The sequence below is a fragment of the Bradyrhizobium sp. MI1.10 genome, from assembly GCF_055811035.1.
Map to the genome: position 1 here is coordinate 115,344 of NZ_JBVVPN010000019.1, position 53,278 is coordinate 168,621.

General features: G+C 58.0%; 44 protein-coding genes and 9 pseudogenes (1 of these 53 running past the window's edge). 35 read left to right on the forward strand and 18 right to left on the reverse strand.

All coding sequences use genetic code 11. The features are described from left to right. Positions 1-212 carry the 3' portion of a phosphoenolpyruvate mutase gene (gene aepX, locus AC0L3K_RS21020; protein WP_473358004.1) on the forward strand. Its footprint begins 640 nt before the window's first position, so 212 of the gene's 852 nt are visible here — the last part of the coding sequence; its start codon lies beyond the left edge, outside the window; it ends in the stop codon at positions 210-212. 1,525 nt (positions 213-1,737) lie between these two features. After that, positions 1,738-1,914 carry a transposase DNA-binding-containing protein gene (locus tag AC0L3K_RS21025; RefSeq protein WP_473358000.1) on the forward strand — a complete coding sequence of 59 codons (177 nt, stop codon included), beginning with the start codon at positions 1,738-1,740 and terminating at the stop codon, positions 1,912-1,914. A 38-nt stretch (positions 1,915-1,952) separates the two neighbouring features. Here AC0L3K_RS21025 and AC0L3K_RS21030 read toward each other — a convergent pair whose 3' ends face one another. Then, positions 1,953-2,507 (reverse strand): peroxiredoxin, encoded by a 555-nt coding sequence (locus AC0L3K_RS21030; protein ID WP_219682354.1) that lies wholly within the window; start codon positions 2,505-2,507, stop codon positions 1,953-1,955. 21 nt (positions 2,508-2,528) lie between these two features. Continuing rightward, positions 2,529-2,657 (reverse strand): hypothetical protein, encoded by a 129-nt coding sequence (locus AC0L3K_RS21035; protein WP_473366831.1) that lies wholly within the window; start codon positions 2,655-2,657, stop codon positions 2,529-2,531. A 381-nt stretch (positions 2,658-3,038) separates the two neighbouring features. Here AC0L3K_RS21035 and nifH point away from each other — a divergent pair, with 381 nt between their 5' ends. The 4 genes and pseudogenes from nifH to nifW all read left to right on the forward strand — a co-directional run bounded on the left by nifH (position 3,039) and on the right by nifW (position 5,754). Further along, entirely contained in the window at positions 3,039-3,929 is an 891-nt protein-coding gene (gene nifH, locus AC0L3K_RS21040) for a nitrogenase iron protein (RefSeq protein ID WP_007600043.1), read from the forward strand. A gap of 66 nt (positions 3,930-3,995) precedes the next feature. Continuing rightward, positions 3,996-4,724 (forward strand): nitrogen fixation protein NifQ, encoded by a 729-nt coding sequence (locus AC0L3K_RS21045; protein ID WP_473357999.1) that lies wholly within the window; start codon positions 3,996-3,998, stop codon positions 4,722-4,724. 161 nt (positions 4,725-4,885) lie between these two features. Further along, positions 4,886-5,306, forward strand: a pseudogene (locus AC0L3K_RS21050) (homocitrate synthase/isopropylmalate synthase family protein); the annotation flags it as partial. A gap of 115 nt (positions 5,307-5,421) precedes the next feature. Continuing rightward, positions 5,422-5,754, forward strand: a complete 333-nt coding sequence (gene nifW / locus AC0L3K_RS21055; protein ID WP_473366832.1) for a nitrogenase stabilizing/protective protein NifW — start codon at positions 5,422-5,424, stop codon at positions 5,752-5,754. A 339-nt stretch (positions 5,755-6,093) separates the two neighbouring features. On the opposite strand, the gene AC0L3K_RS21060 is transcribed toward nifW, so the two are convergent. Then, positions 6,094-6,582: a hypothetical protein gene (locus AC0L3K_RS21060; protein WP_473357998.1), complete on the reverse strand. Its 489-nt coding sequence runs from the start codon at positions 6,580-6,582 to the stop codon at positions 6,094-6,096. Positions 6,583-6,904: 322 nt separating this feature from the next. Between AC0L3K_RS21060 and AC0L3K_RS21065 the strand changes: the two genes are divergently transcribed. The 4 genes from AC0L3K_RS21065 to AC0L3K_RS21080 all read left to right on the forward strand — a co-directional run bounded on the left by AC0L3K_RS21065 (position 6,905) and on the right by AC0L3K_RS21080 (position 10,635). Next, positions 6,905-8,020, forward strand: a complete 1,116-nt coding sequence (locus tag AC0L3K_RS21065; protein WP_433994762.1) for an electron transfer flavoprotein subunit alpha/FixB family protein — start codon at positions 6,905-6,907, stop codon at positions 8,018-8,020. A gap of 11 nt (positions 8,021-8,031) precedes the next feature. Then, positions 8,032-9,339 (forward strand): FAD-binding protein, encoded by a 1,308-nt coding sequence (locus AC0L3K_RS21070; protein WP_473297104.1) that lies wholly within the window; start codon positions 8,032-8,034, stop codon positions 9,337-9,339. A 40-nt stretch (positions 9,340-9,379) separates the two neighbouring features. Continuing rightward, positions 9,380-9,676, forward strand: a complete 297-nt coding sequence (locus AC0L3K_RS21075; protein WP_007600062.1) for a ferredoxin family protein — start codon at positions 9,380-9,382, stop codon at positions 9,674-9,676. Positions 9,677-10,104: 428 nt separating this feature from the next. Then, positions 10,105-10,635 (forward strand): hypothetical protein, encoded by a 531-nt coding sequence (locus AC0L3K_RS21080; RefSeq protein WP_473357997.1) that lies wholly within the window; start codon positions 10,105-10,107, stop codon positions 10,633-10,635. 803 nt (positions 10,636-11,438) lie between these two features. Here the strand turns inward: AC0L3K_RS21080 and AC0L3K_RS21085 are convergent. Continuing rightward, a pseudogene (locus tag AC0L3K_RS21085) lies at positions 11,439-11,804 on the reverse strand (RMD1 family protein); the annotation flags it as partial. A gap of 373 nt (positions 11,805-12,177) precedes the next feature. Here AC0L3K_RS21085 and AC0L3K_RS21090 point away from each other — a divergent pair. The 3 genes from AC0L3K_RS21090 to AC0L3K_RS21100 are packed head-to-tail and all read left to right on the forward strand — an operon-like array spanning position 12,178 to position 13,885. Beyond that, positions 12,178-12,930 carry an energy-coupling factor ABC transporter permease gene (locus AC0L3K_RS21090; RefSeq protein ID WP_473366833.1) on the forward strand — a complete coding sequence of 251 codons (753 nt, stop codon included), beginning with the start codon at positions 12,178-12,180 and terminating at the stop codon, positions 12,928-12,930. A 20-nt stretch (positions 12,931-12,950) separates the two neighbouring features. Then, a complete protein-coding gene (locus tag AC0L3K_RS21095) occupies positions 12,951-13,376 on the forward strand; it encodes an SAM-dependent methyltransferase (RefSeq protein WP_473366834.1) in 426 nt (141 codons plus the stop codon). After that, on the forward strand, positions 13,364-13,885 hold the full coding sequence (locus tag AC0L3K_RS21100; protein ID WP_473366835.1) for a thermonuclease family protein: 522 nt from the start codon (positions 13,364-13,366) through the stop codon (positions 13,883-13,885). Before AC0L3K_RS21095 ends, AC0L3K_RS21100 begins: the two co-directional genes overlap by 13 nt. A 657-nt stretch (positions 13,886-14,542) precedes the next feature. Here AC0L3K_RS21100 and sugE read toward each other — a convergent pair. Together sugE and AC0L3K_RS21110 are read right to left on the reverse strand one after the other, a co-directional pair. Continuing rightward, a complete protein-coding gene (gene sugE, locus AC0L3K_RS21105; protein WP_204513354.1) occupies positions 14,543-14,857 on the reverse strand; it encodes a quaternary ammonium compound efflux SMR transporter SugE in 315 nt (104 codons plus the stop codon). 92 nt (positions 14,858-14,949) lie between these two features. Continuing rightward, positions 14,950-15,822, reverse strand: coding sequence for a radical SAM/SPASM domain-containing protein (locus tag AC0L3K_RS21110; protein WP_210350941.1), 873 nt, complete (start codon positions 15,820-15,822; stop codon positions 14,950-14,952). Between the two features lie 1,186 nt (positions 15,823-17,008). Here AC0L3K_RS21110 and AC0L3K_RS21115 point away from each other — a divergent pair. Further along, positions 17,009-17,965: a response regulator transcription factor gene (locus AC0L3K_RS21115; protein ID WP_473366836.1), complete on the forward strand. Its 957-nt coding sequence runs from the start codon at positions 17,009-17,011 to the stop codon at positions 17,963-17,965. Positions 17,966-18,249: 284 nt separating this feature from the next. Here the strand turns inward: AC0L3K_RS21115 and AC0L3K_RS21120 are convergent, their stop codons facing one another. The 3 genes from AC0L3K_RS21120 to AC0L3K_RS21130 all read right to left on the reverse strand — a co-directional run bounded on the left by AC0L3K_RS21120 (position 18,250) and on the right by AC0L3K_RS21130 (position 21,229). Further along, complete coding sequence (locus AC0L3K_RS21120) at positions 18,250-18,693, reverse strand: hypothetical protein (protein ID WP_085351816.1); 444 nt, start codon at positions 18,691-18,693, stop codon at positions 18,250-18,252. Then, complete coding sequence (locus AC0L3K_RS21125) at positions 18,683-19,636, reverse strand: hypothetical protein (RefSeq protein WP_473366837.1); 954 nt, start codon at positions 19,634-19,636, stop codon at positions 18,683-18,685. Before AC0L3K_RS21125 ends, AC0L3K_RS21120 begins: the two co-directional genes overlap by 11 nt. A gap of 75 nt (positions 19,637-19,711) precedes the next feature. Further along, positions 19,712-21,229: a carbon-nitrogen hydrolase family protein gene (locus AC0L3K_RS21130; protein WP_259217535.1), complete on the reverse strand. Its 1,518-nt coding sequence runs from the start codon at positions 21,227-21,229 to the stop codon at positions 19,712-19,714. Positions 21,230-21,324: 95 nt separating this feature from the next. Between AC0L3K_RS21130 and AC0L3K_RS21135 the strand changes: the two genes are divergently transcribed. The 6 genes from AC0L3K_RS21135 (at position 21,325) to AC0L3K_RS21160 (ending at position 27,074) form a co-directional block, all read left to right on the forward strand. Then, positions 21,325-22,407: a hypothetical protein gene (locus tag AC0L3K_RS21135; RefSeq protein ID WP_204513360.1), complete on the forward strand. Its 1,083-nt coding sequence runs from the start codon at positions 21,325-21,327 to the stop codon at positions 22,405-22,407. A gap of 103 nt (positions 22,408-22,510) precedes the next feature. After that, on the forward strand, positions 22,511-23,086 hold the full coding sequence (locus AC0L3K_RS21140; protein WP_231189440.1) for a M12 family metallopeptidase: 576 nt from the start codon (positions 22,511-22,513) through the stop codon (positions 23,084-23,086). A gap of 20 nt (positions 23,087-23,106) precedes the next feature. Beyond that, the gene (locus tag AC0L3K_RS21145) at positions 23,107-24,261 is read left to right on the forward strand and encodes a S1 family peptidase (protein ID WP_231189437.1); all 1,155 of its coding nucleotides are present in this window, start codon (positions 23,107-23,109) and stop codon (positions 24,259-24,261) included. A gap of 11 nt (positions 24,262-24,272) precedes the next feature. Beyond that, positions 24,273-25,619: an alpha/beta hydrolase gene (locus AC0L3K_RS21150; RefSeq protein ID WP_259217533.1), complete on the forward strand. Its 1,347-nt coding sequence runs from the start codon at positions 24,273-24,275 to the stop codon at positions 25,617-25,619. Positions 25,620-25,899: 280 nt separating this feature from the next. Beyond that, positions 25,900-26,325, forward strand: a complete 426-nt coding sequence (locus tag AC0L3K_RS21155; RefSeq protein WP_473366838.1) for a LysR family transcriptional regulator — start codon at positions 25,900-25,902, stop codon at positions 26,323-26,325. A gap of 455 nt (positions 26,326-26,780) precedes the next feature. Beyond that, positions 26,781-27,074, forward strand: a complete 294-nt coding sequence (locus AC0L3K_RS21160) for a hypothetical protein (protein WP_473297123.1) — start codon at positions 26,781-26,783, stop codon at positions 27,072-27,074. Between the two features lie 49 nt (positions 27,075-27,123). On the opposite strand, the gene AC0L3K_RS21165 is transcribed toward AC0L3K_RS21160, so the two are convergent. Next, a complete protein-coding gene (locus AC0L3K_RS21165) occupies positions 27,124-27,915 on the reverse strand; it encodes a YkgJ family cysteine cluster protein (protein WP_473366839.1) in 792 nt (263 codons plus the stop codon). Beyond that, on the reverse strand, positions 27,902-28,054 hold the full coding sequence (locus tag AC0L3K_RS21170) for a hypothetical protein (RefSeq protein ID WP_473350279.1): 153 nt from the start codon (positions 28,052-28,054) through the stop codon (positions 27,902-27,904). Before AC0L3K_RS21170 ends, AC0L3K_RS21165 begins: the two co-directional genes overlap by 14 nt. A 490-nt stretch (positions 28,055-28,544) precedes the next feature. Here AC0L3K_RS21170 and AC0L3K_RS21175 point away from each other — a divergent pair. Continuing rightward, positions 28,545-28,691: pseudogene (locus tag AC0L3K_RS21175) on the forward strand (tyrosine-type recombinase/integrase); the annotation flags it as partial. Between the two features lie 3,066 nt (positions 28,692-31,757). Then, positions 31,758-32,008 (forward strand): annotated as a pseudogene (locus AC0L3K_RS21180) (hypothetical protein). 376 nt (positions 32,009-32,384) lie between these two features. Here AC0L3K_RS21180 and AC0L3K_RS21185 read toward each other — a convergent pair. Both AC0L3K_RS21185 and AC0L3K_RS21190 read right to left on the reverse strand, forming a co-directional pair. Then, positions 32,385-32,549, reverse strand: coding sequence for a hypothetical protein (locus tag AC0L3K_RS21185; protein WP_473366840.1), 165 nt, complete (start codon positions 32,547-32,549; stop codon positions 32,385-32,387). A 10-nt stretch (positions 32,550-32,559) separates the two neighbouring features. Continuing rightward, positions 32,560-32,715, reverse strand: a complete 156-nt coding sequence (locus AC0L3K_RS21190; RefSeq protein ID WP_204513371.1) for a hypothetical protein — start codon at positions 32,713-32,715, stop codon at positions 32,560-32,562. Between the two features lie 233 nt (positions 32,716-32,948). On the opposite strand from AC0L3K_RS21190, the gene AC0L3K_RS21195 reads away from it, so the two are divergent. The 7 genes from AC0L3K_RS21195 to AC0L3K_RS21225 all read left to right on the forward strand — a co-directional run bounded on the left by AC0L3K_RS21195 (position 32,949) and on the right by AC0L3K_RS21225 (position 40,000). Beyond that, positions 32,949-33,230: a hypothetical protein gene (locus tag AC0L3K_RS21195; RefSeq protein ID WP_259217528.1), complete on the forward strand. Its 282-nt coding sequence runs from the start codon at positions 32,949-32,951 to the stop codon at positions 33,228-33,230. Positions 33,231-33,452: 222 nt separating this feature from the next. Next, positions 33,453-34,667, forward strand: a complete 1,215-nt coding sequence (locus AC0L3K_RS21200) for a TlpA disulfide reductase family protein (RefSeq protein WP_473366841.1) — start codon at positions 33,453-33,455, stop codon at positions 34,665-34,667. Between the two features lie 538 nt (positions 34,668-35,205). Beyond that, complete coding sequence (gene dctA / locus AC0L3K_RS21205) at positions 35,206-36,519, forward strand: C4-dicarboxylate transporter DctA (RefSeq protein WP_219684672.1); 1,314 nt, start codon at positions 35,206-35,208, stop codon at positions 36,517-36,519. Between the two features lie 286 nt (positions 36,520-36,805). Then, positions 36,806-37,030, forward strand: a complete 225-nt coding sequence (locus AC0L3K_RS21210; protein ID WP_283843483.1) for an FCD domain-containing protein — start codon at positions 36,806-36,808, stop codon at positions 37,028-37,030. 636 nt (positions 37,031-37,666) lie between these two features. Continuing rightward, positions 37,667-38,077: a hypothetical protein gene (locus AC0L3K_RS21215; protein WP_473297091.1), complete on the forward strand. Its 411-nt coding sequence runs from the start codon at positions 37,667-37,669 to the stop codon at positions 38,075-38,077. Positions 38,078-38,970: 893 nt separating this feature from the next. Continuing rightward, positions 38,971-39,297, forward strand: a complete 327-nt coding sequence (locus AC0L3K_RS21220) for a PilZ domain-containing protein (protein WP_473366857.1) — start codon at positions 38,971-38,973, stop codon at positions 39,295-39,297. A gap of 427 nt (positions 39,298-39,724) precedes the next feature. After that, complete coding sequence (locus AC0L3K_RS21225) at positions 39,725-40,000, forward strand: hypothetical protein (protein WP_219684664.1); 276 nt, start codon at positions 39,725-39,727, stop codon at positions 39,998-40,000. 25 nt (positions 40,001-40,025) lie between these two features. Here the strand turns inward: AC0L3K_RS21225 and AC0L3K_RS21230 are convergent. After that, positions 40,026-41,360, reverse strand: a pseudogene (locus AC0L3K_RS21230) (LLM class flavin-dependent oxidoreductase). A 211-nt stretch (positions 41,361-41,571) separates the two neighbouring features. Between AC0L3K_RS21230 and AC0L3K_RS21235 the strand changes: the two are divergent. From AC0L3K_RS21235 to AC0L3K_RS21245, 3 pseudogenes are all read left to right on the forward strand, one after another. Then, a pseudogene (locus AC0L3K_RS21235) lies at positions 41,572-42,482 on the forward strand (TauD/TfdA dioxygenase family protein). Positions 42,483-42,571: 89 nt separating this feature from the next. Further along, positions 42,572-43,327 (forward strand): annotated as a pseudogene (locus AC0L3K_RS21240) (ABC transporter substrate-binding protein); the annotation flags it as partial. A gap of 55 nt (positions 43,328-43,382) precedes the next feature. Continuing rightward, positions 43,383-44,009: pseudogene (locus AC0L3K_RS21245) on the forward strand (ABC transporter ATP-binding protein); the annotation flags it as partial. A gap of 1,286 nt (positions 44,010-45,295) precedes the next feature. Here AC0L3K_RS21245 and AC0L3K_RS21250 read toward each other — a convergent pair. From AC0L3K_RS21250 to AC0L3K_RS21260, 3 genes and pseudogenes are all read right to left on the reverse strand, one after another. Continuing rightward, on the reverse strand, positions 45,296-46,114 hold the full coding sequence (locus AC0L3K_RS21250; RefSeq protein ID WP_473366842.1) for a nodulate formation efficiency C protein: 819 nt from the start codon (positions 46,112-46,114) through the stop codon (positions 45,296-45,298). 38 nt (positions 46,115-46,152) lie between these two features. Further along, a complete protein-coding gene (locus tag AC0L3K_RS21255; RefSeq protein WP_473357602.1) occupies positions 46,153-46,410 on the reverse strand; it encodes a hypothetical protein in 258 nt (85 codons plus the stop codon). Positions 46,411-47,532: 1,122 nt separating this feature from the next. Further along, positions 47,533-47,766: pseudogene (locus AC0L3K_RS21260) on the reverse strand (helix-turn-helix domain-containing protein). An 82-nt stretch (positions 47,767-47,848) separates the two neighbouring features. Here AC0L3K_RS21260 and AC0L3K_RS21265 point away from each other — a divergent pair. Both AC0L3K_RS21265 and AC0L3K_RS21270 read left to right on the forward strand, forming a co-directional pair. Beyond that, complete coding sequence (locus tag AC0L3K_RS21265; protein ID WP_473366843.1) at positions 47,849-48,487, forward strand: hypothetical protein; 639 nt, start codon at positions 47,849-47,851, stop codon at positions 48,485-48,487. A 1,165-nt stretch (positions 48,488-49,652) separates the two neighbouring features. Next, the gene (locus tag AC0L3K_RS21270) at positions 49,653-49,799 is read left to right on the forward strand and encodes a hypothetical protein (protein ID WP_473357599.1); all 147 of its coding nucleotides are present in this window, start codon (positions 49,653-49,655) and stop codon (positions 49,797-49,799) included. Positions 49,800-50,178: 379 nt separating this feature from the next. Here AC0L3K_RS21270 and AC0L3K_RS21275 read toward each other — a convergent pair whose 3' ends face one another. Further along, the gene (locus tag AC0L3K_RS21275; protein ID WP_473366844.1) at positions 50,179-51,693 is read right to left on the reverse strand and encodes a DUF2235 domain-containing protein; all 1,515 of its coding nucleotides are present in this window, start codon (positions 51,691-51,693) and stop codon (positions 50,179-50,181) included. Positions 51,694-51,871: 178 nt separating this feature from the next. On the opposite strand from AC0L3K_RS21275, the gene AC0L3K_RS21280 reads away from it, so the two are divergent. Next, a complete protein-coding gene (locus AC0L3K_RS21280; protein WP_473280658.1) occupies positions 51,872-52,072 on the forward strand; it encodes a hypothetical protein in 201 nt (66 codons plus the stop codon). Positions 52,073-53,278 lie beyond the last annotated feature (1,206 nt).

Sequence of the window (53,278 nt, forward strand, 5' to 3'; positions counted from 1 at the left end):
TCTCTGCGTATCGTAGTGCCCGCATCTCAACAGTGATCTGGGCCAACCACTCAGTGCGAGCTGCAATAGCGGCAATGCGGCAGATCTGCCGTCGCATCATTGCTGAAGAAGGCGTTGCCGGCATTGAGCCTAATATTGCGACGCTCGACGAGGTCTTCGAACTGTTGAGGTATGACGAACTTGCCCGCGCGGAAGCGCGCTATCTGTCGTGAACACAACATTGCGTACGAAAGCGCACCATAACTTGGCGCCGATTGCCTGAATGGCAACTTGCAGAAACGACCTACCGAGCGGCGATTTCGACGCCGGCTCAATTGTCGCCCGGCTCTCGTTACACGTATCAGGACGCGCATCCATCGAAAACTCTGACACAGGTGTTGTGCCGACGGTCTAACTCGGGCGGGCAGTGGACCATTGCCTGTTCGCTGGAGCCAAATCTCTGCGCAGTGGATGCCACGGCATCGCACTCAACTCGGCTAATGCCTCACGTCTCCCTCCGCGCCGTGAGTGGCTTCGTAATATTTCTCATGATCGCAAGGCGGGAGTTGGCGAGCAGCTAGTTGGAGTGCATTCCGCGGAATTAGTGTAGGATGAACGAGAATAACTTAGATTTGTCGGTAACGCGAATTGGCTTGTCGAGAATGAGCCGAGTTCGCCAATGCGTTCGCGGATAAGGTTGACAGCGTTCATTGAGTGAACCGCCTCGTCCGCTATCGCCTCGCGCAATCAAGGAACGTGTTGTTCCCCACGGCGTCGTAAAATGCCTTTCTGCAGCATGGGCGCGGCAAGTGCAAACCTCGTCAAATGCGATCATAACCATCGGGGAGAATTCGTCTTTCAGATGTTCACCCGATGGGACCAAATTATGTGATCGAATGTCCAATCTCTCTCGAAATTCCGTTTCGGATCGTTAGCGACAGCTCAATGGCGTCATCCGTAGCGATTAGTCCTACTGCGTCATAATTGTCACCGACTTCGACGTGACATTGGCCCGATGCAACAAGGTCATTGAAAAAGTGTGGTACGAGAGCTGCGTTCAATCTTCTCCGAACCTTAGCGATCGAATTTGGGACGTGTCGCTCAGTCCGCAATGGCGGATCCCTCGGTCGATAAGCTTCGGGAACTGCAGCTTCCTTGAACAGCTTGGTGGAAGCTGTTTCTGAGAGAGGAATCGTTTCTCGCTCGGACACCAGAAATCCGTACGCGGCAATGCACGGTGTTACCTGACGGTGGGAGCCACGCCAGCTTCGCCACTCTAGGTGGCCAACGCCAACTTCTTGTTTGAGTTCGTGGCAGTCGCGCCCAATGCGCCAGCGCAGCTTAAGATCGACGAACTATCGGAAGCTAATGTTCGCCGGAAGCGCTGACAACCAATATTTGGTGGGCGCCTCCTTTCCTGCCGGCGACTCGATCCGCAGCCATTCCTCCAGCCGGCTTTCGACGCGCGAGTAATCTCGATGTGCTGGACGGACGCCCACACCGGCAAAGCGCGACGACAACCGCTCTGCCGTATCCTCACGACACGTGATCTTGTGCCAAGCATGTGATGGTAGGCCAATCGCACGCTTGTTGGCCGAAATCGGTCGGTGCCTAACCCTTCGGTGAGGCTTTCAATTACCCACTTTTAGTCGAACGGGCTGAGGGAGCGCACAAACCATTGCTCGCAGGAATCGAACGTGATTCTTTGTCTGGCAGCGGTTCGCAGGGGCCGGTGCAAATGGACGAAGAAGCCGACGCATGGTTTGCTCGCGAGCTCTCTGGTTGCAGCCTTGCCGACGAGCGCCTGAACAAGAGGCTCGCAAACTGCTAGCGCAGATCGGCAGCGTCAAGGGCGAAAGTGTTCCGCTGGTGCGCCAGGACTGGGCCAACACCAAGCCTGCGTATCGTTTTTTCTCCAACTCACCGGGTCAGTGAGGCGGACATTCTGGCCACTGCACGATCGACATGTTGCCTCAGGCAGTTTTAAGCGTGTCGCCGCCGATCTCGCGGTTGCAAGGGCAGAGCTCGTCAGTCTGTATCGCATCCAGAACGCGCAACGTGTCAGTCGGGCTGCGGCCTACATTGAGGTTGGTCGCATAGACATGCTGGACCGTGTTCTCAGGATCGATGATGAAGGTATAGCGATGTGCGATGCCATCACGCGAGCGCACTCCAAGGCCATCGACCAGTGCGCCCTTGGTGTCGGCAAACTGCCAGATGGATAGACGGTGCAGGTCCTTGTGGTCACGCCGCCAGGCGAGCTTGCAAAACTCGTTATCGGTCGACCCGCCAAGCACGATTGCGTCGCGATCGGCGAAATCCTTCGACAGGCGGGCAAATTCGGCGATTTCGGTCGGGCAGACGAATGTGAAATCCTTCGGGTAAAAGAAGATGACTTTCCATTTGCCGGGGAAACTTCTCTCAGTCAGCGTCTCGAAAGCGCTTTGCCCGTCCTCCTCCTGCAGGTGAAAGCCGGGCTTCACGCCTATGATGTCGAACGGCGGCAACTTACTTCCAATTCCAAGCATATTGTCCTCACAACATCGGGGTCACACGGAACAGCATTCCGCGACTGAGCAAGCAATATGCCACCCGATCTGGCGGCAAGTGCCCGCCATGCCCGTCGTGGAACGTTCGCCTTTGATGGTGGCGATGTCCTCGAGCCCGATCTGCAACATGTCGTCTCCTCAATCGTCTCGGGCTTAAGGCGCGGGATTTCCCGTTTGTGCTCCTTGGCCGGCGCTCGTAGTGGAATCCGAGCGCCGAGTCTTTGTCGGGTTTCGGTCAGAGCCCTTGCGGCTGTCCGGTCCGCCACAGCCCGCCGGCGTCCGAGGCCACGCGGTTAGTTGAGCGTGATCAAAGGCTTAACGCAGGCGCGAAGGAAATGGCACGCCAGTTGCTAACTGGATGGAGCAACAACGAGCGAGGGCTGAGGGCACGCCGACGCTGATGGCGAGCGATGGCCTCCTTCCCGAAACTCGTGTGTCCATGGTTTCTACGAGAGAAACAGGCTCGCGCATTCGGCGCGAAAAATTGGCAATCGGTTGATGGAGAGCAACATGTCTTCGCTGAGACAAATCGCGTTTTATGGCAAGGGTGGCATCGGCAAATCGACGACGTCGCAAAATACGCTGGCGGCCCTTGCTGAGCTGGGCCAAAGGATTCTGATCGTCGGCTGCGATCCCAAAGCGGACTCGACTCGCCTCATCCTGCACGCCAAAGCGCAAGACACCATTCTGAGCCTGGCGGCGAATGCCGGCAGCGTCGAGGACCTCGAAATCGAGGACGTCATCAAGCTCGGCTACAGGGACATTCGATGCGTCGAGTCCGGTGGTCCGGAGCCGGGGGTCGGCTGCGCCGGACGGGGCGTGATCACGTCCATCAACTTTCTGGAAGAGAATGGCGCTTATGAGGACATCGACTACGTCTCTTACGACGTGCTCGGCGACGTCGTCTGCGGCGGCTTCGCGATGCCTATCCGTGAGAATAAGGCACAGGAAATCTACATCGTGATGTCCGGCGAGATGATGGCGATGTATGCTGCCAACAACATCTCCAAGGGTATTCTGAAGTATGCGAATTCCGGCGGCGTGCGTCTCGGCGGCCTGATCTGCAACGAGCGGCAGACCGACAAGGAGCTGGAGCTTGCCGATGCTCTTGCCAAGAAGCTCGGCAGCCGGCTGATCTACTTCGTGCCGCGCGACAATGTCGTGCAGCACGCGGAGCTGCGCCGAATGACGGTGCTGGAATACGCGCCGGACTCCAAGCAGGCGGATCACTATCGCAATCTCGCGACCAAGATCCACAATAATGCCGGACAAGGCGCTATCCCGACGCCAATCAGCATGGACGAGCTTGAAGATATGCTCATGGAGCACGGCATCATCAAGCCCGTCGACGAGAGCCAGGTCGGCAAGACCGCTGCCGAGCTTGCCGCTATTTCGGCATAGTTCATGTTGTCGGCCTTCTCGATCCGGGAAGGCCGACCTCGTCCACTCAGAAGCTGTGCGAAAGTTATGATCGGCACACAAGGAAAAACGACCGACACGATCTCATCTCGCGTGTCGGTAGCTCACGTCGCCAAGCAGCGAGACGCGAGTGAGCTCTACAAGCTTCTGACCGGGCGCCATCCCGCAGAAGTCGACATCAGCGACAATGACGACTTCGATCGCCATGTGCTGGCTTGCATTCTGGCCACATCAGCCATGGATGGCGGCCAACTTCCCGAACGGGCTGGCTTGACCAACCAGGAGCTCACTGGGCTCTTGGTGCAACACTTCCCATCCACCCCGGTCAGGAGCTGTACCTGGCGCGAACAGTCCGCCTTACCGGCGCCTGACGAGACAGTTATGGTACGCGACCTCCTGCTTGCGCAACGTTCCACTCATGGCGAGGTTGGCGGCTGGCTGGCGACGATGATCGCGCGGCGCGCCATGGAGCCTAATCACTTGTGGGAAGATCTCGGCCTGCGGAAGCGGGATGAATTGTCCCGTGTCCTCATGCGCCATTTCGGGCCGCTGGCGGCTCGCAACACGAAGAACATGCGCTGGAAGCGCTTCTTCTATCGCATGCTATGCGAAGATGACGGCCTGGTGATGTGTACCACGCCGGTCTGCACGGAATGCAATGATTTTGATCTTTGCTTCGGCGAAGAGAGCGGGGAGAGCCGGATGGCCGGACGTCGGCGGGATCATCTGCGCCGCCTTGATGACACCGTCCAAGCCGTCCCAAGCTTGAAAGGCTGAGTTCATTATTGATACCCCTCTTTGGCGCCATTGCGGGTATATCCTACGAGCTTTCGGCCACCTGTCGCATGGGGGTGAAAACAGACCGGGGCAAACGATTGCGCGTACCCGACCCACGGGCCGAGGCGGCGTCTGATGATCGCGGGTTGATATCTGGCGGAGCCGACAACGCGCCGCTGAAGGAAGTTGCCGTCGCACTCAGACAGCTCTGTTGCGTTGATACCGGCGTGCTGCTATCCGAACTGGAAAAAAGTCGCGGTCGTCGTTGCAGCCGCTGCGTCCCGTACCGTCCCGCTCAACAAGGCGATTGTCGACGAGCATGTCTTTACCAATGAATCCGGCATCCACGTCCACGGGCTGTTAAAGGACCTGGCGCAGCTACGAAGGGCTAGACCCGGGGCTGCTCGAGCGCTCCCCCCGGATTGTGATCGGCAAGCATTCAGGGTTCGCCGCGATTACCTTGCTGCTATCGTGCAACTTTCTTTCGGCGCCGAGCAAAGCGAAACCATCCCCGCGCCCGTCCGCAAGCATGCCATCGAGCACCAAGGTCTGGTTGCGCAGGAAACGGGGGTGGCGATTTGACGCGACATTCACGAGAGCTCGCTCGTCAACAGCGAATCAGCCACGCGCGTCGCGCGATCGGTTGAAACATTCCAGCCTGGTCGTTTCTGGGCGCGGATCGAGATGGAGGTTGAGAATGACGACGGATGGGATCCTCGCGCGATTGAACAAGGCCTCGGCGGCAGAGGATTTTTTTGCACTGCTCGGCGTCGAGTACGATGCGAAAATCGTCGATGTGGCGCGGCTTCACATCCTGCGTCGCATGGGCCAATATCTCACAGGCGAGGAGTTGACCGGTGCATCTGATCCTGAGATCACCGCGCGTTGCAAGGCCACGCTTGAGCGCGCCTATGCCGACTTCGTCACGTCCTCCCCGATCGAACAGCGCGTATTCAAGGTGCTGAAGGATGCGACCGCACCACAAGCGAACATGCATCCCGCATTGGTCCAGCTCGATTTGTTGGAGTGAATTGAGCTTATATGTCGTGCTCTGGACCGTGAAGGTCCCGAGAGCCTGACAGCAAGCCATGGCTTCGAATTCAAGCGGAAAGCTGCAGTTGCGGCCTCGCGGATCCGCAGTTCATCACCACGGCTCCTTAGGGGCCAATCACGACTCGCCGCCGATATTTCCATCCTTTCGAGCTGGTACGCAGGTGTACCTATCTCCTGCAATCATGCGCCGGCAGCGGGACCGCACATGTTGCGCGGAAAACTCAGCAAGGTTCAGATGAGTGTCTTCTGTCGCATTCCGGACACGGGTCAGTACGGTCTCGAATGTTTCGACCTCGTGAGAGGCCGCCAATCCGACTTACTTCTTCAGTAAGATTTTGAAATAGCGGCCAATTTTCATCGCCTGCGCAATTGGTACGACAATTGCTGACATATGCTCAGCTAGTTTGGAGCAGCGCATGCACGTCTTGGTTCGCATCGATTTTATTTTTGACGCCGCGCAGGTTCGCGCGCGCTGCCTGCCGGCACCATAATGCGTCGCGGCGCCAAAGCGATGGTCGCATACCTGGCTGAGCTGAAAGGTGCGTTTGATTCGTGCGCCCCCGTTGGCCGATCCCTGCCCGAGGTTTCGCGGGGAGAGCCGTTGCTCAACAGCGCCGGCCGTGCGGCGCTGTTGACCGGGCGCCTTGAGCGCCGCCCCTCCTGTCCTCGCCAGGAGTTGCGGGCCTGTCGCTATGATCGGCAAGAAACAAGCGCACTCGGAGCAATGAGATCGCGCTTCCACCGGCAACGACGCGGCCGACAATCGTACCAGCCGAGCCCCTCGCAGGTCCTTGATCTGTTGCACCTCGGTTGCATCTCTAGGATGAGGAGGACCAATCGATCGGCACGCCTGACCGGCCCGGTCGGTGCCTTAGCAGTGCCGGGAACCAAACCGTCGTCCCAGAATGCCGCATCCGGAACGAACCGGAAGCGCGTGCTTCCGGGCTCGTCGTCAAGATCCAGCAACGGCTGTATCGGCCCCACGCTGCTGCCAGGCCGTGCTGACGCGATGCCGGCCGGCATCCGGCCCGACGCTTAACTGAAGAAATCTTCAAGCGCAAATTCCAAACCTGGAGGCGGAGCATGCGCCGCTGGCGAGCCGCTACTGAAAGCGAATGGGAGTACAGATGATGAGCACCGCACCGAAAAGTGCAGCTCCGGCCGCGGGTGGTGGTCGCGCGGCGACCAAGAGGGAACTGCCCGAGCGATTTAAGCCGTATAAGCACGTCTGGGTTTTCATCGAGCAGGAACGCGGCGTTGTGCACCCCGTCTCATGGGAGCTGATGGGGGCCGGCCGCCGGCTCGCCGACAAGCTCAATGTTGACCTCGCCGCGGTTGTCATCGGCCCGGTCGGGGAGACAACGCAGCAGGCGGTCGCCGAATCCTTCTGCTACGGCGCCGACCTCGCCTATATCGTCGCGGACAATCTCTTGGCCGATTATCGCAACCAGTCCTATACGAAAGCTCTGTCAGAGCTGGTCAACACTTATAAGCCGGAAATCCTACTCCTAGGGGCAACAACACTCGGCCGCGATCTCGCCGGCTCAGTGGCCACCACATTGCTCACCGGCCTAACTGCGGACTGCACCGAGCTCGATGTCGATGCCGACGGCTCGCTTGCGGCGACCCGGCCGACGTTTGGCGGCTCACTGTTGTGCACGATCTACACACTCAACTATCGTCCACAGATGGCAACCGTCCGTCCGCGCGTGATGCCGATGCCCGAGCGCGTGACAGGCGCCGTCTCGCGCGTCATCTCGCATCCGCTCGGGCTTGTAGAAGAAGATATCGTCACAAAGGTCCTGTCCTTCCTGCCAGACCGCGATTCTGCAAAGTCCAACCTTGCCTATGCCGACGTGGTCGTCGCTGGAGGGCTCGGTCTGGGATCGCCTGAAAATTTCCAACTTGTACACCAGCTCGCGGACGTGCTTGGCGCCGAATATGGCTGCTCGCGGCCGCTGGTCCAGAAGGGCTGGGCCACCTCGGACCGACAAATCGGCCAGACCGGGAAAACCATCCGGCCAAAGCTCTATATCGCGGCCGGCATTTCCGGCGCTATCCAGCATCGCGTCGGCGTGGAGGGCGGCGACCTCATCGTTGCCATCAACACTGACAAGAACGCTCCGATCTTCGACTTTGCCCATATCGGCATCGTCACCGACGCCATTCGACTGTTGCCGGCATTGACCTCTGCATTCCGCGCGCAGCTATCGCCGCACTCGCACGACCGCATCGCTGGCTAGGGGAGCTTGTTATGATTCAGGAAAGATTCGACGCCATCGTCGTCGGTGCTGGCATGGGCGGGAACGCGGCGGCGCTTACAATGGCCGAGCGGGGTCTGAAAGTGCTGCAGCTGGAACGCGGCGAGTATTCCGGGTCGAAGAACGTGCAAGGGGCCATCCTTTATGCCGATATGCTGGAGAAGCTGATCCCGAATTTCCGAGAAGATGCGCCGCTTGAGCGGCATCTGGTCGAGCAACGCTTCTGGATCGTGGACGAGCGTTCGCACACCGGGATTCACTATCGATCCGATGATTTCAACGAGGAGAAGCCGAACCGCTACACCATCATCCGTGCCCAGTTCGATAAATGGTTCTCCCAGAAGGTCCGCGAGGCCGGCGCTACGCTGCTGTGCGAGACCACGGTGACCGAGCTCCTCCGGGATTCCCATGGCAGGGTCGTCGGGGTGCGCACAGACCGCGATGGGGGTGAAATCCATGCAGATGTTGTCGTGTTGGCCGAGGGGGTGAACGGAGTGCTCGGGACGGGTGCGGGCTTAAGAGGGCGGCCGAAACCGGACAAGGTCGCACTCGCGGTTAAGGAGATGCATTTTTTGTCGCGCGAGACAATCGACGCTCGCTTCAATCTCAAAGGCGACGAGGGGCTCGTCATCGAAGCGGCCGGAACCATCTCCCGCGGCATGACCGGCATGGGCTTCATCTATTCCAATAAGGAATGCATCTCGCTCGGTATTGGCTGTCTTGTTGCCGACTTCCAGCGTACCGGCGAGACGCCTTACGGCCTGCTTGAGGGTTTCAAGCGTCACCCGTCCGTCGCGCCGCTCATCGAGGGTTCGGAGGTCAAGGAATATTCCGCGCACTTGATCCCCGAAGGTGGGTACAGGGCAATTCCGCAGCTTTGCGGGGAGGGCTGGGTGGTCGTCGGAGACGCCGCCCAGCTTAACAACGCCATCCATCGCGAGGGGTCCAATTTGGCGATGACGTCGGGCCGTATCGCGGCGGAAGCGATCTGCCTTATCAGATCGCGAAAAGATCCGATGACGGCCAAAAATCTTTCGCTTTACAAGAAAATGCTTACTGATTCTTTCGTGATCAAGGACCTGAAGAAGTACAAGGATATGCCGGCACTCATGCATACCCACTCGCAGAACTTCTTTCTCACATATCCGCAGCTCTTCTCCAAGGCGATGCAGGATTACGTGCGCGTCGACGGCACACCAAAGCTCGAGAAAGAGAAGCTGATGCTGAGCTCGTTCATCAAGGCGCGGTCTTGGAGTGGGCTGTTTAGCGATGCCCTGCGCATTGCCCGGGCCTGGCGGTGATCCAAACCTAAGACAACGACGAACGACGGAGCCAGAAACAATGCCGAGCGAGCCATCCCAACGTGTCGAGGATAAACTATTCTACAACCGTTATCTTGTCGATTCCGGCCGTGCCCATATCAAGGTGCGTCCGCACACCACGCCATCCTCGCGGCTCTTATCGATGTTGAAGGCCTGCCCTGCACGGTGCTACGAGCTCAGCGATAAAGGTCATGTTGAGGTGACAGTCGACGGGTGTATCGAGTGCGGCACCTGCAGGGTGATCTGCGAAGAAAGTGGTGATATCGAGTGGAGTTACCCACGCGGCGGTTACGGTGTCCTATTCAAGTTCGGTTAACACTTCGGGTGAGGGCCCTGCCACGGCGGCTGCGTCGTTCTCGCGATCCAACGAGATCACGCGTGAATCGGGGTTAACCCGGGCACGTTCAACCAGTGTCCCAATCTTTCCATCTACCCGGCGGTTCTGGCCAGTTTCGTCCTCCCTGGAAGGTGGCGGTGATCCGCCCGCCGCCACCACCTCGCTGCCTATCACCTACTGACGGAATGTTGGAAGCAGGCCTTCGCTCGGCCGTAGCCTCCGACCCGACAACATGCCATTCCGCGCCTTGTAGACTAGAAAAGCACGAGGGCATCACGAAAATAGCGCGTTCTGAGTCTTCGCGCGACCGCCGGTTCCGCGTTCGTCAGCCGGACTGGGCGCATGCACCACACAACTTTGCACTTTCATTCCGCTGTATCGACGGCATATATCGTCCGCCGGAGAGCATGACGATGGTTCGGGTACAAAAGAGCAGGGCAGCCGCTAACGCGCGGCGAGCAGATGCAGGGCGTGAGAGTTCGGTTGGCGACATCCAGGCTCGCATAGTCGAACTGAGAAGCTTGCCGCGCGAGAAGCTCGCGGATGCGGCGTTCATGCTCTGGATGAATGCACGAAGCCAGCGCGAGTTGATACGACAGGCAATCGAGAAGCGCGCCGCGGTCGAGTTAGACTTTGATCCGCCGGCGAAAGGGGATTTGGCGACCTATCTCGCCAATGATGTGGTCTCGACCTTACGCGACCACGTTGCTGAACTTCCGACCTTGCTGGACCTCTTGGTTCAGCGAGCGCCTGACGTCGGCTTCACCGTCCATCGGGAGGAGGCCGTTTCGCTGCTCGCCGCAATCGTTCGCGAACAGCGGCTCGAAGGCGTCCTTGAAGGCCTCAGGCTCGCCGGCCTTCTGAACGAGCCAGCTAAGCATCGCCATGGCGGGATCGGTTCAGAAGTGGATTTGAGGGAAGCTGCCGACGGCACGTGAGTGGCGAGGGCGCTTTGAGGACAATGTCCCTGCAGATGGAATGTCTACAGGCAACAGGGACGTCGGAAATCTCGGTGCCTGCTTGCGAGGACAAAATTGCTTGAAATTCGCGGCGCAGTTCCTTGTCGTCCGTTTATCGCTGACGCAGAGCTGCCATGCACGCTCCATTGCAGTCCCGAGCGCGTATAGCTCGGCGACCGTCGCGTTAGTGAACCCGAGGACCGCGGTTCAGCCCGCGCAGTGCGCTGCGCTCGTCGATCCTGGAGCCTTTCGCTAATAGCCAAGCAAGGGAAATCACCGAAGGAGACGTCGACCGAGCCGCGGCGATGTGTCAAAGCGGCGAAAGGCGATCGCTCATAGCGAGGCGCTCTGGTGAAATCGACCGTCCTTGTTCCGGTCATCACTGGCCGCGCGCTGGCGAACGACGGGGGAAGGGCAAGTATTCCGCGAGCTACTCGGCAACAGCGGACAAGCTCAGTGGCGGTCCGCCGCAAACTGACAAAGGGTCTTCTCGGGTCACGCTGGATCGTCGGGGTGAACGCTCTGCCGCGCGTCTGCCATACACGCATGATCGTTGATCGATTTCCGGAGAATTGCGCCGGAAGTCGCCTCGCCTATTTGCTGGGCCGCGAGCCGCACCCGGATTTCGTCGCACCTCGCGTGCACGATCAGGGCGACGGCTTGGCCAAAACACGCCGCTGCGTGCGCCGAACAGCGTGTTCCGCGCAACAACCGGGCCTGATACGTTAGTAAGTCCGCTCAGAGGCCAGGAAAGCGCCTCGCGTGCTGTGACCAGCCGCACTTCACTGAGCTGCTGCAATAGTCTGACCGCATCCGATCGCAACTTCCATCGCGATCAGCACGACTATAACCCTCCAAACGCAGCGAGCGCCGTGTCTCGATGATGCCCGTCGGCGCGTTGGCCGTTCCGGAGATGGCCCGCAGTTTGCGCTGGAGCATCTCAAGCCGCTCCTTCAATTCGTCTTCGTCTTTCAGGCGCGAATAGAGCCGCTCCAGCGCCGGCTTGCCCCAGAGTGCGTCGGGCTTCTCCGCAATGGCTGCGCGGCCCGCCACACGCTGCTGGACCAGGAGCGCATCGCCGATCAGCTGGAGAATGCCCTTGGGTCCCCGCGCGGTCGGCCGCGCTCGGCTAGTTCGCGTGCAAAGGGTGTCTTCGCGCCGGCGGCCGGAGGATTTCCGATTCAAGAGGGGAGGTAGAACGATTGTTCGAAACGGCACAGGTTGAGCAAAGGCGGGGCACCCATGTGTGTTCAATTTCATCCAGAGTATGTCAGCTAGCTCACACGGCGAGCCTTGCGGGGGCGGAACGTTTCGACGCGCAATCAGAGGCTTAAGGGCGGTGGCGGGGTGGCATAGCTGTTGCTATCGAAATCTCGCAGACCGAGCGGAGGCTGAGTGCACACCAGGTCCGACATGGCGGAAGCAGGACGTTAGCGGTCGACCCAGGTGCGGAAACTGAAATGCGGTTTCGAGCGGTCTACCACACAAGGCCCGAGTAAAAAGGCAAGAGGGACCTGGACCATGCATATCGAACCGGGAATAGTAACAGGCGCCAAGCTTGTGTTGAGCTACGCCATAGGCCTTGCGACGTGCTGCGTCGCCGCCAAGCTTCTGGTCGAGACTATGCGCGAGCGGGGCGCTCTGTCATTTGCCCTGCAAGCCATCGCCGCGACGCTTGTGTTCATGTTCTTCGAGATCCTGCCGCACGTTGCGGTTGGCGTCTCCGAGGTGCGCTTCGTTCCCGGCTCGATGCTGTTTCTGTTGTTCGGCGCGGCGGCGGCTGCGTTTGGTCTTGCGCTCGGCCAGTTGCTGGAAAATATACTCTTTGTTCCGGCCGACCTGCCGCAATTTGGTATGAACGCCACGACGCTTCTGGTGCCGTTGTTTGCAATGGAGGCGCTCGCCAGTCGGCTCATCCCGTCCAACACCGCGCATCGCGATCTGCAGTACAGCAAGGCGCTTGCCCTCTCGACGGCGTATCAGTCTGGTATCGTTGTCTGCGTCACGTTTTGGGCCCTCTACCGCGCGGGCTTCGGCACCGCCAATCTCTATAACATCGCATGGTTCGGGGTTTCCTACGCACTTGTGGCCCTGGTCCAGCTAGAGGTTGAGATGGCTGTGCTGGCGCTCGCGAAACAAGTTGGGCGGCGTGACTGCGGGCGGAGTTGTCGCCAACCGCCTGTAGAAGGCATGTTTCCGTTGATAACAACGATGGTCGTCGGAGCGCCCGTTTTGCTCAAGCGATGCATACGCTTTCCCTTACAGTTGCCGTGAGCAGCGACCGCGGACGGCGCGTGCTTGCTGCTATCGGTGCCAGAAAGGCGGCCGAGCTTATGCTCATTTCGGACAAGGTCACCGGGAAATCTTATCACGCCGACTTGCGGCCGGCCGTCTGCGCCTGCTTCGTCGCTAATCAGCGGACGCGCACGACGGAGTTCGTCCTGCCGGTGCGCGATGCAGCCGAGGCGGACTGCCGCAATGACGTGGAGCACGGGCCCGATTCGCTCAGCGCAGCAGCCGGGTCGCACAGCATCGCGGGCGAGGTTGGAGGTGAGGGGAGGGGTGCGCTGCTGATTCAGGAGCAATCATCTGTCGAGCGAGCTTACCTACGGAACATTAGCACTGCTGCGATCGAGCGCCTTTGGCCACTTGGCAGCGCTCTGCTGCGCTCGTCGGGAATGGTCGCGGTCCGACAAAGAAAATCGCCATGCCAGGATTGATCATGGTGTTGACCATGCTCGCACTGTTCAGCATCGTCCTGGCCGGCGGGCTGACGGGGCCGGCAAAGGTCATCAGCACCGACACCCTTGAAATCAACAGAACACGCGTTCGACTCTGGGGCATTGACGCGCCGGATGAGACCCAAATGTGCCGAGATATCAACGGCAATCTCTATCAATGTGGCCTCAGGGCCGCGCGCGATCTTGAAAGCTTCGTTGAAGATCGCGAAGTCAGTTGCGTTCCAGTCCTGGAGGATGAGTGTGGACGGACGATAGCGACCTGTTCAGCTGGTGGCACCGATATTGGAGAATGGTTGGTGCGCAACGGTCTCGTGCTCGATTGGAAGCAATACTCCAGGGGACGATACTATGCTGCGCAACGCGCGGCCGATCGTGCCGGGCTGGGCTTATGGGCGGGCAGCTTTGCCGTACCTTGGTTATATCGAGCGTGCATTCGGTTGGGTGGTCGACCAGCCAGCTGTTCTGACGACGCGAACGCACATCCTTGATGGCTACCCCTACACCAGAATACGCGGTTGCTCCGCGTGAGGTGACAGTCACGGGCGAGCTGGCTCGATCGGGAGTGAGTCAAGCTCACCACTGCCGCCCAACCATGCTCAACGAGTAGGATGGTCCCGTACTCTTGGGCGGGATGGTCGGAAGCAGTTCGGAGCAAACGAAGACGCTCTGCCGATCATATCGTTCTGTGATGCATCTTCTCCCTGCAGCTCCGTAGGGCAGACATCGCATGACTCGGGCAAGCGACCTTTCTTGGCCGGCGCCCCGGAGCATCAGCGGCATACCTGGGATCCATTACTGTTCTATTCGTATTCGCGAGTTCGGAGGCGAATTGTTCGTGCCGCTCCGGGTGTTACATCGTGCCAGACGCCATGGCCGTGGGCACGCCGATTGTCGACGGGCGTATCGTCCTCACCATGGGCGTTCGCGTTGCGACACTGAGGCTCGCGGTCAACAGGTCTCGGCCCAGAGGGCCTGCATCGGCATCCGGTTCACGGCGACTTTCTTCGGCCATCATCACTGCTCCCTTCTCGGCGCCGCGCCCCTCGGCGGTGCGCTGGAACGCGCCCAGGTCGACAAACACGGCGGCCAGTCTCTGCGATCGTTGCGGCGCTGACCTGCTGTTGGTCAATGCTTCGATGTTTTCGTCAGGACACGAGCTTCAGCCCGACAATGCCGGCCACGATCAGTCCGATGCTGGCAAAGCGAAACGCGGCGGCCGGCTCCCCGAACAGGATGATGCCGAGCGCCGCGGTGCCGACCGCACCGATGCCGGTCCAGACCGCATAGGCAGTTCCAATGGGCAGCGTCTTCAGAGCAAGGCCGAGCAGGATCACGCTGCCGGCCATGGCCGCGAGCGTGAGCACGGACGGAACAAGCTTGGTAAAGCCCTGAGTGTATTTGAGTCCGATTGCCCAGGCGACTTCCAGGAGACCCGCGACCAACAAAATGCTCCAGGCCATGGCAACCCTCCGTTCATGGCGGGGTCGTCCCCGCGGCTGATGTGATGATGAGCGGCAAGGCCGTCCTCGCCTGGGCTCCCGATTCGTTTCGATCAGTCAGGGTCAACTGCTCTCAAGGATGAGCATTCCGACCTCAGTGGCTCGGCGAATTCACACGATCGACAAAGTAGAAAACCGTCCGCGCCGTTCATGCGACTGGTAATCCTGCAAAAAGCCGCTCCTTCGAAGAGATCCTTGTGTCTGTCGCGGAGAAGGTTGCCCAGAACGTGGCGTCGCTCAAAATCCATGCAGCAGAAGGTAACGTCGCCGTTTGGCAGAAGAACATTCCGATATTGCCGTTCGTCTGGACATCTCAACGCTCCAAGGATTGGCTGTCGTGCTTCAACCATCCTAAGCTCGCCGCTCCCAGGCCTGCTGCGCGGGGGACGCGAGCGAACGAGCGCTTCGTCAGGTATTATGTCGAGTAGTTCAGGATGCACCTCGCCCATGACTATGAAGAGCAGTGACGAAATGCCGGCATCAACAAGTTGGCGCATCAAATCGACATAGTTGCGTCTGACGAGACCACTGTCCATATGCGTGCCGTCGTCAAAAACGTGCACCAGGAAACCGCGGAACTGCAACGCACGCAAGCGTCTTAGATCCCGCCCATTCATTCCTACGAGGGTTGTGAAAATCCGGATTCCATGGCCACACGCGTAGGCATGCTCAACCATTTCGGTGCAAGCCGGATTGAGCCAAGGCTCCGAATACCCGGAAAAGCTGATGTCCACAGTTGCTGGTACGCGCGCCAGGCATCGCTTGAAATCCTGCAAAGAAAGATGCTTCACGTCGGATATAGCTCTTTGCCGTTCGGCGAACTTGTCCTGCGGGCAATAAGAACATCCGACGACACAGCCCGTTGTCGTGGTTACCTCCAAGACCCTGCCGCCACTAATTGCAGAGCGCAGCTCCTGTGCAGTCATCGATTGTATATTATCCACGTCCGCGCTCCGCCATTGGGAACAAAGAGATCTTGAGGGGGCACCCTCGCGTTGCATCCCTCATGTCGGTTCGCTCATGCATCATCCTCGGTTCGTCGCCCGTCGCAAGCCGCGGCCGCGATAGATGAAGACAGCGCCGATGGCTCACTCACCCTAGCGCCCCCAGTCCACCAGGATCCGGTGGCTGCCGAGTGCACATGCATCGACGACGTCGATCTAACCTCTCGCTTGTTCCAACAAGCATCACTCATGCCATTGGCGGTATTGTCCATAAGCCGACACATCCGCGATAACTGTCTTCGCAATGGCACAACGGAGGCGCAACTGCGATCGAAAGCGTACAATATGACGCTATGTACGATTCAAGCTCTCTCGAAATGAGTTGAATGGCAGCCTTCCTATGAAATGTGAGGCCGTTGCCGCCGCCCCGAGGGCCATGTCATCATCATCGACGTGCATCGGGACCGGCCGCGCGAAGTGCCGACTGGGAGTGCACTTTGCCGCAGTCAAGAGTGCGAATTCTTTACACGACTTCATGCAGCAAGTCGTGAATGTCAATAGTTGGAAACGCTATACAAGGGAGCGGCGTCGTCATGCTCTCCCATGCTCGGGAGGCGGCTGGATAAATATCGGGGCGCCAGCGCTACGGCCGGACTTGCGAGGCGTCTTCTCGATGATGGTCCAGAACAGGAGTGGGGCCGCGCTGGCCTTGCGTACGAATGTTCCGCCCTACTGGCTTCCGACTTTTTCTAAACCGCTGGCAAGTCGGCGGCGCTAGTAGGGCACGGGCGACTTCACCTATATCTACGATATCGCGATGGGCAGTTTCACGGTTGGCTCGGGCGCGGTTCGCTCATCGTCTTTCACGGGGGGCAGTTCACCGACAACCCCATTGCGGTGTTCATCGGACAAAACTCGAGTGGCACGCGCAATTTCGCTTCGACTCCGAGCGTCCTGCCGACCTTGATGCGCTTCTCGCTCGGTGTCGCGTACAACGACGTCCTCAAGCGACTTCGATAGCCGCACGCTTGCCGCTTGGTCATGTCCTCGATGCCCTGGCAGCTTAGTGTTTCGTTTACCAATCTCAGGTAGGAAATTGTGCGTTATGTAGGGTATGGGGGCTATGTGTCCTAATTGTGGAGGTCGCTATGACTGCGGACGAGCCATCTTGGAAGATGTTGATCGCCTTCTTGACGGTAATCACGCTCTCCACGGTTTTGCTTCACGCTGGGCACAAGCCGGAGATCGCGATCATGCCGTGCTTTCTGTTGTCGATGCTGATGCAGGGGCGGCTGACCGAGTGATGGCTTCGACCAAAAAGCCTACCGATCTCGCAGACAAGAGTCCTTCCGGTCCGGCCGATGTGATGCGTGCCCCCCGCATCCTAATCGTCGATGACGATAAGGCTGATGCAGATCGCATTAGAACGGCGTTAAAAAATCCCCTGACGAAAATTGGGCAGCTTGATTGCAAGATAGAGTGGGTCAACGACGTAGCAAGCGCTCGCCAATATCTCGAGAAAGATGATATCGACTTGTATTTCCTTGACCTTGATATCTCGGAATACTGGGGAAAGCCGACCGACAAGGAAACGGGCAAAGCTTTCGTGAAAGCTGTAATCAACAATACGAATGCTGGCATCATCGTATGTTCTAATCTGCCGATTGACGAGGAGGCGCCACCTCTCATCGAGTATGGAGCAGATGATTACGTCGAAAAATCCTACGGCTTCATGGCAATCGCACCCCGGGCAATGTCGGTCTGGCGAAGAACGCATACCGAGAGGCGTTCCAAGCAATCGCATTCCGGCCGGAGGTTTCGGATCGGGAATTGGATGTTCACGATTGGTGATCGTCAGATTACCGATCGTTTGGGGATCTCCAAGCGGCTTTCGATAACCGAACACATTTTCCTGCGCCATCTCTGTGCGGTGCAGGGTCATGCTATCGATAGCGAAGTCTTCAACATCGAGGTGCTGCGTAGAGAGAAAGGTGATAAGCACGTTCGACTGGACGTCTTCGTGCCAAGGCTTCGCGCCAAGTTGAACAACACGATCGACTTGGTTCCCCAAGGGCGAACGGGGATTTACAGGCTCTTGGACGTTGAAGAAGTGTTCTCCTTATAGTTTGCTATGGCGCCTTGAGCGTAGTTTTCAATTTTTGAAGATCCCAATACGGATCGATGAACGGGCACTTGTAGTTGGGTCCGATATATTCCCTCTCGGCGTCATCAAAGAAGATCCGAGCCGCACCATGAGACTCCTCAGGTATGATCAGGAAAGCGGCGTCCTCTTGTATAAAGTCTAGGTCGCCGACGTGCCACCACTCTCGTTGCCATTCGAAGAAGTAGGTGGTTTTGCCTGGTGCCTGGCTGGCAGCCGACCACCTCGAGCCCTCGCTTTCGCGAGCGTCAGCCGATTCTTTCCAAATCGGCCAGACACTTTTCGAGGTTATCCTTGGCTTCGCTTAAAAGCCTCTTCGTCTCGCCCAGTCGCTTGAAGTCAGGTTTCACCGGGCCGGCACCCACCGCGCTTAAGTGATGGCAAACAGTCGTGAGATCGCTAGACATATCCTCGAGAACGAAAGCTATATTTTCGAGCGGCACTAGCCCCGAAAAAAAGGTGTTGGATACAGTGTCGTCCTGGCCGGTCGGCCCCTCGAACTTCACCTCGACGAGCGGGACTAGGACATCGCGATTGTCACGCGCAGCTCTGCCCATACTCATGACCAGCGAGCTGAATGTCGCCGAGATATATGTAAGCCGGTCGACCAGGGCGCTTCCATACAACATGACAGCGTCGGGATCGCTTTGCACCTCATCCGGCTTCGAAGCACTAAGATCTTCATTCGACATGTTCGGTGTCCTCTCCCTGCAGATGCAGGATCCCCACGGGGAATGAGACGGCTTTGGCACTCGTCATGGGTTCTATCGTGTAGGAGCCGTGCGCTTCGGCCTTTTTTGCCTGTACGACAGCGACGGTAAGAGCTTGATAGGAGCTTTTCGTCCTCGCCTTCATATATCCGGGCGCGGCGGGTGCCGGCCCATGGAAATGGAGCAGATAGTCCTCCATCGCTCGCCGGACGCCGACAGCGCTCGCGTTCAGCGTCCCAGCTGTGGCGTGCGATGAGCCCTGCATTGCCAAATCAATAAAGGTGCGAACAACCGTGTCTGCATCTGCTGCTAGGTGGAGCGGGTGGGCGGCTACCGGAAATTTGTCTCGAACGAGATGGGTTGACCCGCCACGCTCCTTCGCTTCGCGCTTTTCTAACGCAAGCAAGCCGTCACGCGTCAGCGCGAAATGAGCGAATTTGCCCTGTGTTGTTCGCTCCACGAAACGCGCATTCGTCATGAGGCGGAGGATACGGCTGAGATTTGCATCTCTCAGAGACAACCTCTTTGCGATCGCTGCCTTTTCCATCTGGCTCGACGGTGTGTCGCGGAGTAACGCAAGTATTGCGACGACGTGCTGACGATGCATGACCTCGTCTGGACGCGCGAGCTTCGAGGTATTGATCGACATCTGCAGAAGGTCGTAGAATGCTCTGAAGCGCTCCGCATAGGCAGCATTCCTTGGTCCGAGTGTTGCGCTCATCCGACGCAAGATATCGAACCATTCCCGCAGCTCAGGGTCACGCCGACGGCTTTCAAGGGCGTTCCAAACCCACGCCCCGAGTGTTGCATAGAGGCGCTCCAAGCTTCTTTCGGAGCCCTCTTTGAGGAGGTCCGAAATGACACGCCGTGCCTCGCTCGCCGTCGCTTCGCCCGTCTCTATCTTTTCCAATGCTACGTCCGACATGGGCTAGCCCTACACCACAACCATTAAGAACGTTTTACAACGATTTACTCTGATTTTAGTCCCCGAATCTAGGTGTCAAGGGCCCCATTTGTAGGCAGCCCAAACGCTTTTTTGACCGAGTTCCTCGAGAGAAACCGCGCTGGGTTCCTTCAGAAGCGGTAGGATGCTACCTATTCTGTGATCTTTGAGCGCTGTTTGGGTCGGATGCTGCACCACGAAGCTACGGGTGCCGAACCGCACCTCAACCTGAGCCGCAGTGATCTGGTGGCCGTGCATCGTGCGGTCGTTTCCCATCGATGGGACAAGCATCACGTCCACATCGAGTTCGCTGAAGGGTGTCTCGCAGACGTCACAGAAATCCAGGCAAATGGCGATCCCAATCAAAGCGCCTTCGGTTGCCAGGACACATACGCGGTCACCCGCAGCGATGTTTTCCGTTCCCCAACCATCGTCCGCGTACGGGGCGATCTTGTCGTAGATCAGGCGCTCCTCTCCATAGCCGTTGTAGATCCGGGCTCGGTTGACGATCCCACGGTCGGTTGTCTCGTGCCAGGTCCCTGGAATCAGAATTTCGGGAGCTTCCAGCTCGTCCGTAATGTCGCGATCTCGAACGAGCTTGAGGATCTTCTCGCGCAATTCCGGCGAGACGGTTAACTCGGGCCACACAATCGCGATGCAGTTCTCCTTCAGAGCCTGACTGATCTGCTGAGAAATCGTGTCCTCAGCTAACGGCACCTCAATGCCCGAGATGATGAAGCGCTTATCGCCCTCTGTTGAACAGAACTCTGGCTCGAGCTCCAGTGGCTTGAACAGGCAAGCGCCCATCTTCCATTCGCTCACATCCGGTGCGGTACTATGCAATGTGCGAGTATCCACGACCTGGACAGGATAGCCCTGTATCACTGAGGGCAAGATCCGATGAAAGAGCAGGCCTCGTTTTGAGTAGGCCTGCAGCCTTCGAGCCGGACGCAATGCGCTCACGCCCTGCCGCGGAATGAACCAACATCTAAGCTGCTCGACGTGCCACTCACTCGGCGCGATCGGCCAATGAGACCGCCGATCAGCAAGCGCACGATCGAGTTCCCGTATCAGGCCGCCCATTCTTACGGCCGCGAGTTCAGGCGTCTCATCGGACAGCGACCAAGAGAGATGGCCATCTCCTATTGCGCCGGTGAAGCTCTCTCGTGCGTCCTCGATTCGCTTTTCTGTAAGATTTCGGTAGGCCTTGTGCACGCTTCCCGGAGCATTCCGAAACAGCGTATCGAGCTCGATCAGAGCTTTCCTGAGATCATCCCGACTGGCCTTCGTGACTAGCTCCTGCCGCGCGGCAAGCTCCCGCGCCTCCTTCTTCCACGCATCAAAAACTGACGTTTCGGCTCGGCTGTCCACGCGCCCAGGCAAAATTTTCGTCCCAATCACCACCACCAATATATTCCATCGATAGGCGTGCGCCGACGATTTTGCAATCGGCCCGACCAGTTGCTCACACTTGTCGGCCGGTGCCGAGCCGCCACAAGTGACTCGCTTTCGCAGAAGTGTACGACCGCAGTGAAAATCTGCGCAAAACCGAGTGGGGACAACGAAAAGCTGCATTGTTGTCACGATGCTATTGACGAACCCATGCGGACTGTTTTTCAATGTGCACGGGAGATCCGCGGGTGCTCAGGCACGCGGACGGGGGCGTTCATATGGGGATATTCAGCCGAGCCGCGGCTGGCATTGGCATCTGCCTTGCCGTGGGCGGGTGCACCAGCCTGTATCATATTCATGACCCGCAGACAGGTGTGATCACGGTGGGTGAGCTGCCGTACTTTCTCAAGTCGATCAGGTGTGAGGTCGTGACTTTCTACCAGCTCGAACGCGAGAGGCGAAAGGAATACCTGAAGATCTACAAGAGGCGGCCTGAAGAGGCGTTCGATAGGTACGCTCATTTCGACATCGACCCCTTCCTGTACGGCACATTCTTTCTGGAGTTGAAGGTGACCGATACCGGCGGGCTCGGATCCGGTACAGCATTCGACTACAAAAGGATTCTGAGCGTGAGCAGTAATGACGTGACCCATGTGGGCCCCACTGCTTCAGCCCAGGATACCTATGACCTGATCTGGTCATTTCTGATGAAGCAGAACGCCCAGCTAGCGTCCGATACGGCGCCGGCGCCGGCGGATCCAGCAAGGTATGAGCGTGGCTGCTATCGAGGAGCGCCTGCGGACCTGATCGAACTCGAGGGCCTCGCCGAGCATAAGTATCCGGACCGCGCCGCCTACAAGCGCATCATTGTCGATGCATCCAAGCCGCTCGCAGCTTGGTTACGGGACAACGCGATCCTCATAGCCGCCAACAATCTCACGCCGGCCATGCCTTCGGAGAGCGCGGAGCCGGCGCAAATGACGTACACGTTTTCAGTCCAGGTTACTGGCGGCGTCGAGGCAAAATACTCTCTCACCTCGTCGCGCTGGACGCCTGCTGCAGTCCAGGCGTCGGCCTCCGCTCAGCAATTCAGTAATCTCGGAATCTACATCAACGGTCCGAATGCCGTCCTTGCTAACGGAGCCAAATCCGGGTCCGCCGGCTATGCGGACAAAACGCCGCCGCTTGGATCAAAGGACAATCCAATTTACACGGCACCCTCGCCGGGAGGAGAAAAGTCGCAGGAATTCCCGGGAGCAGCCGGGTCCACCGGGCGCCGTACGGGCGCTGGGCCTCGGACAAATGGTTTCATTGTGGCGCCAGTGCCTGTGTTCCCGCCGACCCCTACACCGACGCAGTAGGAAAATGTTTCGCCTGTGGCCGCCCAGACTCGTTCTGTTGCTCGTCCTCTTGTTCTGCTGGGGGGCGAACGCTCAACCTGCGCTTCCTTCGGGAGTCTCCGAAATGGAATTGTACGGCACGGTCATTCGCGGCTCGAAATGGGACATCAAAGAGATACCGGTCTGCTGGGAAAACCTGCAGCCGAAGGATCAAAAGTATGCCGATCTTGTTCGAAAAGCGGTTGCGGAAACGTGGGAGACTGCGGCGCAAGGTGGCGTGCGGTTTTCGAAGACCTGGCCGTCCTGTACCGACGGCGCGCCGGGTGTGCACGTGCGAGTCTCTGATGAGGGTGCCCACACCGACGTCGTCGGCAAGTATCTCGACCGCAAGCCATCGGGCATGACTCTCAATTTCAGTTTCGATCATTGGAGCAAGGGCTGTCGAAATAGACGCGAGTTCTGCATTCGTGCGGTTGCAGTCCACGAGTTCGGACATGCTCTTGGTTTCACCCATGAACAGAACCGCGACGATGCGCCGGAGCAGTGCCGCAACGAGAAAGCTTCTGGCTCGGTCGGCGATTATAAAGTCACCAAGTACGACCCCAATTCCATAATGAACTATTGTAATCCAGCATGGAACGGAAACGGACAGCTCAGCCCTCTCGATATCGCCGCTGTCAGGACATTCTATCCCTCCTGACACTCGGCCCTTTGGTATTCATGGGCGCTCCCGCGCAGGCGGATCGTGCGGCAGTGCAAATTGCTGCGCGTTACAACGTCAGGACGGTTCACGTCCAGTTCGTTGGCGTGATGTACAACGACAAGCAGGAAGTCGGCGGCGGCTCCGGGCTGCTCATCGGCGACAGCCTCGTGCTGACCAACAGCCATGTGATCGGACGCGAGGAGAACTATAAGAGCTTCGAAGTCAATGCCCGTCTCGGGTCGCGCAATGCGAACCCGATCAAAGTCACTGCGGTTCATCGCGACGATGCCAGAGACTTGGCTCTTCTCGAGCTGTCGCAGTCCGCCGGAAACAGCGGAGGCGCCTCTCGTTGTCCGATGCCCGTGATCGATGACAACCAGCAAGCCCCGATGGGGACTCAGCTTTATCTGCTCGGTTATCCGCTCGATCTGGATCTGAGCATATCGAGCGGTCTGATAAGCAACCAGACTAGCCCGAACGGTCGCTGGCAAACGAACACGGTCATGAACGTCGGCAACAGCGGCGGCCCCGCATTCAACGAGTTCGGCGCCCTGCTGGGGATCGCAGTTGGCGGCATCGTCAAGTGGAACGAGGCGGATGTTTTTGGCGTCAACTTCATCATTCCCGCCACCGTGATTACTGCAAGCCCCCTGTACAGCATGATCGCGGCCATTCCGCAGCCGTCTGTTTGCTGGACCAAGTGGGTCGAGACAACGATCTCGTTTGAGAACTGGACCAAACTGAATTCCACGCATGTGCAGACGCAAGCCAATGCCGGCGTGAAGATCCCCGAAATCCTCTCCGGAGCGATCCATACGCTTCTGCCCGAAGACCGCCGCCTCATCGTGAACGTCCCGGTGTCGCAGCTCGTCGACCCGAAGCTGATCGAGCGGGCGTATACGGTGGACAAAACCAAGGACGATCACCCGGTCGTATTTGCGGAGCATTCGGCGGACTACGCCGAGACTTTCCCTGCTGAGCCCGGCTACCGCATCACAGGGTGCACGTGGCACGTTGAGACCGCCAATGGTGCCAGCAATATCGGTTGCGCGATCAACGGCGGCGGGGCGGAGGTTCGCTTCACCTACAAGCTTACCAGCGGACCTGCTGTCGACAGGTATCGCGGATGGCTGGGCGCTACGGTCAACGTTTCCCAAACCCTTGCAAAGTAGGTAGCTGATCGATGGTCATGCTCGTCTTGCCAATTCGAGGTTCGAACCGGTTGCATCGGCTCGGCCACGCGTTCCAGCAGCTTCGAACAGTGCTCATTGTCTTGTTTTGCGCGCTCGCGACCGGTTGCGCCCACCAGGGTCCGGCCTCGCAGCAGGCCAACCGGCATATACAGAAGGCGCCCCAGAAACATGAGAGCGCGTTCAAGAAATACGGCTATCGCTATGGCCCCGGGTACTACCACCATGTCCGGCACTATCATGCCTATCGGCCGTGGCGACGGACAACCGGTGAGGCGAGCGAGGAGGCGCCTCCCGACAAACGCAGCACCGGAGCCGCGGTGGTGGTCAATAGATCTGTGATTAAGGGGTTGGTACCCGTCTACTTCGCCACCAATCGCGTGGTGACCGGTGGGTCCGGTCTGGAATTGACCCAGATCTCCTATAGTCGTGCGGCCACCAACACATTTGGCTGCGTGACGGTTAGCATTCCCATCGTTCACAAGATGGGAGAAGTCGAAACGCCGAAGACAAGCTGGTTCGGGATGCGCAAGGAGGCGGAGGCCGATGGAAAGCACTTCCGAATCCAGAAGCTCGATCGTCTTTCTCGTGAGGAGTTTGCTTCCGCTATCGCAAATCCGGCCGACAGCCTGATGCTCTTTGTGCACGGCTACAACGTTGCCTTTTCGGACGCAGCCTTCAAGGCGGCTCAAATTGCTTTCGACGCGAACTACAAAGGCCGTGTCATGATGTACTCCTGGCCGTCCAAGGGCGGAGTGAAGGACTATGACTACGATCGGGAGAGTGCTTTGTACGCTCCGGATGGCTTGTTCGATCTCCTCCAGCTCATTAAAACGGCGGGCAAAGTGTCACGGATTATCGTGATTGCGCATAGTCTGGGCAGCGAGGTGGTTTTGGGCGCCTTGCAGCAAGCCGCGCTGAGCCAGACGGCGCTCGGGATTACTGAATTGATTTTTGCGGCCCCGGACGTGGATCGCGACATTTATCTTCAGCGCGCGAGCCAAATCAAGGCAGCGGCGGGCGCGGTGACGCTATACGCGTCCTCGACGGATCTCGCGTTGCTCGCCTCCATGGAGAAAGCGCAATCCGCGTCGCGAATGGGGTTCGTAACCAAGAGCGGGCCAACTCTCGTGCCCGGTATCGAAACGGTCGATGTTTCTGCTGTGGGAAGCGAAATGTTTGCTCTAAATCACAGTACGTACTCAACCAGCCGCGCGGTTCTCGATGACATAGGCCGGATCATCTCGTCTTCGACGCATCTTAAACCCCCGCAGCGGACGCCGACCCTGCGATCGATGCCCGACGATTCGAATACGACTTATTGGATGTATCCATATTAAGAATCGCTCTTCCGCTGTTTGCAGAGTTGTGGGCCACAAACCTGGCAGATGTGTGCGCGTTCAACGCGAAAATGAAAACGCACGGAGGCGAAAACTGATTGATTGTACGGCGGATGTGGTTTCTCAGTCAGCGGGTCCCAGGTTCGAGTCTGGTGCGCCCATCAAATAACGGCGGCAGTTACTGGCGCGTCATTGGCTCGAGTCACGTCTGAGTTCGGCGTGTCGAATAATTTGCCTTGCGGAAAGCGGCAACCAAACTCGTAGGCCTCTTTTCCGATATGTGCCAAAACTGGATCGGCTGCTCCAGCTAGAGATCTTCGCAGCCTGTCCAAGAGCTGCGGACATTCGGCGGATGTCGAACGCGGCCGCGAGCCGACACCTGAGCGGACTGGAGGAGCGGCTCGCGGTGCGGCTGATCGAGCGCAACACGCGCCGGCAATGGCTGACCGAGGCAGGGCAGGATCTGTTGCAGCGTTGCAGCCCGCTCCTGAAGGATGGCGTCAGAGACCGCGCGCTGTCGCCCAAGCGCATGCTGCGCGTCACGAGTTCGCTGTCGTTTGCGATGATCTACATGGCGCCGATGCTGCCGGCATTTCGCAAGCTCTACCCTAAGCTCGACGTCCAGATCATCGCGGCCAACCGCTATCCCGATTTCCTCGGGGCCGGGTCTCCCTCCGGCGAGGACCGCCTTGTTGGATTAGCCTAATTGGCGCGTAGCAGTCCTTATGGACAGCCATAAGCCAGTACTCAGCTTGGGAAGCTCGATGTTCTCAAGGACATTCAAAGTGTTAGCTGCAAAACCAGCGCCAATTCGCCCCAATCCCATCAATACCTTACGCAGTGCTCGCAAAAACCGAGCGCTGATCATCCAGCGCGACGACGGAATGTTCCAGATCGGGGTGAGCGATGGCGCCCTCAGTCCGTTCGAGACGCGTAGCTTCGCTGAAGCTGGAATGGAGGCGCCACGCCTCCTGAAATGCGAAGGGCCGCCTCGGCAAAGGCAGCCCCCAATCGCAAATTCAACTTCAGCACCGACACAAATAGCACCCCCGCGCAGGCCCTACAAGCGTTGCAGGCGCGTCGCCTGAGGGCGGACTTCCATTTGCCGCCAGCGACTGCGGCAGCCGTTGCGGAACTCGCCTTTGGCCGGGCGGTGCCGCAATGACGGTTGCGGAGGAGACCGCGCCCGGCGCGACGCTGCAGACTGCGGCGGCGGTGAAGCTGCATGCCGACATTGCTCCCTGCGAATCGCCGGACCATCTCGACGCGATCTGCAAGCTGGTATGGGCTGCCCATTTCGCCAACGAACTTCCGGAACACGAGGCTACGTTCCTCGCGGCCTGCATCCCGCTTTGCCGAGCCCTTGTTGAGCCTGCCCCCGCATCTCTGCCTCGCGCCGGCGGCGGAGGACTTCATTTCGCTCGTCTGCCCCCTTACGCCCGTGACAATGCTTAAATTTCTTGCCAGAGCCGCATGTGCAAGGCGCGTTTCTCTTCGTCATCCGCTATTTGAAGACCATCTCATAAAGCATGGCGTGGCCGGGCGATTCTTCGAAGGGGACGGCGTCCTCTTGAGTGAGTGCTGCCGCAAAGATGTCCTCCCCGGATAGCCAAGCTCTCTCCGCGTCTGGCGTATTTAGCGCGAGCTGGAGTGCGCTGTTGAGCTCGTAGCAGACGTGCGAAAGGCCCGCTCCCTTCAATGCGACAGAAAGTGCAGTTGAGTAAGCATCGCGCCCGACGATGTACATCATCGGGGTGGGAATGTTCTCGTCGGTGAGGTTGGTGTACGAGCGCCGACAAATCTCTGCGTCGGCAGACGAAGCCAGCCTGCAAAACAGGGGGCGGTCCTGGTAGACGGAGCACTTATCAGCTTCGAGGAGAGGACACGGGTGAGGATTGTAGGGTCGTTGCTCGTGCGAGAACGACTTGGTGATTTCATGCGCCTCCCGCACGCGAGCGCCGGCCCGCGACGATAGACGCTTTGCAAGAAAAAGGACTTCAGGTGCTGTGGCGCTCACCCAAATGTTGCAGCAGTGGGAGCATCCGCGACCGCAAGCGATAGGAATGTCGGCCATACCCTTCACCGTCAAATCGATCTTCGAGAACAAATACTCCAGCGTTTCATCGACGCTGAAGCTCTGCTTGGCGCGACCGAGATGGCCATGAATCTGTCGCGCCAACTCCGCGACAATAAACTCGTTGAGCGCGGATGGGTCGATCCCGCCCGCGACGGCTTTTGGCGCTTGCTTCTTCGCTAGGCGACGTTGATTTCGATCCATACCCTCATCCCAGCTCATTCGCTATCCGCTTCAACTTGCGAATGGCGTCATCGAGCGCGCTTTGCGCTTCGTCAGTCTCCTTATTCTCGATGTGGTTTTGAACGTCTGCGAGCTCTCGACGGATCACCCGCATGATTGCTTCTGCCGCTACTGACATGAAATCCTCCGGCGCAAAATGCCATATCTAGAAAGCAGGCATCAGATCGCAACCAAAGCGCGAGCGCAAGTCCTACGCGCTAAATACGCCGAATGATCCGCGCCGGGGTAACAGCGATGACTTCACGGCACGCTGCAGTCGCGTTGTCGTCAATCCGGTGCGGAGGAAGCATTTGCCCCGACCAATAGTCACGGACCCGGTTGAGGTCGACCAAAGGCGTTTGTGGTTGGAGACTTCGCCAGTCAGCAAAGTGCTTCGGGGCTTGGGCGTCGAGCAGCTCAATCTCATAGGGCAGCATCGTGGCCTGTCGGCCATCCGAAGTGGCGTAAAAGCGTGCCTCATATTCGTCGTCAAGAAAAAGAGCGAGTCGAGGCGCGATGGCTTTTGTGCGAACTCTTGGTTCCTGACGTACTCAAAAACCGCCTTCCGGAACGCCTGATTGTAAGGCCAGCCGGTTAGGCGAACAATGCGCCCCCAGTTGCCGGGAGTCGTCGCGCGGATCAGGAAGGCCTGCTCTGCCGAAATCGGCCACGCCGTTGATCTGGCCGGGCATACTGGCTTGCGCCTAGGCGACTTGCTGCGTTTGTCCTGGTCTCATGTTGGCGAGGACGCGATTGTGCTGACGACCGGCAAGACGAGCACACCGATTCAGCAGGCCCACCAGTACACTGAATTGTTTGTCAGGGATCGGTCTGAAGGCGGGCGATTCGCGTTGTATGTGGGCAACGACCACGTTCAAACTGCCCACGATCTTGTACCACTCGAACAGTATCGCCCTGTAGTCGCCTGTACAATGATTACCTTTTCGTCGGCGAACGAAGGCGGTCTGGGCAGCAGGTCAAACTTCGGTTCGTCGCTCATAAGCACATCCTAGCGTAGACATCTCGTCGCGCCCCCTCTCCAAATTTCTACCGATTGTTATATTTCCTCGGGCGAGGCTGGTTGGACCCGCACACATCTAATTTTCGCACAATAAGACAACGCGACCGCCGTTGTCCGCTGCCCTGGCAGCGTCACAGCAATGATGGCCGCACTCATAGTGGTCGTTTGCTGTCAGCGTTCACAGAGCGCGTTGACGCCACGGCCCCGAGCGGCTGACATTGATGAAACCTCAAAGCGCTGCAACAGATGCTGCTCTGCAATAGAAACACCCATTGGTTGTCGCACGATCATCGTTATAGGATAGGTGTGGCTTTTGGGCCGTGGATTTTCCTAGCTTCAGTTGTTGTCGATCCAATTTGTCGAGAAGGATCAAAAAATGCTTCGAGGGCATGCTGTCGTTAAGCCGTTTTCCATAGCAATCTTACTCTCGCTAGTCGCACTTGGCTGCTGGCCGGTTCTCGCCGAGCGACCTCGCCGGTCGGCGGACGCGCCCAAATTGCTTGAACGGCAAAGATGTTTTTTCGGGATTACCCTCTTAAGGCACGAGCCGAAAAATGTGTCTGTGGAGCAAATGAGCCATGATGGGACACAGATTCCTTGGGCGGGCACCGCAAAGACCAATCGAGTAGTTCTGCGAGTAGGCGGCGATCCAGATCCTTCGCCCAATATTTGCCCGCCGAGGGGGATCGTCGAATTCGAAATCAGAGAAGGGCACGAACAGTTTACGTATCAACCCAATATCCTGTCTCCCGTAGCAGGATGTCTTCCAAACGATTGCTCTCGACTTGTAGGGGCAACAGCCGTGACGCTGCAGCCCAAGACGGCGTACAAATGGCAAGCTCGTCTCGTGGCTATCTATGACTGGATGGAGTGCACAAACTCCGGTTGCCGCTGCACCGGCGAGGCGAACAGGTGGCCAGGATTTTGGGAAGAGATTGGCCTCCCCGTGCCCGGCTATTTCTCATTCTTTACGCCGTAGGCTGATGCGGATCAATGCTCAGGTTCATCTAACATGGTCTCCAAACGGCTCTTGCTCTGCTGCCCGCTCCAGCCCGCCGTCTTCTGCCGATTGTTCTCGCCCCTACGATTCGAAGCCTATTTCGAAGCTTCCCCACCTCTCTAAGCTCGGCGATGAGCGTTTGGAGGCGTGCGTGCAGAACAGCACCGCTGTAGCCCTCGCGAATATTGGTCATTACCTGCCCCGGAATATAATTTGGATTAAGGAGCCACGATAAAACAGGACATTTGAGCAATCGCTAATTCGTGCGTTTAGTGGGCTAGAGCTGTAGCCGCCAGATGCTCCCAGTACTCTGCCTCTGCGAGCAGCTTCCAGCTTCTCTCGGGATCACGCGCGGCGGCTTGTCGGCATAGCAACGCCATCGCGCGAAAGCGGCGCATAGCTTCCATCGCAAAACTCCCTGCTTCTGTTTTCCCCAATCCTATTTTTTATTACTGCGGTGGAGTCATCATGATTATCGGACATAACTAAATTTGCCCTTTGAGGGCATCCAATTGGGTTCCGTCAGAGCATCGAAACGGAACTGCTTTCGCTTCAGGCTTCACATCAGTTTCGAATGCCACTTGATGCGGCATTGTCGCGCGCGGATTTCGCAGCTTGACGTAATCCTTCAATAACCGTCGAAGCAGCGCCGTCAGCGCTGCGGGTTACGACAGCAAACCTGCCCATGCTCCTCAACCCCGACGGCGCTCAGGACACTCAGCCAACATGGCATGATGCTTCGCGGGAGCACCCGCTTGTTCGGGGCGCTAACCCATCTGAACCAACGCCCCGGTTTGACCAACAAATATTTTGAATCTGCAATAAACTGCGCCGTTTGTAAGCGCACGTGATAATTTGGAGAGCGCTGGGCCCGAAGCTCTCGACCGAAAGCTGATACGCCGCGATGCGCGGCTTATTTGGGGCGCTGCTCAGCTGCCGGCCCGCCTGAGTGGAGTTGCTCATGAGTACTGAGCGGAATCCCGACCCTGTGATCCTGTTGTTCGCGATTGCCGTGATAGTCGCGGCGTTCGCGGCATTCGTCACGACGTTTGAGCGGGTTGGGAGCACCACAGCCGGTGGCGAGGCTCCCTCCGGGACCACGGGGATGGGCAAGCCTCGCACGCCTCTTGAGCGAGCACCAGACCCATCAGTAGGGAAGTAACCGCCACACCGGTGCCGGCGTGTGTGCCCGTTCTTGTATTGCAGCATCGCCCCCGCAGCCTTGTCAATCGACTGAACCTTCGAACGGAGCTGACCCGAAACACAAAGCGAAAGGAACGCGCAGCGACAACCCCTCTGGTGTCTGGGGCCTTCCAAGTTCACGCTACCGTCTTTTGGAGCTTGTATGGTCCTACCTCCGATTGCATACTCTTCCCGTTGCGGCCTGCATATTGTTTCAATAGTCATTGTTCGAGGCAGTAATGAGTAATCGAGGTCAGGTTTACAACTATTCGGCTATTCTGCGTGAACGGGTCGAGGAGCTCATCGCACTATTCGGGCAACTGCAGACGCTTCGGCGTCGCCTGCAAGCCGCTAACGCGAGAAGGTTTGGTCGGCGTATCCCGAAGGCCGCGCGGAGAAGGAGAGTTCTTCGGCGCTGATAGCTACCGTTCAATGCAACGATCGCGCGTCCCCGCGTCGACATTGATACGAAGCCGCGTCCAGGCCGCTTCAAAACACCTGCATCTGCAGCCATTATCTGCAACACCGAAGCGTTGGAGCAACAGTTTCCCGGCGCTTTGACCAGTGCGCGATTCTTAATTTGCGTCGTGTGCGCGACTCAGACCTGCTCTCCGTGGGAAGCAGACAGGCGGCGGGGGAATGATTGTACGCGCGGGGGCCATTGTTACGTTGCTGCTGCCCCTGGGCTCCGAAGCCTTCGCTTCGCGTCACTACAGACCCACATTGCGGTATCATGCAGCGAGGTCAGATACTACGTCCCGAAATATTCGGCACCGGTGGCCGAGATGTACGCTCGTAATCAGCGCGCTACCGACGCACAAATCGAATGGGCCCGACGTTGCGTGGCTTCGAACGAGGCCGCCGAAACAGGGCCGCGCCGGTACGAATGAGCATGACCGGTGATCGCCTGGACATGCTGCATATTCTTAGACGCTAAATCCGTGGCGTAACTCAAGTGACACCAAAAATAGAGCCGCATTCGCGCGGCTCCTCCTCTTACTGCGGGTCGGCTTCGTCGCCCTCAGCTTCGTCCCGCTCGGCTTCTCCGTCGTCCTCTTCTTCTTCGACATTGTAGCCGAAATCGACTTCTCTGAAATCGATTCGAGAGGCGGCGCATCGTCCTCCAACTCGGTTCCGCATCTTTCGCAGCGCTGAACGAAGAGCCAGGAGTGTTCTTCGCTAATGCGAGAGTGACGGCATTCGGGACACCAGAGAAGGTCGCTCATGGCAGTCCTCTTTTGTCCGATCCTTCAAGGTCGACCTTACTCATTGGTTCACCAGTTGGAGCTCGCTCCCTTTCATCTTGCGCGTCGCGCGGGGTTTCTTGAGTGCCGCAGTCTCCTGAGTGATCTGCTCCTTCAGCGTTTTAAGCTCGTTATCTATCGATGTTTTTTCAGCGACGAGTTCAGTTATGCGCTTTAGCCTGTCCACTATAGTTCTCCTATGTGCAGGGTTTTTCCACGCATTGGTACCAAGGCTGTTCGAAGACCCAGCCTTTATCGACGGGCTGCAGTGTGTTGCCCGTGATCGTCGGAAACGTTTCGAATGCAAAGTGGTTGAGAAAGCGCAGCGCGATCGACGGCAGCAGCTCCATCATGCTTTCGCAGAGAGAAGCAAGCTGGAGTATGCAGATTGGCGCCGGGCGCCGCAAAAAACCGAGCTCAAGTCGGAATGACGCTGAGGTGGACGCGCAGCTGAGCCCAAGCGAAGCTCCGCGGACCAGAAAGATAGCGGTTCAAGTTTCAGAACAGCATTTTGCTGACCGCCCGGGAATGCGCGAGAGCGTCGTCGCCCAGGCGGCTCTTGAGCGCTTCCTGGATCGGGCCGCCTATGGCTGCTTTTGTTTACGCGGCCATCGATCGGAATGAGCAGGTGCTCAACTTCTGCATTTCGGGTGGGCTTTCCTCGTCCAGTACGCGACGGGGTGAATTCTCGAGCAATGGCCGCAAAGGAAGGAAACTATCCCTCAATCCCCCTTGGCTCAAAAAGTTACATTGGAAATGTCAGATCGCACTCAAGCGCAAGTTGACGGGCCAAAGCAGGTCAGTTCACGTCGTGATCCCGAGCGCCGAAATGGTCATCCTGGAAGCCGATCAGGACGTGGAGTGGTGAACTCGACCTTGCGCTGCCTGACTTCCCGCCTCATCGGATAACAGGCGCGTCAAGAACCTCCGACCGACCGATTGCCTGAGAAGCTCCAAGCAACTGGTCGGATATGCGACATGCGTCGCAAGCTCGACAGGAATGATACAAAAAATGCGTAATTTCAATGAGCGCTGGCTGGCATGCGACTTGCTATTTTCTCCGCAGAGCCAGGTAAAGCGAATTTGAGCAATGACCAGTCTGACTGAGAGCGCAAGTCAAGTCGGTGCGGCGAACCTGCTGAGCGTCGGTTCGCGGGCCCCCTCGATCAAAGTGGAGAACTGGCTACGCGGCCAGCCCGTTAGAAAGTTCGAACGTGGGAAAGTATATATCCTCGTATTTTGGGCGACGTGGTGCGGACCATGTATCGCCTCGATGCCAAATCTGGTGGTCCTGCAAGACAAATACAGCAACAACGGAGTTGAGGTGGTGGGCATCGCTGCTCACGAACAAGCTTCGACGGAAAATGAAGCGCGAGCCAGCTTGGACGCCTGGTTGACAAAAAGCTTGTCAAATCTGAACTACGCGATCGCATTCGACTATGCCGGCGAAATGAACAAGCTTTGGCTGGATCCAAGCTTTTCTGTCGGGATTCCCACGTCATTCGTCGTTGACCGTGACGGCCACATCGCCTTTATTGGCCATCCGACGCAGCTCGATCATGCCTTGCCCAAAGTTCTGAACGGATCCTGGGCAATGAGCGACGAAGCCAAAGCGCTGGATGCGGAAAGGATAAACACGGGCCGACGCAGAAAGCGTGAACTATCGCAGAAGAGAGCTCTGGTGGAGCCAATCTTTGCCAGACTTGAGCCCGCCATGAAGACAAAGGATTGGCCGACAGCCCTTTCAGCTATCGAGGAGGCCCTCGCCGTGATGCCGGACGAGGTCACCTTCCGTGGGCTTCAAGCGGAATTGTTGCTTCACAAGATACGCGACCTGGGGGCTGGCCTGCCGGTGCTGCGCCAATTAGTTCGCGACGCGATCGAGAAGAAGTCCGTGGTTTGGATGAGCGTCGCGATCCGCCAACTGTTCGACCCCGCGAAAGACTACTCCGATTTTCCACATGCGGAGCGCTTTGCCATGGGCAAGGAGCTCTCCGAACACATCCTGGCGGCGAATCCGCCCCGCGGCAGCGACGGCGCGAAGTTCCTGTCGTACGGGGCGGTCGCTCAGTACTATTACGAGACCGGTAAGAGGGACCGCGCGATCGAATTGGTCGAGGTGGCGCTGAGATGGCTGGATGCAGCGCCTGCCTCGGATCTAGCGAAACGGGACGTCGTGCAGTGCTCTCTCCAGGCGTTGGCGAGCTACAGGAGTGAGAAGCTCTCTTACGAGGAGTGCTGTTCAGCCCCGCAAAACACGGCTCTCGAAAAACCGGAACCGAGATCGCCAAGGGAGGCAGCGTGAGCAATGCTGCTTGGCATGTCTTTTCGGCCTCGTGGTTTTGCGATCGAAATCGAAGCCTCTTGGGAATGTCCGGGCATTCACATGAAGTGAGGACAGGAGCCGCGAGCCGGTGAACGCAGGCGAGGCCGCACCACCATAAGTTCTTTATGGCGAATGTTTCCTCAAGTTTGGTCGCGCTCCGACGCGATAGCGGCGAGAGTGCCTGCTGAAGTGAAGATGGTTGGCGGCTGCTAAGATTGACGTCCTAGAAGATGCTGGATGGCATCTTCGAACAACTAAAAAGATAGAAATGGGTGGTGACGCTGATGCTTTCTAGCTCTCAAGGAAGCTTTCTCAAGTTTCTATCGTTGCTGTTGGAAGCGGTTCAGGACTTCGTTCCGCTTGGACGGCAAGCCGATTCGGGAGAGGCGCCAGTCCGTGGCTCTGGACTGTGCTGTTCGGAGCCGTCAGATTCCCCTGCGCCCTCCGGTGAAGGAACACTGAGCGAAGCTGTACCTTCAATGAGCCTCTTTGCGAGCACGGCGCCGGGTCGAGCATGATGTACAATCAGCGCCAGCGCCGCTCTGCCAAAGCCGCCGCCCTGTTCCGGAAATCTGGGCCCTGGTACAAAGTGCTTTACGTCCAGGTACTCATAGCGATCCTGATTGGCATTCTCGTTGGCTGGCTATGGCCCGCTGTGGGGACGAGTAGCTGGGTCAAAGCGCTTGGTGATGGGTTCATCAAGCTGATCAAGATGGTGATCGCGCCGATCATCTTCTGCACTGTTGTCTCCGGAATTTCGCATGTTCAGGATGCACGAAAGGTCGGCCGAGTCGGCGTCAAAGCGCTACTTTACTTCGAGATCGTATCAACCTTCGCGCTCATCCTGGGTCTTGTGATGGGCAATCTCGCTCAGGTCGGTCATGGGCTCGCTCCCAAGGGGGATGCCGCGGCCGTAGCCAACTACGTCAAGACGGCGGAAGCGCAGAAGACGGTCGAGTTCCTCCTCAATATCATTCCGGATAGTGTAGTTGGCGCCTTGGCCCGAGGTGACGTGCTCCAGGTGCTACTGTTTGCCATCCTATTCGGGTTCTCGCTGATGGCGCTTGGGGAGGGGGGTGAGCGGATGCGCGGTCTGGTTGACGATGCTGCGCAAGCGGTGTTTGGAGTCATCAGGATCGTAATGAAGGCAGCGCCAATCGGGGCGTTCGGCGCCATGGCCTACACTATCGGCGAATTCGGACCGTCCGCGCTCGGTAAACTCCTCGGATTGGTTGCCCTGTTTTATGTGACAGCCGGGCTCTTCGTGATCATTGTGCTTGGCCTGATCGCGCGCTTGGTAGGCTTTTCTATTCTAAAGTTCATCGGGTATATCAAGGATGAGCTGCTGATCGTGCTCGGAACATCGTCGTCCGAAAGCGCGCTGCCGCAGTTGATGGAAAAACTGGAACGGCTTGGCTGTTCGAAGGCGGTCGTTGGCCTGGTGGTGCCGACAGGATACTCGTTCAATTTGGATGGGACGAACATTTACATGACGTTGGCGACCTTGTTCATCGCGCAAGCGCTCGGGGTCGATCTCAATTTCGGCCAGCAGCTCACGATACTCATTGTGGCGATGCTCACCTCGAAAGGCGCAAGCGGTGTTACCGGTGCCGGCTTTGTCACCCTGGCCGCGACCTTGACTGTGGTCAGTCCTGAACTTGTCCCTGGCATTGCGATCGTATTCTCGATCGATAAGTTCATGAGCGAGGTGCGTGCGCTTACCAACATCATCGGGAACGGTATTGCCGCGGTGTTTGTGTCCTGGTGGGAAGGCGAACTCGATAATGTTTCGCTCCACGCGCAGTTAAATAAATGTGCGAGCTCAGCCTAGATCGCTGACGAATGCCGCGGGCCAACAAAGCCGTATCGTTCAATTCTGACTGGTAGCAGGCGACCATCCGGTGGAGACATTTGTTTTATTCGAAAGTGCCACACAGACCAATGGTTCCCCTTAAGCGTTCGATTTCGAAAGCGAGCCGGCTCGACCGTTCCCTTATAAGCATCATTTAGATCACGCATGATCTAGGCGTAGTAGCCAGGATCGCCCGATCGGGTGATGGTCATGCATGGCGAACCCATCGTAGACTAAAACCCGAGGATCAGGCAGCGGGAGAACCCTGTGGCGAAGGTCACAGTCCATCAGTTTACGAACTGCGACATCGGGCATTCGCCGTTCCCGAGACGAGCATGAGGCCATCATGCAAGTGATTGCGGAGGGTGACCGCGATACGGCAGCGCGGCGGATGCGCGCCCATATGCTGAACGCGGCTGCGGCACTCAGGCGCTATATCGATGATCGCTTTGGTAAACAGTACAGCGGCGATGCGCCTGAGAACATTTGACAAGTTACGGCAGGAGCTGGAGCATTTTGCGGCTAACAAAGAGCTCATTAGGAACTTAGTTTGGATCGCCAAAGCGGAATTGGAGCGCCCTCTCTCTTGAATAGGAGGCTGGTGGTTCGAGCCCACCCAACTCTCCAAGACGCCGAGCTTGGGGCGGACGCGGCCTGCAGAGGGATTCAAGGACCGCTGCCGAGGCGTCGCGCGAGCAACGCCGGTCATCAAATGATGAGCTGCTGCGAACCCTGATCTTATCGAGGACGCCGCAAACGGAGCCGCGGCATTCAGAGAAAAGCGTGCGCCGATCCGGCTGAACGCCTGATCAACAATCGAAAACGGGATCGATAGTCGACCATTCGGAGTGCGATCGCCATTGGGCACGATGAGGCGCTTGACCAGCGGTCGGCCTGTTGAACCTGAGGAATCGTTATCCTTGGGACGGGTGCTCACGAGAATGGAAGAAACCGCTCTTCGACCTTCGGGCGCCGGGAATTCAGGGCAAACCCCAGACCCGATAGCTAAAAACAGCCGGATCAACCGCACAGCGACTTGGAAGTGGTTGCTTTGGGCAGTGCATCGCTGGCAGAATGGCCTTGTTGTTTGGTGTGGGTTGCGGTTGTGAATTTCCAAGCGTCCATAATGAAGGTGCTTGCCAGCTGCCCGAACGGGTTGGCTAGGCTTCCGGACATTAAGCGCGACCTCGCATTTCTCGCGACCTGCGGCTCGGATTGGGCGGAGTATAGCAAGCGCCTTGGTGCCGCGTTTCCTTCGCTGGACATCTTCTCGCTCGGTTTCGTGCAGCGATATTCGTTCGGCTGGCGGTTGACCGCGAAGGGTGCGATTGCGCTTGAGATGATGGAAGAGAGCGCCAGAGCCACGGTGCGGGGTATCGAATCGACGGGGGAAGCGACCGCGCCGGACTCCGTCCGAGTAGATCCATCACCATCAGACGTAGAGGAAGTTGGCGGGCAGAGCGAGCAACCGGCGTCACCGGCGGATCGGCGCGCCCGGTTTACCGTGGTCGAGGGTGGCCAAAGCAAAGCCGCGTAGCAGCTCCTGTCGGTCCGCAACGTGCGCTTTACACGCTGCTTTGGGGCACAATGGAGCGGCCCGCAGTTTCCGAAACGACTTGGAAATGCGCTTCGATGGTGCGAGCTCAGCGTCGTCCGAAAGCCAATCGCAGCGAGCAGAGCGCGGTTTTTGTTGGCGGGCGGGCGAGGCTTTCACAACCGCTTGGCCGCTAACCCATTTCTTTGATTCCGCCTTTCCCACTGCATAGACCTTGACTTACACCGTAAATCGCACGCGTGGCCCCGATCGCAAGTGTGAAGCAGCCTTGCGAGGCCACTCTAGCAGGCGGAGCCGTCAGGACCTTTCCGTCGAGCGGCTGCCCCGTCGGTCGCGGCGGCGGTATTCATCCAGCATCGCCGAGAACAGCCGTGTCGCCACCAGCTTCGCTGGCTGCTGCAAATACATCACGCGGCCGGCTCCAAGTGGCGGGTCCAACCACCTGCAGCGATCAGGAAAGCGCGGGCCGCTTGGCTCTCGCTCTCTGTCTCAGACGCGAAATCCTTTGTTGCCGCCGCAAAACGGCGGGCGGTTCGGCAAATCCGCTGACAAATTGCGCTCTTGCGCTGAAACAGCAGTAATTATGCGGTCAATTTGAAGGACAATCTCGGTTCAGCCAACGTACTTGGCAGCAATTAGCGCTCTCAAGTTCGAGGCGGTTATGTAAAGTCATTTGCCTTCACCGCAGCGGGGATTCACTCTGCTCAATTCGATATCTCTGCATTCAGCTAAAGGCCGATCTTGTCGGCGCGGTCTCAAGCTGGTTACCCGCTGCTGACGGACTGTGTCTCTGTAGAAGCCCTCGCTCTGAGCCGAAGTATTTTTGTCTAATTTCTTAAATGGCTATTGAAGCTGTTGTTGAACAGCGTGAGCGTATGAACTGGGATAAGCGGAAGGCGAGGCGTGTTCAATTTGAACATGAGCACAGAGCCACTCTCTTGGGGGCTGATGGAACATGGTGGCGCGATTGCGTATTCATCGATGTTTCTGAAACTGGCGCGATACTGCGAATAAGTGGGCCGACGGATGTCCTGCAATCGCGTCGGTTTTTCCTATTGCTGTCCACGACGGGGCTGGCATTCCGGCGTTGCGAACTGGTTCGACTGAACGGGCAGGAAGTCGCGCTGCGGTTTGTGACAAGGTGGACTGTTGGGGGGCCCCCGGCCCTCCGGGGGACGTTTCCAACGCCAGGGTCAGACTAAGCGAAGGAATCAATATTCCGACGTGTCGCGCCATCGCGATCGATCAGCGGGTTTACCCCAACGAGGCTCGGTGGCCCGTTGCGCCCTCGCACTGGGTAGGCGGGCGCCCGCGGCGGGTTCGCGCTGCCGATCGCGTGTTTTCATGCCTTAGGAGGACATGCTTTCACGTGTTCATGAGCTGCGACAGGTCCGGAGAGAGTCAATCGGCCTGCAAATTTTGCAGGCCGAATGCTGGCCGCCATCATCATCCCGTCTCGGTGCAATATTGCCCGCATCAGGCATTCGGCCGGCTGCCACATCGAAGGATCTCAGAGATCGGAGATCAGGGCCCACTTAAAGGCGATCGCTGAGTATCTGGCCGGGAGCGACGTTCGCTTCCCGAATGCCATTATTCTCGCGATCACGGCGGACGCGAAAGGGTGGTGAATTGGCGTACTACACCGCGGTTCGGATCCCGCAGGCGATCGACAAGCACAAGCTTGACAAGGCCCGCAAGGGTGACCGCAATCAGGAGAACCTGCTTCGGCTGGAAACGCGCGTTGGAGGTGTTCGCAAATTCGACTGTCGAAGAATGAAGATCGATTCCGCTGTGGCGCAAGAAGCCGATGCGCGATTTCGCAATATCTCTGCGACATTAGATCCCGCGAAGGCGTTAGGTCGATCCGCTACAATCGACCCGAGAGTTCGAGAAAGCCGGCGCTGAAGGACATGAGAGGAGGTCCGGCAAGCTACGCGATGGCCTGAATGGAATCGGAGAAAACGCTTGCTGGCCGGTCCAAGCCGTAGTGATCGCGCAGCGTTTTGCCTGCGTAGTCGTGCCGGAATAGACCGCGCTTGCGCAGGATCGGCACGACCTGCTCGGCGAAGATGTCGAATCCACCGGTAGACAAGGCGGCATGACGTTGAAACCATCGGCCGCGCCGTTCTCGAACCAGGTTTGGATGTTATCGGCGATCTTTTCCGGCGGACCAGCAATCACCCAATGACCGCGCGCACCGGCCACTCGTTGCACCAGTTGACGAAGGGTCGGCTTCTCGCGATCGACGATATCGATCACCAGCTTGAAGCGGCTGGCGACGCCGTGCGCGCTGCCGGTATCGATCAAATGACGGGGAAAGGGATCGTCGAGGTCAAACCCTGAAAGGTCGAGACCGAGCATCTGACGCAGCTGGGTCAGCGAATATTCTGGCTGGATCAGGTCGTTGAATTCTTCCTGCAGTCGGTCGGCCTCGAGCTGCGTGCTGCCGATGAAAGGACTGATGCCGGGCAGGATCTTGATCTGATCCGGGCTGCGATCGAAGGCGCGAGCCTGGCGCTTGATGTCGGCGTAAAAAATCCTGGGCACTCGCCAGTGTCTGATGCGCGGCGAAGATCGCCTCGGCGAAACGTGCTGCACGTCCATCGTCGGACGATCCTGCCTGGAGATAGACCGGCCGTCCCTGGGGCGTCCTCGAGATGTTCAGCGGCCCACGTACACGAAAATGCTTTCCAACGTGGTTGATAGCGTGGATCTTGCCGGTGTCGGCAAACACTCCAGAGATGGGATCGTTGATGAGGGCGTCGTCCTCCCAGCTGTCCCAAGGGCGTGTGATCACGTCCAGATACTCCCGCGCCCGCTCGTAGCGCTCGTGATGCGGAGGATGCTCGGGCAGACCAAAGTTCTGCGCTGCCTGCGGCGAGCTCGTCGTCACGATGTTCCAACCGGATCGGCCACCGCTGATATGATCGAGCGAGGCGAACAGTCTCGCCAGGTTGTACGGCTCGGTGTAGGTCGTCGACGCCGTCGCGATCAAGCCGATCCGACTGGTAGCCGATGCGATCGCCGTGAGCAGGGTGATCGGCTCGAGCCGAAACCGCTGGGCATAACGGACATTGTCGCCAGCGCCGGGCCATCGCAAAGACCGCGTCGAATTTTTGTGCGCCTCGGCGCGCTGCGCCAGCTCCTGATAGTAGGTGACGTCGAGAATACTGTCGGATGCTGAATCCCTGTGACACCAGGCAGCCTCATGATGACTATCAGGATAGATGAAGAAATTGAGAGAAAGCTGCCTTCGTTCGCTCATGTCTGGGATCCGCATGTTGAGAGCTGTAGCAAGCGAAACTCTACGTCTGCATCCGGTTTGGGATCGATGTTGTGGCTCCGGCCGTGTGCGGGAGCATGTTGCGGCCGAATAGGGCCCACAGCCTGAGATGACCTGATTTATCTCCGCCGTCGCTCTTGCGACCGGCGATCGGCGGAGCTTTGCCTTGGGGATCGCATCGCGAGAAACGATCATGAGCAACACGACAATCATCGACAACGTCATTCCGCGCGCGGACATCGTGAAGCGTGCGGCGCGGCTCGGCGCGCTATCGGGCGATCTCTCGAACGAGGCCGTCCGTGCCATCAACCAGGTGCTGCTCGAGCATAAGGTCATCTTCTTTCGTGACCAGGAACATCTCGACGATGCCGAGCAGGAGCGCTTTGCCATCAGCCTGGCGAGCTGGTCCCCCATCCGACGGTCGGGGCGATCAAGGGGATGTCGTCGATCCTGGAGCTGGATTCCGCTCGAGGCGCTGGCCGCGCGGACCAATGGCATACCGATGTCACATTCGTCGATGCCTATCCCAAGATCCCGGTGCTGCGCGGGGTGGTGATCCCGCCCTATGGCGGCGACACGCTGTGGTCGAACACGGCGGCAGCCTATCTCGACCTGCCGGCACCGTTGCGCAAGCTCGCCGACGAGCTCTGGGCCGTGCACAGCAATGCGTACGACTACGCCGTGAAGACGCAGGCAACCGAAGCGGATAGGAAGCACTTCGACGAGGTGTTCACCGGAACGATCTACGAAGCCGAGCATCCGGTGGTGCGTGTCCATCCCGAGACCGGCGAACGGACCCTCGTGCTCGGCAATTTCGTCCAGCGTTTCATTGGGCTGCCGAAGTATGATGGCCAGAAGCTGTTCGAGCTGTTTCAGTCGCATATCACGGCGCCGGAAAACACCGTACGCTGGAACTGGGAGGCCGGCGACGTTGCGATCTGGGACAATCGCGCCACGCAACATTACGCGGTCAACGACTATGGCGACCAGCACCGCGTTGTGCGCCGCGTCACCATCGATGGCGATGTACCGCTCAGCGTCGATGGTCGCCGCAGCGTGATGCGCGTCAAGACATCCAAGCCCCAGACCGCCAAAGCCGCTTGATCCGGATTCGCTCAGGAGAGTTCGCAATGATGAACGCTATACTTCGATTGCTTCGCGCAAGGCGCGCCCGGTTGGGACGTGCCACCCGCATGACGTTGCGGGTTTTGTTGGCCGGCGCCGTGGCGCTCGGCCTCACGGCCCCGGCATTCGCCGAGCCGCCGCTCGAGAAGACCGAGATCCGCTACCAGGGATCGGCCGGGCAGGTGACGTTTATCGAGCTGGCCGAGGACCTTGGTTATCTCGCGCCGCTCAAGCTCAAATGGGTCGGCAATACCATCAGCGGGCCGCAGGACATCCAGACCGTCGTCACCGGCGATATCGACATCGGCGGCGCGTTCTATGGGGCGATCCTCAAGCTGATCGCGGCGAAGGCCCCGGTCAAGGCGGTGGTCGGCTATTACGGCTCCGATGCCAATACCTACTATGGCTCCTTCGTGAAGGACGACAGCCCGATCAAGACCGCGCGCGACCTGATTGGCAAGAAGGTGGCGGTCAACACGCTGGGCGCACATTTGGAATTCGTATTGCGCGAGTACCTGGCTAGGTCCGGCATCAGCGCGAGCGAGGCCAAGCAGGTCACCCTGGTGGCGATCCCACCGGTGAGCAGCGAGCAAGCGTTGCGCCAGGGCCAGGTCGAGGTGAGTGCGCTAAGCGGCGTCTTGCGCGACAAAGCCCTCGAGCGTGGAGGCATCCGCTCGCTTTTCAATGACACCGATCTGTTCGGCCAGTTCACCGGCGGTGCCTACGTGCTGCGAGACAAATTCATCGAGGATAATCCCAATGCCTCGCGCAAGCTGGTGGAGGGGATTTCGCGGGCCATCGAATGGGCCCAGACCACACCGCCGGAAGAGGTCCGGGCCCGGTTCGACAAGATCATCGCCGAGCGCAAGCGCAACGGGCGGCGGACCAGGCCGTCACCTCACCGCTCTGGAGGACATCACGCTGGATGTTCGCTCCGGCGAATTCCTCGCCCTAGTTGGCCCAAGCGGCTGCGGGAAATCCACCTTGCTCGATCTGCTGGGCGGGCTCACGCTGCCGACCAGCGGCCGTATTCTGCTCGATGGGCGGCCGATTGCAGGACCCGGTCGCGACCGCGGCATCGTGTTCCAGCAGTATGCGCTGTTTCCTTGGCGCACCGCCGAACAGAATGTCGAGTTCGGCCTTGATATCGCCGGGCTCAAGGCCAAGCAGCGGCTCGACGTCGCGCGGCATTTCCTCGACCTGGTCGGGTTGTCCGGCTTTGCCGACCGCTATCCGCATGAACTCTCCGGCGGCATGAAGCAGCGTGTCGCGATCGCGCGAAGCCTCGCCTACGATCCCGAGGTGCTGCTGATGGACGAGCCGTTCGCCGCGCTCGACGCCCAGACCCGCGAGACGCTGCAAGGAGAATTGCTCCGGATCTGGCGTGCCACCGGCAAGACAATCGTCTTCATCACCCACGGTATCGATGAGGCGATCGTGCTGGGCCAGCGGGTGGCGGTGATGACGTCACGCCCGGGCCGGATCAAGCAGGTGTTCGACATTCCAGATGTCGTTTGCGGCGCCGTTACGTCCGAAAAATGCTATAATTTCTAAAGGCTATGTCGAAGGCGCTTCAATTGTACGGTCGGGGTAAGCCCTGGGTAAAACCATTTCATTGAGTTTCGAAGGTATGCTGTGGGGAGTATCTGATATTCTAAAAGACAGGAAGCCACTACCCTTTCATGTGTGCAGGACGCTCACCAACGCTCCGGCGCAGGAAGGGTGAGGGGAGGAGCCATTTTCAAAGGCACTTCTTTTTCCCGAAGGCACGCAGTTTCGCGCCACATACAGAGGTCGAACTTGCACGGCTCAATAGGATGATGTCTGGTTCAGCGACGACGGAGCGGTTCGCAGCACATCTAGGCCCGGTAGATATTACGAATGGCGAACTGCGTGCCAAGTGTCATGTGCGGAGAGTCGCACACGCGGATTTGGTCGGCTACCGTTACTTGCGTCCGAACTGCGCTATTTCTGCAGGCACGCCTCGATTGCTTCCGCGATCGTCTCCGTATGGGTGGGCTGAATGCGGCCATTGCGCAATCGCCAGACGGTGTGAGCCGGTCGAGCCGGACTTCTTGCTGAATTCACCTGTCGACGCGATGGTCCATTCGCCCCTCGTAATGAGCCGGATGACGAGAAGGAGGCCGTCCTCTATGGGCTCGATGTCGAAAAGCTTTCTGCCCGCGTCTTCGGTGATCAGATGATCGCCTTTAGTATCGAGCGCGAAGACGACCTTGTCGAGCCAGACCAGGAAGTCAGGAGAGAAGGTCCGTGTGTTGCCGCGGTCGAGGAGCGGGATTGAAAAGCCGCCTTGCGAAGGATTACGGCACCAGACACGCTTGTACGTTCAGCTTCACTGGGCTCGAAATCGTGTCATCAGCAGAAACGATGACGAACAGAGTATATGTACGCGCGCTGGCATATGTTCGAAGAGACGCACGAAGCCGTGTTAGCAATCGAGACTGCGCTACTGCCCATGTTCGGGTGAAAGCCGGGAACAGCCGAAGCTTCAGCCTGCACGCCATGAAGCTGTCAAACTGTTCGGGCACGCAAGCACACAGGCTCGCACCACTGCGCGCGCCTGCTTTCTTTCCCGCCCACGCTCGCCTAGGCAATGCAGCATGCACGAAAGCGTCCACTGCGATCACTGCGACGAAGAGTTCGCGCCAGAAGAGTTGACCGTCATTGACCCACCGGCCGGGAACGGCGAGTCTATCTGCGTTCGGTGCATCGAAATCATGCTCCGTCGAGCCGTCTCGAAGCTACCGCTTGAATATCGGTGAAGCCATCTACTATCTTTGAAAGGGTGATTGCACCCCGCGCGTCGGAATGCCAGCGCCCTGTAGAGCCTTTCGGCCAGCCTCGAATATCTCCTGCTCTTTCGGGTCAGCACGATCAAACCAAGACCCGGGAGCATTCGTCGCGATGCGCTTCGCAAAGAACGATTGCGGCTCCCAATCTTGCCCTTCGCGTTTCTCGAAAACGATGATTCCATCACGGGTGAAATAGGCAGGCCCCGGAATCTTACATTCGACTGAAATCTGAACGCGCCACAGGTCACCCTTCGCGGTCTGCTTCTCATCTAACTTCGGCAAGTAGTCCACCCCAACCGGATCGCCGATTGCGCAACGGCCTTGCCGCAGTAGGTCGCCAAGCTTGCCTTGGGCAGTAGCCACGAAGTTGAAGTTAGCGAGATCATGCAGAAAGCGAAGGTTCACGCCCTTTTCGTCGTTTGTTGCTTCGTCAGCGATGAGCGAAAGCGCGAATGCCTGCCAGCCCAGTTCCATCGGCTTAGCGTACGGCGGCCCTAGCGTCATTTTGCCGTCCGATGCAACATCCCAACCGGTAGTATATTCGTCGTCCGTCTTATCTTGGCGGTGTTTGACCCACGAAACGAAAACCGGTTCGCTCGTGTCAGTCTTTTGACCGACCTCCCATCCCCTCGGAACGAAGTGCGCTACCTTCGAGACCTTGGCGAAGATTTGTTCGGCGGTCTCGCCGCTTTGCGCTCGCCAACTTGACTTCACCTTATCAATGAGGGCGTTGTCGTCTGCACGAGCGTTGACAATCATCAACGCTAGAACAGCAAGAATTAAGATGAACTGCGGCACTAATTCTTCTCCCCGAAATCTGCGCAACAGACGGCACGCTAGTCTTTTGCTGTAATATCGCTGATTGACTTCGCGGAAAGCAGCTTTGCCCTCGTCGTATAGCGCGGCCCCTGCATCGCTCCCGATTGTGCACTCCCGAACGGAATCGGCCCGATTGGCTTTGCGGGCTCGGAACATACCAGCTTGTACTTTCCATTTTCGCCGTAAGGTTCGATCCGCTCGACAGGCGCAAGATGCGTGATGGCTGACACAGGCTGCGCTTGATAGGCGGCGATGTATTTGATCTTTTGCAGCATCCCGCCCGAGATGCGAATTGCATACCAGGCATTCTGGCCAACGAAGACCTTCTCAAAACCCTCCTGTTGAGCCGGTACGATGATCGTATCAGTTCATTAGCAACGGGCGGTGCAGCCGCACTATCTGCATGCGCCTTCGGCAGGGCGACGGCCTTCGGCTGTTCGAAACAAGTCAAGCCGATCAGAGGCAGGATTTGGAGCATCTCCCGCAGGAATGCTTGAGTGTCGGCGCGCTCCGCTTCGGAAAGCTGCGGTGCCTGCGGCTCCACGCCATTTTCGAGATGGCTTTGGTCAATTTGCTGGGCACGCTGGATCAGCGCATATTCCAACCATGTCGCGTGAGCGCGATTTAGGCCACCAGTCGCGTTGGATTCGAAAACTGCCACCGAACCCCAGAAGTCCTTGCTGGCATAATGGCTGTCAATTCGGTTGCGAACGACATCACCCTGACCGATGTAAATTGTTGGCAAATCGTCGTCCGTAACGCGACCAATCAGGATATAAACTCCAGAGCGCGAAAAGTCGGCCCGGGTTTTGATCTTTGGCCAATCTTCGCGTGGGAATGCGATGCCGAGTCCAGTCCAGTTCATCCGGTCGATGATACGCAAACCCTCGGGATTGCCGTCTGAACGAAAATGCGAATTGTGAATGGATCAGCCACGCTTCCTCCTGCCGTTCCTGTTGATCTGCGCACGATAGAACCGAGCTGGCAGTCTCTCAAGGATGCGCGTTCGCATCGTCCGAACAGCTGTCCGGCTTGCCGCCTTGCTTGACGCAAGCCCGATACACCCAAGGCACAACGTAACTGCCCGCCCATACTCCACGTCGCGCGTGATCTGACTTCGCGTTGCGCGCTGTCGTATTCGTCTTTGGACTCGCGAGGCCAGTCGAAAGCGAGCGCACCCGCACGAGCCATTCCGCAAGATCGGCGCCGCCAACTGAGCACGCTGCGACTGTACGCCCATAGAAGGCCGGAGGGCGGAAACGAATTGCCGTTCACATAGCCCGGCCCGAAAATGTGGAGCTTAATCCGAATGAGGAGGAACGAAGTGCGCTGAAGGCGTTACCCTAGGACAAAAAGGGAGGCCGCAAAGATCGATTGCGGAACGGCCGCCTGGTCGGTCAGGATAGCTTTTTCAGCGCCGCCTTGATGGGGTCGAATCCGAGCACCTCGGCAATCTCAAGAAACTCCACGACGTCGATACGGCGTTACCCGCTTTCGAGTCTGGCCACAAACGACTGGTACTCACCTAGCTGAGCAGCCAAATCTGCCTGTGTCAGGCCTGCTGCCTCCCGCTTTACGATGAGCAGGTCGACGAGCGCCTTATGTCGAGCTGATCCCAGTGATCTTCGCACTTTCGCCCTGCCAATAGATAGCGAGCGTAGGAATTAATCTGGTTTCCAGATTATCTTAAAAGCAGATAATCTCCGGCTTTCATTGACCGGAGGTTTTTGCACGAGCGCCGATCACTTTCTTCCTGGATTGCCAGTTGAGCTGATTGAAGCCGCCTATCGCAATGCGCCCGGCAATGAGATTGCGAGCGGAAAGTTTGCCAGTCCTGAGTCGTCTGCCGCACTGGTGGCTAACGTGTTTGGCTTGTTCCTATCCGAGCCAGAGAATTTGCCCGCGCTCCCCGGCACGTCGGATTGCGAGTGGCCGGCTTCATCGGTAGCCCTCGAATCGATCGTGCGATTTCCGTGGGCCGGCGGTAGGCATCCGTGTCTCGATGTTTTGATTGCTACCGGGGGAGCTTTGATTGGTGTCGAGTCCAAGCGCTACGAACCGTTCCGCCCGAGAGGCGAGGCCGAAATGTCTGACGCTTATTGGCGTCCAGTCTGGGGTGATAAGATGGGCAGATACCAACGATGCAGGGATGACTTGCGCGACGGCGGTAAGAGATACTCGCGACTGGACGTTGCGCAGCTCGTCAAGCATGCCTTCGCCCTTCGGACCGCGCTGCAGGATATTTGGAAGGGAAAGCGGCCTGTCTTGTTCTATCTATATGCCGAACCGGAGCACTGGCCTGACGGTAAGTTAGTGTCGCAGGAAGATCGAATGCAGCACGTGGTGAGATAGAGTCATTCTCGCAACTGGTGGCTGATGACGAGGTGTCCTTTTGTTCTTGCTCGTATGCCGAGCTGTTGGCGTCATGGAAGGCGAGCCCTGACGAGCAAATCTGCGCTCACGCCGCCGCTGTCACGAAACGTTTCTTGTCTTAATCTGGTAGGATAGAATGATAGAACTCTCGGACTGAAAGTTAAGTTAGCCCGAGAGCCGTCACGTTCTAGCGTAAGAAACTGTATCGTTAGATTGCAGGTTCATTTAGCTTAGTCATTATCTTGGTTTTTCGCGTATTCTTTACGTTGACTGGTATTTTTTCATTTGGCTGACGATGGTGCTATTTTTGGGGGGGGGGGACCGGGTGCTCGTCTTGTGTTACGCCTGAAGTGCTTCACGGCCCCAGCAGGAGGAGACAGCTTCAGGGTTGAATGCTGAAGTTCTTCGACAACGTCGGTATTCACAACACCCTCATACTGAGTCGCTAGCAGAAATCCAAATCCGGCCTCAACAACGGTCCATCGGATTCGTTGCCGGCTCGGTACTTCGTCCGCTCATTGAAGGCTGACCGCTTTGCTCGACCCGACTGGGGTAACAATAGGGAAGTTGTCCAAGACGGGCTTTTTGGTCAAACCAATTTGGAGATAAAAACTCGGGAAGTAGCTCGATACAGATTTATGGTTCATCATATTCATCGTCTAGAGATCGGTACTTCCTTGAGATCTTTACCCGCAGGCGGTTCAGCCGTTCATGTGACAAAAGCTTCTCAGCCATTTGTCGCGCCCCCTCCCGCTTTGCCGATGGTGATCTTCTTCAGCTTCGAATGAGCCTCCACGCGGTACAAGAGAATGAAGCTCTTGTGAGCGGATGGTCTGATCCGGAGCCTCAGTCCAGGGATATCGCAGTCCCAGACTGTGTATTCGGACTCGCGAGGTTGGAGCGATGGAATTATTTCCTCGGTAAGCCGAGGACGAATGTGTAGGACCTCCACTTTTCTTGTTTTTGTTCCGGGCGGGAAAAGGATGTCATCGGGATCACAGTCGATTAGCCATGTCGCACTTGAGGTCTGCCATCACGCCAGCGCTACGGCGCGGGGAGAACCACCAGCGGCTTCGCCGGCACGCCCAGCACGGTGGCTGATCGCATGCAGGAGTGGTTCGAGGCGGGTGCTTGCGACGGATTCATGTTGCAGGTCCCATATCTTCCAGGCGGCTTGGAGGAGCTGGTCCACGGCCTCGTGCCGGAGCTGCAACATCGAGGGCTGTTCCGCACTGAGTACGACGGCTCGACCTTGCGCGATTCGCTCGGCTTGCCCCGGCCGGTGGGCTGAAGTCGCCGGTGGCCCCGACGCAAGGTTTCAGACACTCCCATAATACGCAGCGCACCGTTGTGATCGTCCGACGACTGTCCATTTACGGCCTGAAAAAATGGCGTGCGACCAGCAAGTCATTGATAATGCTCAGCGCGCAGAGAACTCTTAATCAGCGGGTCCCAGGTTCGAGCCCTGGTGCGCCCACCAAATAAATCAAGACCTTAGCCAGAGAAACCGTTTGAGAGCGCCAAACTAAAACGGTTTTTCAAACGGTGTTTTTAACGGCCGGGTGGCGCATGCACTCTCGGCATTGTGATGTGCTCTCCTCGTCTTCGCGGAGGCCAAAGGCGTCTCGAAGGCCGCCCGACAAAACCGCTTCCTGAATGTTGTATCTGGGTCAGAGCCGCCCGACACGGCCGGCATCTTCCCACTTCTGTTCAATGTCATCGGCGATGCATTCGGGCAGCTGCGCCCCGCTCCCATCGAAGTAATGCTTGAAGTCGACGTGGACCCTCATGTTGTCCGGGCGGTAGACCGCCATGCGATCGTAGAGAAGCACGGACGCTGCCTCGAAACGCCGATAGACAGATTTGTGCGTCGGTGATCTCGATTCTTCCGTCTCCGGGTAGATCGGCAGATCACGAACCCCGGCCTTGAGGAAGCCTCCCGCCTGCTCATTGTGCTGGGGACCCGCGGGATTGGGCGACAGCCGTAGCACACTGCCGTCGTGTTTCAGGCCGCCAGGGATGAGCGAAGCTCCGGCGAGCAACCAGTTGAGCGCGACGTCTGATAGCCGAGCCTCGTTCTCGAGATAGCCGCCGCCGACATCGGCGTGCACGCCCGAAAACCAGACCTGTTCGAAGAAAAGATTGTCGTGCACGTCTCGTTTGTCCTGCTTCTCGGCCGTGGGCGACCAGGTGACGCGCTTGAAATCGGCGCGGTTCTCGTCGATCGAGATCGCATGTTTCGCGTAGCCCACGTTGGGATTGAGGGTCGTGTCGTAGAATTTGTGCTTCGGCGGAGCGAAATGCACGGTCTGGAGGCGCTTCCAGAATCCATAGTCGGGCAAGGATGGCGCGATCTTCAGATAGTTCATGAGAAAAGCAATCAGCGCTGTGACGATGCCGAGGTAGCTCAGGATCCAGGCCACCCATCCGGCCCATGGAAAGACGGGCTGAAGGAAGCCACCGAGCCAGTGCAACCCGATCAGTAGCGCAATGCCCGAGGTCACGAGCGCCGCGCCCAGATATTTATGCCCGAGGGCGGCGACAGTATCGAACACGCCGATGAAGTAGGGAAAGACGTTCGCGTACTCGGCGCCGTTGACGGTGGTTGTACTGCCGTACTGCCGTCTAAATCGTGCAGCGATTGCATCTCGAGTCTCCAGCAGGAACCGCCGGTATCCAAGAATCTTGCGCGAGTAGGATGGACAAAATTGATAGACATCCTTGACCGCATGCTCGGCCAGCTTGTGGATGCTCTTTGGATCGCGGCGCAAGGGCGAGCCATCGGGCATATGGCGCGGGACGCCGCAATGCGTCATGACCCCTGCAACCGATCGGACCGTGTAGGCGCCCCGGCTGAAACCGATCAGGAAGATCCGATCGCCTTCCTCATACAGGGCGATGATAGCGGCGTAGCAATCGACAATGTTCCGAGTGATCCCCAGGCCCGTCGCCATGCTGGCGAGATTGTACAGCCATCGCATCCAGCCAATCTTGAAATGACCGCCATCAGACGCAGAACCGAGACCGGCATCGTAGAAGGCGACCTGTTCGGATGGTTCGACCTTCGTGTCCGGGCCGACGCGGCAGGCGCGGTAGAGCTTGTAAACGTTTGTCCGCGCTTCGTCGAAATTGATGCCGCCGGCCTGACCTGTGCCGTCGGAAAAGATCACAATGTTCTTCGGCATTCACACCATCCCCCAAAAGTGCGCAAAAAGCCAATCTATCACAGATTGCGTAAGCCCAACTGTGAGCTGGCCCACTTGCGGACAGCGCGCCCGGACCAGGGTTCAGAGTCAACTGATCGAGAGTTGCCCCTCAATGCGGCTGTGCTAGTACGGCCACTCTCAAATCGAGGAGCTTAAAGTGGCGAAGAACGCAAAGAAGACGGCTACAAAGAAGAAAACTGCGCGCCGTGAATACACGAAGGCTGACGTGAAAGAGCTGCGTGCTCATTCGAAAGCAAAGACGCCCGTTGCAAAAATCGCGAAGCTCACAAAGCGCTCCGAAGGCTCACTCCGCCAAAAGGCCCTCAAGCTTGGAATCCGACTCGGTCACCAGCGCTAAAGGCGGCATTATGGCGCTCGTCAATAGAGTTTTCTCGACCAGAACGTTGTTGCAAATCATCTGCGTTCTCGTCGCTGTTGTTGCAATGAAGTTGTTGAGCGCTCACTACGATTTCAGCTGGGCAACCGCAATTGGCGGTTGACCGGAGCAATATCCTGGAAGACTGAGCAGAAAAGAAGCCCATCTAGTGGCGAGCTATTACGCGGCGTTCAAGCGTGCGACGTAATGGCGCCTTCAAAGCCGCGGGGTAAAAGAGGCTGGTCTAGTCGAAAATTAAGGGCGAACGGTTTCCCGATGTGTGCGGCACCCCTCCAACCAGCAACCAGACCGTTGTCCCTCTCAAGGCTGAAACAGGGGTTCGATTCCCCTAGGGAGCGCCAGCAAACTCAGGCACTTAGCTAGCCACCAGCCGCGTTCGTTGAATAATGGTTGAATAAGACGCTGGTGAACAGCAGCGAACGTTTGCGAAATTTGCTCCCGATATTGGCAGATCCGCCTCGGCGCGATGCCCCACTGTGGCTGGCGCATTCGCAAAAATTTCCTCGTCGCCCTGGTGTCCGGAAATATTCAAGCCGCCGCTGTCGTGCGCTATCGTACGCGAGCGCCCTCGGATGTTCGCGTTGACGTTGCTCGTCGCACAATCAACTTTGTCCTGTCGAGCTTTGTGCGAATAGGAGGGCAGCACGTGAGATACAATCGACGAGGGAAAACTGGCGGACAACCTTCACAAGTCAGTCTATCCGATCCGAAAGCCGCAGAGCCGAGCACGATGCCATTCGCCCAACGGCTTACCTGCACGATTGACGATGCATGCGAACTGACCGGCTTAGATCGGGGTGCGCGGCAACGATAGAAGCAACATTTATCGTGGCTGGGTTTCCGCCAACCAATTGAAGTCAATTACAAAGCCGGACAGCAAGATTGAAGTCGAATATGACGGCAAACGAATTGCCCCGACGCCGAAGAGCCTGCGTTCTCTTTCGCGAGGCCGTCCGAGCAGGTGGTCAAGGCGGTCAGATCGTTGGCCCGGTCCATATTACGACCGTGCGGAATCCGTCCGATACAATGAGCGGCTTTTTAGCGAGCGCCCGACTATCCTATCTGGACCGTCTGATGATCGACCTTGGTGAGAGCCGGCTCCGGAAATCTGAACAGGGCGATAAGTGGAGTTTCTGCCTGACGGCGGGCAAGATTGGCCCGCGAATC

Bases quoted from the DNA above. Each gene is read 5' to 3' on its own strand.
- AC0L3K_RS21025 (WP_473358000.1), top strand. From the start codon at position 1,738: ATGGTTTGCTCGCGAGCTCTCTGGTTGCAGCCTTGCCGACGAGCGCCT.
- AC0L3K_RS21030 (WP_219682354.1), bottom strand. From the start codon at position 2,507: ATGCTTGGAATTGGAAGTAAGTTGCCGCCGTTCGACATCATAGGCGTG.
- AC0L3K_RS21035 (WP_473366831.1), bottom strand. From the start codon at position 2,657: ATGTTGCAGATCGGGCTCGAGGACATCGCCACCATCAAAGGCGAACGT.
- nifH (WP_007600043.1), top strand. From the start codon at position 3,039: ATGTCTTCGCTGAGACAAATCGCGTTTTATGGCAAGGGTGGCATCGGC.
- AC0L3K_RS21045 (WP_473357999.1), top strand. From the start codon at position 3,996: ATGATCGGCACACAAGGAAAAACGACCGACACGATCTCATCTCGCGTG.
- nifW (WP_473366832.1), top strand. From the start codon at position 5,422: ATGACGACGGATGGGATCCTCGCGCGATTGAACAAGGCCTCGGCGGCA.
- AC0L3K_RS21065 (WP_433994762.1), top strand. From the start codon at position 6,905: ATGATGAGCACCGCACCGAAAAGTGCAGCTCCGGCCGCGGGTGGTGGT.
- AC0L3K_RS21070 (WP_473297104.1), top strand. From the start codon at position 8,032: ATGATTCAGGAAAGATTCGACGCCATCGTCGTCGGTGCTGGCATGGGC.
- AC0L3K_RS21075 (WP_007600062.1), top strand. From the start codon at position 9,380: ATGCCGAGCGAGCCATCCCAACGTGTCGAGGATAAACTATTCTACAAC.
- AC0L3K_RS21080 (WP_473357997.1), top strand. From the start codon at position 10,105: ATGACGATGGTTCGGGTACAAAAGAGCAGGGCAGCCGCTAACGCGCGG.
- AC0L3K_RS21090 (WP_473366833.1), top strand. From the start codon at position 12,178: ATGCATATCGAACCGGGAATAGTAACAGGCGCCAAGCTTGTGTTGAGC.
- AC0L3K_RS21100 (WP_473366835.1), top strand. From the start codon at position 13,364: ATGCCAGGATTGATCATGGTGTTGACCATGCTCGCACTGTTCAGCATC.
- sugE (WP_204513354.1), bottom strand. From the start codon at position 14,857: ATGGCCTGGAGCATTTTGTTGGTCGCGGGTCTCCTGGAAGTCGCCTGG.
- AC0L3K_RS21110 (WP_210350941.1), bottom strand. From the start codon at position 15,822: ATGACTGCACAGGAGCTGCGCTCTGCAATTAGTGGCGGCAGGGTCTTG.
- AC0L3K_RS21120 (WP_085351816.1), bottom strand. From the start codon at position 18,693: ATGTCGAATGAAGATCTTAGTGCTTCGAAGCCGGATGAGGTGCAAAGC.
- AC0L3K_RS21125 (WP_473366837.1), bottom strand. From the start codon at position 19,636: ATGTCGGACGTAGCATTGGAAAAGATAGAGACGGGCGAAGCGACGGCG.
- AC0L3K_RS21130 (WP_259217535.1), bottom strand. From the start codon at position 21,229: ATGCAGCTTTTCGTTGTCCCCACTCGGTTTTGCGCAGATTTTCACTGC.
- AC0L3K_RS21135 (WP_204513360.1), top strand. From the start codon at position 21,325: ATGGGGATATTCAGCCGAGCCGCGGCTGGCATTGGCATCTGCCTTGCC.
- AC0L3K_RS21140 (WP_231189440.1), top strand. From the start codon at position 22,511: ATGGAATTGTACGGCACGGTCATTCGCGGCTCGAAATGGGACATCAAA.
- AC0L3K_RS21145 (WP_231189437.1), top strand. From the start codon at position 23,107: ATGGGCGCTCCCGCGCAGGCGGATCGTGCGGCAGTGCAAATTGCTGCG.
- AC0L3K_RS21150 (WP_259217533.1), top strand. From the start codon at position 24,273: ATGGTCATGCTCGTCTTGCCAATTCGAGGTTCGAACCGGTTGCATCGG.
- AC0L3K_RS21160 (WP_473297123.1), top strand. From the start codon at position 26,781: ATGACGGTTGCGGAGGAGACCGCGCCCGGCGCGACGCTGCAGACTGCG.
- AC0L3K_RS21165 (WP_473366839.1), bottom strand. From the start codon at position 27,915: ATGAGCTGGGATGAGGGTATGGATCGAAATCAACGTCGCCTAGCGAAG.
- AC0L3K_RS21170 (WP_473350279.1), bottom strand. From the start codon at position 28,054: ATGTCAGTAGCGGCAGAAGCAATCATGCGGGTGATCCGTCGAGAGCTC.
- AC0L3K_RS21190 (WP_204513371.1), bottom strand. From the start codon at position 32,715: ATGATGGAGCTGCTGCCGTCGATCGCGCTGCGCTTTCTCAACCACTTT.
- AC0L3K_RS21195 (WP_259217528.1), top strand. From the start codon at position 32,949: ATGGCTGCTTTTGTTTACGCGGCCATCGATCGGAATGAGCAGGTGCTC.
- AC0L3K_RS21200 (WP_473366841.1), top strand. From the start codon at position 33,453: ATGACCAGTCTGACTGAGAGCGCAAGTCAAGTCGGTGCGGCGAACCTG.
- dctA (WP_219684672.1), top strand. From the start codon at position 35,206: ATGTACAATCAGCGCCAGCGCCGCTCTGCCAAAGCCGCCGCCCTGTTC.
- AC0L3K_RS21215 (WP_473297091.1), top strand. From the start codon at position 37,667: ATGAAGGTGCTTGCCAGCTGCCCGAACGGGTTGGCTAGGCTTCCGGAC.
- AC0L3K_RS21220 (WP_473366857.1), top strand. From the start codon at position 38,971: ATGAACTGGGATAAGCGGAAGGCGAGGCGTGTTCAATTTGAACATGAG.
- AC0L3K_RS21255 (WP_473357602.1), bottom strand. From the start codon at position 46,410: ATGCTGCAAAAGATCAAATACATCGCCGCCTATCAAGCGCAGCCTGTG.
- AC0L3K_RS21270 (WP_473357599.1), top strand. From the start codon at position 49,653: ATGTTGCAGGTCCCATATCTTCCAGGCGGCTTGGAGGAGCTGGTCCAC.
- AC0L3K_RS21275 (WP_473366844.1), bottom strand. From the start codon at position 51,693: ATGCCGAAGAACATTGTGATCTTTTCCGACGGCACAGGTCAGGCCGGC.